The organism is Marinilactibacillus sp. Marseille-P9653 (assembly GCF_916618885.1).
GTDB lineage: Bacteria > Bacillota > Bacilli > Lactobacillales > Carnobacteriaceae_A > Marinilactibacillus.
The window spans coordinates 2,076,172-2,133,842 of the sequence record NZ_CAKAKH010000001.1 but is presented as its reverse complement, the minus strand read 5'-3'; the positions used below and the strand labels follow the sequence as shown (position 1 = coordinate 2,133,842).

Annotated in this window: 47 protein-coding genes and 1 other annotated feature (2 of these 48 only partly in view); of the genes, 42 read left to right on the top strand and 5 right to left on the bottom strand. The window is 37.4% G+C overall.

The genetic code is table 11. The annotated features are described in order from the left end of the window. The 8 genes from LG377_RS10355 to LG377_RS10320 form a co-directional block, all read left to right on the top strand. Positions 1-61, top strand: partial view of a DNA replication initiation control protein YabA gene (locus LG377_RS10355; RefSeq protein ID WP_225744579.1) — the final stretch only. The gene continues 284 nt to the left of window position 1, outside the view; only the last 61 of its 345 coding nucleotides appear in the window; its start codon lies off the left edge, out of view; the stop codon is at positions 59-61. A gap of 412 nt (positions 62-473) precedes the next feature. After that, positions 474-707 (top strand): glutaredoxin-like protein NrdH, encoded by a 234-nt coding sequence (gene nrdH, locus LG377_RS10350; protein WP_225744578.1) that lies wholly within the window; start codon positions 474-476, stop codon positions 705-707. 5 nt (positions 708-712) lie between these two features. After that, entirely contained in the window at positions 713-1,081 is a 369-nt protein-coding gene (gene nrdI / locus LG377_RS10345; RefSeq protein ID WP_225744577.1) for a class Ib ribonucleoside-diphosphate reductase assembly flavoprotein NrdI, read from the top strand. Beyond that, positions 1,071-3,257 carry a class 1b ribonucleoside-diphosphate reductase subunit alpha gene (gene nrdE, locus LG377_RS10340; RefSeq protein ID WP_225744576.1) on the top strand — a complete coding sequence of 729 codons (2,187 nt, stop codon included), beginning with the start codon at positions 1,071-1,073 and terminating at the stop codon, positions 3,255-3,257. Before nrdI ends, nrdE begins: the two co-directional genes overlap by 11 nt. Positions 3,258-3,369: 112 nt before the next feature. Next, a complete protein-coding gene (nrdF, locus tag LG377_RS10335) occupies positions 3,370-4,332 on the top strand; it encodes a class 1b ribonucleoside-diphosphate reductase subunit beta (protein WP_225744575.1) in 963 nt (320 codons plus the stop codon). A 97-nt stretch (positions 4,333-4,429) separates the two neighbouring features. Beyond that, entirely contained in the window at positions 4,430-6,622 is a 2,193-nt protein-coding gene (nrdD, locus tag LG377_RS10330) for an anaerobic ribonucleoside-triphosphate reductase (RefSeq protein WP_225744574.1), read from the top strand. After that, on the top strand, positions 6,612-7,172 hold the full coding sequence (gene nrdG, locus LG377_RS10325; RefSeq protein ID WP_225744573.1) for an anaerobic ribonucleoside-triphosphate reductase activating protein: 561 nt from the start codon (positions 6,612-6,614) through the stop codon (positions 7,170-7,172). Before nrdD ends, nrdG begins: the two co-directional genes overlap by 11 nt. Before the next feature lie 178 nt (positions 7,173-7,350). Continuing rightward, positions 7,351-8,712: an APC family permease gene (locus LG377_RS10320; protein ID WP_225744572.1), complete on the top strand. Its 1,362-nt coding sequence runs from the start codon at positions 7,351-7,353 to the stop codon at positions 8,710-8,712. An 85-nt stretch (positions 8,713-8,797) separates the two neighbouring features. Here LG377_RS10320 and LG377_RS10315 read toward each other — a convergent pair whose 3' ends face one another. Then, positions 8,798-10,387: an ABC transporter ATP-binding protein gene (locus LG377_RS10315; RefSeq protein ID WP_225744571.1), complete on the bottom strand. Its 1,590-nt coding sequence runs from the start codon at positions 10,385-10,387 to the stop codon at positions 8,798-8,800. Positions 10,388-10,481: 94 nt separating this feature from the next. On the opposite strand from LG377_RS10315, the gene LG377_RS10310 reads away from it, so the two are divergent. Then, a complete protein-coding gene (locus LG377_RS10310) occupies positions 10,482-11,423 on the top strand; it encodes a helix-turn-helix domain-containing protein (protein ID WP_225744570.1) in 942 nt (313 codons plus the stop codon). Further along, positions 11,416-12,312 carry an MBL fold metallo-hydrolase gene (locus tag LG377_RS10305; protein WP_225744569.1) on the top strand — a complete coding sequence of 299 codons (897 nt, stop codon included), beginning with the start codon at positions 11,416-11,418 and terminating at the stop codon, positions 12,310-12,312. Before LG377_RS10310 ends, LG377_RS10305 begins: the two co-directional genes overlap by 8 nt. Positions 12,313-12,341: 29 nt before the next feature. On the opposite strand, the gene rpmF is transcribed toward LG377_RS10305, so the two are convergent. Further along, complete coding sequence (gene rpmF / locus LG377_RS10300; RefSeq protein ID WP_225744568.1) at positions 12,342-12,509, bottom strand: 50S ribosomal protein L32; 168 nt, start codon at positions 12,507-12,509, stop codon at positions 12,342-12,344. 659 nt (positions 12,510-13,168) lie between these two features. Between rpmF and LG377_RS10295 the strand changes: the two genes are divergently transcribed. The 15 genes from LG377_RS10295 to recQ all read left to right on the top strand — a co-directional run bounded on the left by LG377_RS10295 (position 13,169) and on the right by recQ (position 32,024). Next, positions 13,169-13,891 (top strand): tRNA1(Val) (adenine(37)-N6)-methyltransferase, encoded by a 723-nt coding sequence (locus tag LG377_RS10295; protein WP_225744674.1) that lies wholly within the window; start codon positions 13,169-13,171, stop codon positions 13,889-13,891. Continuing rightward, on the top strand, positions 13,866-14,219 hold the full coding sequence (locus LG377_RS10290) for a GIY-YIG nuclease family protein (protein WP_225744567.1): 354 nt from the start codon (positions 13,866-13,868) through the stop codon (positions 14,217-14,219). Before LG377_RS10295 ends, LG377_RS10290 begins: the two co-directional genes overlap by 26 nt. Next, positions 14,197-15,072 carry a 16S rRNA (cytidine(1402)-2'-O)-methyltransferase gene (gene rsmI, locus LG377_RS10285; protein ID WP_225744566.1) on the top strand — a complete coding sequence of 292 codons (876 nt, stop codon included), beginning with the start codon at positions 14,197-14,199 and terminating at the stop codon, positions 15,070-15,072. The genes LG377_RS10290 and rsmI overlap by 23 nt, the downstream gene beginning before the upstream one ends. Positions 15,073-15,135: 63 nt before the next feature. Then, complete coding sequence (locus tag LG377_RS10280; protein ID WP_225744565.1) at positions 15,136-15,981, top strand: hypothetical protein; 846 nt, start codon at positions 15,136-15,138, stop codon at positions 15,979-15,981. A 142-nt stretch (positions 15,982-16,123) separates the two neighbouring features. Beyond that, the gene (locus tag LG377_RS10275; RefSeq protein WP_225744564.1) at positions 16,124-17,074 is read left to right on the top strand and encodes an NAD(P)-dependent oxidoreductase; all 951 of its coding nucleotides are present in this window, start codon (positions 16,124-16,126) and stop codon (positions 17,072-17,074) included. A gap of 225 nt (positions 17,075-17,299) precedes the next feature. Continuing rightward, positions 17,300-17,563 (top strand) — a binding site (T-box leader). A gap of 62 nt (positions 17,564-17,625) precedes the next feature. Continuing rightward, positions 17,626-18,897 carry an argininosuccinate synthase gene (locus LG377_RS10270; RefSeq protein WP_225744563.1) on the top strand — a complete coding sequence of 424 codons (1,272 nt, stop codon included), beginning with the start codon at positions 17,626-17,628 and terminating at the stop codon, positions 18,895-18,897. Continuing rightward, the gene (argC, locus tag LG377_RS10265; RefSeq protein WP_225744562.1) at positions 18,894-19,934 is read left to right on the top strand and encodes an N-acetyl-gamma-glutamyl-phosphate reductase; all 1,041 of its coding nucleotides are present in this window, start codon (positions 18,894-18,896) and stop codon (positions 19,932-19,934) included. Before LG377_RS10270 ends, argC begins: the two co-directional genes overlap by 4 nt. Before the next feature lie 16 nt (positions 19,935-19,950). Next, complete coding sequence (argJ, locus tag LG377_RS10260; protein ID WP_225744561.1) at positions 19,951-21,201, top strand: bifunctional glutamate N-acetyltransferase/amino-acid acetyltransferase ArgJ; 1,251 nt, start codon at positions 19,951-19,953, stop codon at positions 21,199-21,201. Further along, positions 21,164-22,060 (top strand): acetylglutamate kinase, encoded by an 897-nt coding sequence (gene argB / locus LG377_RS10255; protein ID WP_225744560.1) that lies wholly within the window; start codon positions 21,164-21,166, stop codon positions 22,058-22,060. The genes argJ and argB overlap by 38 nt, the downstream gene beginning before the upstream one ends. Positions 22,061-22,097: 37 nt before the next feature. Next, positions 22,098-23,273, top strand: coding sequence for an aspartate aminotransferase family protein (locus tag LG377_RS10250; RefSeq protein ID WP_225744559.1), 1,176 nt, complete (start codon positions 22,098-22,100; stop codon positions 23,271-23,273). Continuing rightward, entirely contained in the window at positions 23,273-24,196 is a 924-nt protein-coding gene (gene argF, locus LG377_RS10245; RefSeq protein WP_225744558.1) for an ornithine carbamoyltransferase, read from the top strand. Before LG377_RS10250 ends, argF begins: the two co-directional genes overlap by 1 nt. Next, positions 24,186-25,574, top strand: a complete 1,389-nt coding sequence (argH, locus tag LG377_RS10240; RefSeq protein ID WP_225744557.1) for an argininosuccinate lyase — start codon at positions 24,186-24,188, stop codon at positions 25,572-25,574. Before argF ends, argH begins: the two co-directional genes overlap by 11 nt. Positions 25,575-25,886: 312 nt before the next feature. Further along, positions 25,887-27,692, top strand: a complete 1,806-nt coding sequence (gene pepF / locus LG377_RS10235; protein ID WP_225744556.1) for an oligoendopeptidase F — start codon at positions 25,887-25,889, stop codon at positions 27,690-27,692. 418 nt (positions 27,693-28,110) lie between these two features. Further along, positions 28,111-29,751, top strand: a complete 1,641-nt coding sequence (gene abc-f / locus LG377_RS10230) for a ribosomal protection-like ABC-F family protein (protein ID WP_225744555.1) — start codon at positions 28,111-28,113, stop codon at positions 29,749-29,751. A 125-nt stretch (positions 29,752-29,876) separates the two neighbouring features. Beyond that, positions 29,877-32,024 carry a DNA helicase RecQ gene (gene recQ, locus LG377_RS10225; RefSeq protein ID WP_225744554.1) on the top strand — a complete coding sequence of 716 codons (2,148 nt, stop codon included), beginning with the start codon at positions 29,877-29,879 and terminating at the stop codon, positions 32,022-32,024. Between the two features lie 56 nt (positions 32,025-32,080). Here the strand turns inward: recQ and LG377_RS10220 are convergent, their stop codons facing one another. Then, positions 32,081-33,358 (bottom strand): NAD(P)/FAD-dependent oxidoreductase, encoded by a 1,278-nt coding sequence (locus tag LG377_RS10220; protein ID WP_225744553.1) that lies wholly within the window; start codon positions 33,356-33,358, stop codon positions 32,081-32,083. 308 nt (positions 33,359-33,666) lie between these two features. Here LG377_RS10220 and LG377_RS10215 point away from each other — a divergent pair, with 308 nt between their 5' ends. From LG377_RS10215 to LG377_RS10160, 12 genes are all read left to right on the top strand, one after another. After that, complete coding sequence (locus LG377_RS10215) at positions 33,667-35,100, top strand: 6-phospho-beta-glucosidase (protein ID WP_225744552.1); 1,434 nt, start codon at positions 33,667-33,669, stop codon at positions 35,098-35,100. Positions 35,101-35,223: 123 nt separating this feature from the next. Further along, positions 35,224-35,613 (top strand): GFA family protein, encoded by a 390-nt coding sequence (locus LG377_RS10210; protein WP_225744551.1) that lies wholly within the window; start codon positions 35,224-35,226, stop codon positions 35,611-35,613. A gap of 13 nt (positions 35,614-35,626) precedes the next feature. Next, positions 35,627-37,075, top strand: coding sequence for an amidase (locus LG377_RS10205; RefSeq protein WP_225744550.1), 1,449 nt, complete (start codon positions 35,627-35,629; stop codon positions 37,073-37,075). Positions 37,076-37,092: 17 nt separating this feature from the next. Continuing rightward, positions 37,093-37,443: a DUF2200 domain-containing protein gene (locus LG377_RS10200; RefSeq protein ID WP_225744549.1), complete on the top strand. Its 351-nt coding sequence runs from the start codon at positions 37,093-37,095 to the stop codon at positions 37,441-37,443. Positions 37,444-37,563: 120 nt separating this feature from the next. Beyond that, positions 37,564-37,971, top strand: a complete 408-nt coding sequence (locus LG377_RS10195; protein ID WP_225744548.1) for a GNAT family N-acetyltransferase — start codon at positions 37,564-37,566, stop codon at positions 37,969-37,971. 309 nt (positions 37,972-38,280) lie between these two features. Next, complete coding sequence (spxB, locus tag LG377_RS10190) at positions 38,281-40,062, top strand: pyruvate oxidase (RefSeq protein ID WP_225744547.1); 1,782 nt, start codon at positions 38,281-38,283, stop codon at positions 40,060-40,062. A gap of 231 nt (positions 40,063-40,293) precedes the next feature. Continuing rightward, positions 40,294-40,707, top strand: coding sequence for an Rrf2 family transcriptional regulator (locus tag LG377_RS10185; protein WP_225744546.1), 414 nt, complete (start codon positions 40,294-40,296; stop codon positions 40,705-40,707). A gap of 69 nt (positions 40,708-40,776) precedes the next feature. Next, positions 40,777-41,679 (top strand): NAD(P)/FAD-dependent oxidoreductase, encoded by a 903-nt coding sequence (locus tag LG377_RS10180; protein WP_225744545.1) that lies wholly within the window; start codon positions 40,777-40,779, stop codon positions 41,677-41,679. A gap of 13 nt (positions 41,680-41,692) precedes the next feature. After that, positions 41,693-42,292 carry a class I SAM-dependent methyltransferase gene (locus LG377_RS10175; protein ID WP_255612815.1) on the top strand — a complete coding sequence of 200 codons (600 nt, stop codon included), beginning with the start codon at positions 41,693-41,695 and terminating at the stop codon, positions 42,290-42,292. A 150-nt stretch (positions 42,293-42,442) separates the two neighbouring features. Further along, positions 42,443-43,042, top strand: coding sequence for a TraX family protein (locus LG377_RS10170; protein ID WP_225744543.1), 600 nt, complete (start codon positions 42,443-42,445; stop codon positions 43,040-43,042). A gap of 16 nt (positions 43,043-43,058) precedes the next feature. Next, the gene (gene rbsK / locus LG377_RS10165; protein WP_225744542.1) at positions 43,059-43,955 is read left to right on the top strand and encodes a ribokinase; all 897 of its coding nucleotides are present in this window, start codon (positions 43,059-43,061) and stop codon (positions 43,953-43,955) included. Positions 43,956-44,130: 175 nt separating this feature from the next. Further along, positions 44,131-45,747: a Mur ligase family protein gene (locus LG377_RS10160; protein WP_225744541.1), complete on the top strand. Its 1,617-nt coding sequence runs from the start codon at positions 44,131-44,133 to the stop codon at positions 45,745-45,747. Between the two features lie 49 nt (positions 45,748-45,796). On the opposite strand, the gene LG377_RS10155 is transcribed toward LG377_RS10160, so the two are convergent. Beyond that, entirely contained in the window at positions 45,797-45,985 is a 189-nt protein-coding gene (locus LG377_RS10155; protein WP_225744540.1) for a hypothetical protein, read from the bottom strand. Between the two features lie 237 nt (positions 45,986-46,222). Further along, positions 46,223-47,026, bottom strand: a complete 804-nt coding sequence (locus LG377_RS10150) for a tyrosine-type recombinase/integrase (protein WP_225744539.1) — start codon at positions 47,024-47,026, stop codon at positions 46,223-46,225. Positions 47,027-47,278: 252 nt separating this feature from the next. Between LG377_RS10150 and LG377_RS10145 the strand changes: the two genes are divergently transcribed. The 5 genes in view from LG377_RS10145 to pglZ are tightly spaced (at most 18 nt apart) and all read left to right on the top strand, a layout consistent with a single transcriptional unit that may run on beyond the window. Further along, positions 47,279-47,899 (top strand): DUF1819 family protein, encoded by a 621-nt coding sequence (locus LG377_RS10145; RefSeq protein ID WP_225744538.1) that lies wholly within the window; start codon positions 47,279-47,281, stop codon positions 47,897-47,899. Continuing rightward, complete coding sequence (locus tag LG377_RS10140) at positions 47,883-48,464, top strand: DUF1788 domain-containing protein (RefSeq protein WP_225744537.1); 582 nt, start codon at positions 47,883-47,885, stop codon at positions 48,462-48,464. Before LG377_RS10145 ends, LG377_RS10140 begins: the two co-directional genes overlap by 17 nt. Positions 48,465-48,477: 13 nt before the next feature. Next, complete coding sequence (brxC, locus tag LG377_RS10135) at positions 48,478-52,161, top strand: BREX system P-loop protein BrxC (protein WP_225744536.1); 3,684 nt, start codon at positions 48,478-48,480, stop codon at positions 52,159-52,161. Between the two features lie 13 nt (positions 52,162-52,174). Next, positions 52,175-55,699, top strand: coding sequence for a BREX-1 system adenine-specific DNA-methyltransferase PglX (pglX, locus tag LG377_RS10130; protein WP_225744535.1), 3,525 nt, complete (start codon positions 52,175-52,177; stop codon positions 55,697-55,699). A gap of 18 nt (positions 55,700-55,717) precedes the next feature. Beyond that, positions 55,718-57,671: the 5' portion of a BREX-1 system phosphatase PglZ type A gene (gene pglZ / locus LG377_RS10125; RefSeq protein ID WP_225744534.1), read on the top strand. Its footprint extends 593 nt past the window's final position; 1,954 of the gene's 2,547 nt are visible here — the first part of the coding sequence; its start codon is at positions 55,718-55,720; the stop codon falls past the right edge of the window.

The following is a 57,671-nucleotide window of genomic DNA, read 5'->3' as shown; positions in this document are numbered from 1 at the left end:
AAGAGATGGCGATGAGCCTTGCGCATTTTGTTTGGAAGTGATTTATGGTGAGCGAAAATAAAGTCTATCTGCTTCAAAAAAATATGCCACTATATATAGTTGTGAGGCAAAAAAACAAAAAAGAATTTTTGAAGTGCAAATCCTTGTACACTCTCGTTCTGCTCGAATTATTGAGCAAAATAACGAGAGTGTCTTTTTGTGTGTTGACACAACATGTAGTGTTGTGTTTAAAAATATTTCCCATATACAGTGTTTTAGACTTGAAATTTTTCTGTAGTCATGTAGAATAATAGATACGATACAAGAAGAGATGAGTACTGAAAAGTGCACACGTTCGATAACGAAGTGATACTATATATAGATCAAATCTTCTGCATTGAAGCAAACAGAATCAGTGTTTAAATACAAGAGATACTGTTGCTTATCACAATGAGCTTAACAACTAGCAGGTTACTTAATAGGAGGAAAACATCATGACAAACAAAACAGTCATCGTATATTCAAAACCAAATTGTATGCAGTGTAACTTTACAAAGAAATTTTTAGAGGATAAAGGTATCCCATTTGAAGTTAAAGATATTGCTGAAAACGAAGCAGCAATCGAAGAAGTTAAAAGTTTAGGATTTAGCTCTTTACCAGTTGTTCTTGCTGAAGGATTAGAAGCGTTTAACGGCTTCCGTCCAGATATGCTAAGCCAATTAGCGTAATCATTATGAAGGTAGTGTATTTTTCTCTGACAGGACAGACCAGAAAATTTGTAAACAAACTCGAGATGGATTCGTTGGAATTAACGCCAACCAATCCATTTATTCCTGTAAACGAACCCTACATCGTTATAACACCAACATATGATAAAGAAATGACTGAAATCTTAAACGATTTTATTGAAACAGAAAACAACCAATCTTTTTTAAAAGGAGTAGCTGGCGGAGGAAATCTCAATTTTGCACAGCTATTTGTTTTTACCGCGAAAGATTTGGCAAAAGAGTATAATGTTCCGTTAATTCACAGTTTTGAATTTCAAGGAAATGAAGACGACGTATCAAAAATAAAGAAAGTGGTGGATGATCTTGGCTACTAATAGTCCAGTAAAAGAACAACCTAAAGAAGTAACGTATTTTCAATTAAACAATGAAATCAATCGCCCGGTAAATAATCAAATTCCCCTTCACAAAGATCGCGAAGCTGTAAAAGCTTACTTTATCGAGCATGTAAATCCGAATACGGTTCAGTTTGACAGTATTGACGAAAAAATTGATTATCTGATCAAGCATGATTTTATTGAAGAAGGTTTTATTGGAAAGTACTCAAGAACATTCATTACAGAATTGATTGAAGGACTGTATAACCAGAAATTCCGTTTCCGCTCATTTATGTCTGCGTATAAGTTCTACACTCAATATGCTTTGAAAACAGATGATGGGAAACAATTCCTGGAACGATTTGAAGATCGTATCGCATTCAACGCATTGTATTTAGCACATGGTGATGAAGCTCTGGCAACGAATATTGCTGAGGAGATCATCAATCAGCGCTATCAGCCAGCGACACCGACATTTTTGAATGCAGGTAGAAAACGTCGTGGGGAACTGGTTTCTTGCTTCTTGATTCAAACAACAGATGATATGAACAGTATTGGACGTGCAATCAACTCAGCGCTTCAATTGTCTCGTATTGGAGGAGGTGTCGGGGTAAACCTGACAAACCTTAGAGCCGCTGGAGACCCAATCAAGAAAATCGAAAATGCTTCTAGTGGTGTTTTACCTGTTATGAAATTACTAGAAGACAGCTTTAGTTATTCCAACCAATTAGGACAGAGAAATGGAGCCGGTGCGGTTTACTTAAATATTTTCCACCCGGATATCATGAGCTTCCTTTCTACTAAAAAAGAAAATGCAGATGAAAAAGTTCGTGTGAAGACACTTTCTTTAGGTGTTACCGTTCCAGATAAATTTTATGAATTAGCAGCACATAACGAAGACATGTACTTGTTTAGTCCTTATGATGTTGAAAGAATCTATGGCGAGCCATTTGCTTATATCGACATCACTAAAGAATACGACAATATGGTAGCAAATCCTGAGATCACTAAAACAAAGGTGAAAGCACGTGACCTTGAAAATGAAATTTCTAAACTTCAACAAGAATCAGGCTATCCTTATGTGATCAACATCGATACTGCAAACAAAGCGAATCCTGTGTACGGAACAATCACAATGAGTAACTTGTGCAGTGAGGTCCTTCAAGTACAAGAACCTTCACTAATTAAGGATAACCAGGAATATGAAACGCTTGGAACAGACATCAGCTGTAATCTGGGTTCTACTAACGTAGTAAACCTAATGAAAACACCTGATTTTGAAAAGTCAGTAGATGCAATGGTTCGAGCATTAACATTCGTTACAGATCAATCAAACATTGAAGCTGTACCTTCTGTGAAAAATGGTAACGACAAATATCACACAATTGGTCTGGGCGCTATGGGACTACACACATTCTTTGCGTTGAATCAAATGCACTATGGCTCACCTGAGTCAGTAGAATTCACAGATGCTTACTTTATGCTTTTAAATTACTACACGCTTAAAGCAAGTAACAAACTGGCAGCAGAAAGAAATCAAGTGTTCTTTAATTTTGAAAAGTCAGACTATGCAAATGGTTCTTACTTTGACAAGTACACATCGGCAGATCATACATTTGAATATGATAAAGTTGCAGCAATCTTCGCAGATAATGGTATTCAGATTCCTACAGCAGCGGACTGGGATGCTTTGAAAAAAGATGTTCAAAAAAATGGACTATATCACCAGTACAGAATGGCCGTTGCACCGACTGGATCTATCAGTTATGTAAATGAGACGTCTGCAAGTATTCACCCGATTACACGTCTGGTAGAAGAACGTCAGGAAAAACTGACTGGTAAAACATACTATCCTGCACCATATCTTTCAAACGAAACAATGCCATACTATAAGAGTGCTTATGATATGGATATGCGTAAAGTGATTGATATCTATGCAGCAGCTCAAAAGCACGTCGATCAAGGTATGAGTCTTACACTCTTCATGCGTTCAGATATCCCAGAGGGAATATACGAATGGAAAGAAGGCAAGACAACAAAACAAACGACTCGTGACTTAAATATTTTAAGACATTATGCACATAAAAAAGGGATTAAATCGATTTATTATGTTCGTACGTTTACAGATGATGCAGAAGAAATCGGATCAAATGCTTGCGAAAGCTGTACAATCTAATCGACTTGATTAGGTAAAAGGGTATAGCTAGAAAGCGGTATCCCTTCTACCTACAGGTTGTTTGTGCAGAGACTAAAGAGCAGATTAAACGATGGGACAAGGAGAATAAAGAATGGTTGAAACCTACAAAGCAATTAACTGGAACCAGATAGAAGATATGGTCGACAAACTGACTTGGGAAAAACTGGTTGAACAATTTTGGACAGATACACGTATTCCACTATCTAATGACTTAAGTGACTGGCAAAAATTGCCTCTTGCAGAAAAAGATATGGTTGCGAAAGTTTTCGGTGGACTGACACTACTAGATACACTTCAATCTCAAGATGGTATTGAAGCACTGAAAAAAGATATTCGTACACAGCACGAAGAAGCTGTTTATAACAATATTGAATTCATGGAATCGATGCATGCTAAAAGTTATAGCGCGATTTTCAGTACGTTGAATACAAAATCAGAAATCGATCAAATTTTTGAATGGACACATTCAAATGAAATGCTTCAAAAGAAAGCGCAAATCGTTAATGCAATCTATCAAGAAGGTACAGATCTACAGAAAAAAGTAGCAAGCGTGTTTCTTGAGTCTTTCTTATTTTATTCAGGGTTCTTTGCACCGCTACATTACCTTGGAAACAGTAAGATGACGAATATCGCAGAAATCATTAAGCTGATTCTAAGAGATGAATCGGTTCACGGCACATATATTGGATACAAATTCCAAATTGGATACAATCAACTTTCTGAAACAGAACAGGAAAAACTTAAAAACTGGACTTATGATTTGTTATTCAAACTTTATGAGAACGAAATGGAATACACAGAGTATCTTTATGGAGAAATTGGTTGGACGGATAGAGTTGGTGTATTCTTACGTTATAATGCCAATAAAGCTTTACAGAATCTTGGATTTGATCCATTGTTCCCAGATCAGGCAAACGATGTCGATCCAATCATTATGAACGGAATTTCTACAGGTACAAGTAACCATGATTTCTTCTCGCAAGTTGGAAATGGTTATCTATTAGGTATGGTAGAATCAATGGAAGATGAAGACTACGTGAAATGGTATTCTTAAATCAATAAACAAGCATTCTTGCTGAAAAGCGGGAGTTGCTTTTAGTTTTACTTGTGAAAAAACCACCAAAGTTATAAAAGTCGAAAGGGGAATCATTATGAAAACATTAGATAAAACTAGAACAATGAGTAAAAGAGATCTTAAAGAATTGAAGGTGGAAAAGCGTGATGGAAGAATACAAGATTTTTCCATCGATAAGTTGTTGAAAGTATACATAAATATTAATAAAGATAATGTAGAAATGAAGAAAGACCAACAAATACTTTTGAAAAATAGACTTGAAGAAAGAATAAAGAAACAAACGCATTCTATTATACATACTTGTGAAATAGAACACATTTTCAAGAGTGTGTTAAATGAAATAGGTCAACCAAAGCTGATTTTTCAATTAAATGCTCAAAAAGAACAGAAAAAAAGCGACAAAGAGAAGCGAAGAGATGTGAATCAAATGATTCAGAATCTTTTAGATCAAGATAAGAGTATTGTAAATGAGAATGCGAATAAGGATAGTAAAGTATTTAATACACAACGAGACCTGACAGCAGGAGTGGTTGGAAAAGCGATAGGACTGAAGTGGCTTCCAGAACACGTAGCGAATGCTCATGAAAAAGGAGAGATTCATTACCATGATCTAGATTACACTCCCTATGCTCCTATGAGTAATTGTTGCTTGATTGATTTCAAAGAGATGTTTGAAAAAGGATTTCAAATCGGTAATGCAGATGTAGAGTCTCCTAAATCGATTCAAACTGCAGCGGCTCAGACAGCTCAGATCATTGCAAATGTAGCTTCCAGCCAATATGGGGGATGTAGTTTTGACCGAATCGATGAAGTGCTGGCACCTTACGCAGAGTTGAATTACAAAAAGCATCAGAAAACAGCTGCGAAATGGGTGGGAAATCCTATAGAACAACAAGCCTTTGCCACAGAGCAAACAAAAAAAGACATCTACGACGCTATGCAGAGTTTGGAGTATGAAATCAATACCTTGTACACATCTCAGGGACAGACACCTTTTACGAGCATCGGTTTCGGACTCGGCACTTCTTGGATTGAGCAAGAGATTCAAAAAGCGATTTTGAAGGTACGACTAAATGGGCTTGGCAAAGAGAAAAGAACGGCAATTTTTCCTAAACTGATTTTCACACTGAAAAGAGGTATCAATTTAAATAAAGATGACCAGAATTATGCAATTAAGCAGCTCGCATTAGCATGCTCTGCTAAAAGAATGTATCCAGATATCTTATCTTACGATAAAATTGTGGAGCTGACAGGTAGTTTTAAAGCGCCGATGGGATGTAGATCTTTTCTACAAGGATGGAAAAATGAAGAAAACAAAGAAATCACTGCGGGGAGGATGAACTTAGGTGTTGTGACTTTAAATGTTCCAAGAATGGCTTTGGAAGCAGAGGGCGACCAAGATAAATTTTGGTCTATTTTAAAAGAACGTCTAGAAGTCTTGCGTGACGGTCTAGTCTTTAAAGCAAAAAGGGTCATGGAAGCAAAGCCTGAGAACGCACCCATTCTTTATATGCATGGTGCCTTTGGCAAGAGGCTGAATAAAGAAGAAGCTGTCGAAAGCCTATTTTTAAATAGAAGAGCGACTGCATCGATAGGGTATATTGGCTTGTACGAAGCCGCAGCTTCTTTCTTTGGTAGTGACTGGGAGCAGAACAAAGAAGCAAAGATCTTTACTTTGAACATATTGAAAGAACTGAAGCAGGCAGCGGATAAGTGGAGCAAAGAAACAGATCTTCATATCAGTGTTTATGCGACTCCAAGTGAGAGTCTGACGGATCGATTCTGTCGACTAGATACAGAGAAGTTTGGTGTAATAAAAGAGATTACAGATAAAGGTTATTACACAAATAGCTTTCACTACGATGTTAGAAAGAATCCGACACCATTTGAAAAGATTGAATTTGAAAAAGACTATGCACCTTTTACGAGCGGAGGGTTCATCCATTATTGTGAATATCCTAAATTACAAACCAATCTTAAAGCTTTGGAAGCTGTCTGGGACTTTGCATATGACAAAGTAGGTTACTTAGGAACGAACACACCGATCGATCACTGTTATCAATGCAATTTTGAGGGAGACTTTAGCCCAACAGAGTATGGATTCAAATGTCCACAATGTGGAAACACGGATCCCAAGACATGTGACGTAGTGAAAAGAACGTGTGGCTATCTCGGTAATCCGCAGAAACGTCCAATGGTAGAGGGTAGACATAAAGAAATCGCTTCTAGGATAAAGCATATGGAAAGTTGTGAGACCGATGAAAACTGATCCAGTAGTGTGGACATCTGAACAATTCAGCAAACACTATATCGCAGATTACAAACCCTATAACTTTGTGGACGGAGAAGGCGTGAGATGCAGTATTTATGTCAGTGGCTGTCCGTTTGCTTGTAAAGGATGCTACAACAAAGTCGCGCAAAATTTTGCATATGGCAAACCTTATTCTATTGAACTGGAAAATCAAATCATCGAAGATCTACGTGCAGATTACTGTCAAGGAATGACCTTACTAGGAGGAGAGCCATTCTTGAATACCGGAGTTACGATCCAGTTGAGTAAACGCATTAGAGAAGAGTTTGGCAGCCAAAAAGATATCTGGTCATGGACGGGATATACTTGGGAAGAATTGATGGCCGGAACAGAAGATAAACAGACACTGTTGTCTTATCTGGATGTAGTCGTAGACGGACGATTTGAGTTAAAGAAAAAGGATCTGGGTCTGGCATTTAGAGGGAGCTCGAATCAGCAAATCATCGACGTTCAAAAGTCATTAAAGACTGGAAAATGTGTGTTATGGCAAGATGGACACTACTTATGATTTAAAGCGGGTATGCTGTACAAAGGGGATAGACGATTTAAGTGAATAAAGCAAAACATTCTTTTCTTAAGCTGTGATTTCTGTTATATTCTCTATTATACTGTATTCAGTATAATTATTTATAATATGAATAAAGTATAATAAAAAATACTATTCAACAGTAAAAGGGAGAGAAACAGTGGAAGATAAGAAGATTGAAGTAAAACAGCATTATGGATTACTGACAGCATTGTCTATGATCGTCGGTATCTGTGTAGGATCAGGCATCTTTTTCAAATCAGATGATATCTTGGCTTATACAGGTGGCGATGTTTTACTAGGCGTGCTTGTATTCTGTTTTGGTGCTTTATGTGTGATTTTTGGAAGTATTACATTAACTGAATTAGCCAGTAGAACAGAAAAAACAGGTGGCGTAGTTGGATATTTTGAAGAGTTCATTTCACCTGCGGCAGCTAGTGCATTCGGCTGGTTCCAAGTATGGGTTTATTTCCCGACAATCACAGTAGTGGTTGCATGGGTAGCTGGAATTTACACCACAATGCTGTTTAACTTACCATCAACACTTGAAACACAAGTCGGCATAGGACTTATTTATTTAACATTCTTGTTTGGGATGAATTATATTTCACTTAAAGCAGGTGGACGTTTCCAGAATCTTACGACGTTCATTAAACTGATTCCCTTAATCGGGATTGGTCTTGTAGGATTGTTCTGGAGCGCGCCAAGCCCTGAAATTCCAAACGAAGTGGCTGTGATTGGAACAAGCTCTGTCGGACTCGGCTGGCTTGCAGCCTTAGCGCCAATGGCCTTTTCTTTTGAAGGATGGGTCATCTCGACAACCATCACACCAGAAGTTAAAAATGCTAAACGCAATATGCCAATCGCGTTGACCATTGGACCTTTGATTGTACTCGTTGTTTACCTAGCGTACTTCCTAGGAACAGTATCGATTGTTGGAGAAGAATATATCTTGTCCACAGGAGATGCTGCAATCAGTCAGATTGGTACAGCTATACTCGGCGCTAATGGTGAATCTATTATGCTTACATTCGTTTTGATTGCTGTTTTAGGTGTAGTGAACGGATTGACTTTAGGGTATATCCGTCTCCCTCAAGCACTTGCAACAAAAAATATGATTCCAATGAGCGATAGTATCAAAGTAATGGATGCAAAAAGAGAATTATCACCCGCTTCTACTATTTTTGCTTTTGTAGTCAGCTTGGTGTGGATGGGATTACATTACATCACTCAAAAAACGTCCTTGTTATCGGGTGGAGACATCAGTGAGATCGCGATTGTATTCAGTTACTTGGCATACGCCGTTCTATATTTAAAAGTTATCCAACTGAAACGAGAAGGTGTCATCAAAAATGTCTTCTTAGGTTACGTTGCACCAGTGCTTGGAACACTTGGCTCACTCGTCATTTTAATAGGGGGAATCTTCTCTAATCCAACATTTGTACCATTCTTCCTAATTTTCTCTTTACTCGTCTGTATCGCAGGATTCGTTTATTACCAAAAGAAAAATCAAAGCGCATAATCATTTAAATAAACCATCCTCTAACATACAGCTCAGCTGAAAGCGAAGAGGATGGTTTATTTTTTTAAGTAATCTTACAATAGAATCAACTTAAAGACAGTAAGCCATCTAATTGAGACCTTATAGAATCTCTTAGATGATGCGTGATCATCAAGACAGTCAATTTTGGATTAGTTACTAGGTGCTGTTCAATTTTGATTGCACTAACTTCATCTAGGCTAGAAGTTCCCTCATCAATTAAGATAATGGATTTCCCACGAACCAATCCGCGAGCTAAAGCGATGCGTTGACGTTGCCCACCAGATAAAGAGCGGCCGCCCTCTCCAACAGGCGTATCCAGACCTTCAGGAAGTTGTAGAATGAATTCATCTAGTGCACTTTGTGCCAAAGCTGTTTTTAAAATATAGTCTCCGAAAGTCTCACCCAGTGTGATATTATCTCTGATTGTACCATCAAATAGATAAGGGACTTGATCAACATAGAGCACATGTTGCCGCAACTGTTGGCCAGTTAAAGTTTCTAGCTCGTGCCCAGCGAAAGAGACCGAACCTGAATAGTCTGTTAGTTTACCACTTAAAACATTGAATAAGGTAGATTTACCGCTACCGCTAGCGCCAGTAATTGCATACTTTCCGCCGAGAGAGAAAGAATAAGAGAGGTTATCAAATAAAGGCTTATCCCCATAGGCGTAAGAAACATTGGATAGTTCGAAACCACTACGACAAGAAATACGCTCATTAACTTGTTCATCAAGACAATCTATTTTTTCAAACTTTTCAAAAATTGGACGTGTCGCTCGAATACCAGCGATACGCTGACTAAGGTTACCCACGGTATTAAAGATGGTGCTTGCCAGATTTCCGGTAGAGGCAATCGAGCCGAGACTAAGTAAAGATTGAAAGGCTAGAAATCCAGTCAAGGCCACTACGGATAACTGCCCAAGAATGTTTCCGAAAGCACCTAGACTCACAACGAAGCTCATAACTCGTGCCTGATGATTTTTTGCCTCGGCAAGCTTTAATGATGCATGACGAACAGATGAAGTGATGCGACTTAATAAATTAAAAGAGAACAGAGTATCAAAACCAGATAGTGCATCAGAAGTTTTGCTTAAGAAGACTTCATTTTGTCGAGTTGTTTCAAGTGAGGCAGTAGCCAATTTCTTCTCAAATAATTTAGGTAACCAGAGTGTCAGTGCTCCGATCACAAAGCTTAAAACCACGATACTCCAATGGAAGAAGAAAAGTGCAACTACTGAAGTTATAGTAGCGATGATACCAGAGAGAACAGCATAGAACTCATCAAAAGCATCCACTTCGATTGTATTCATATCATTACTTAACCAAGAAGCATACGTACCGACCTGTTTTTCATGAAAGGTTTTGTAGCTGACTTTTTCAAGCCTTTCAGTAATCGAACGACGAATGGCCGTTACCATACGCTGTTTGATCCGACTCATAGCGTTGATTTGGAAAAAAGTAAAAAGTAAAAATAACATGAAAATCATAAACATCTGTACAGTCGTCCAAAAAAATAAATCAAAGTCTAAGTCAATCAGCGCATTGAACGCTCGTGCATTCAAAACGCTCACCATGGTTTGACAAGAAGCCGTTATAAGCAGCAAAATACCAATAAATACATTTTCTTTCCAAAATTTTTTAAGCATAGAAAACATAATATCACGTCCTTTTTTATTTGTACCTTTAGTGTAAGTGAGGTAAACTAATCGCAAGTATAAAATTGCAGATATGCAAAAAAAGGAGGTCGTTATGTACGGTCAGTTATTTAAAACAATTAGAAAAGGCAAAGGAATTACGCTAAAAGAAGCTTGTGGATCAGTCCTTTCCGTTTCTCAGTTATCCAGATTTGAAAACGAGAAATCCATGGTTCCAGTAGACTTATTTTTCCAGTTGTTAGATCAAATCAATACGACAGCAGAAGAATTTCTATATTTAAGAGGATCAGATTTGGAAACAGATATCCGCTATTATGCTATTCGCATAGAAGACTATGTAAATAACAATCATTACGAGCAACTCAAGAAACTAAAAGAGGAAATCAAGGCCGCTAGACCGGCTCCTTATAGTTGGCAGCAATTTTTTCTTTATTTTATCGAGGGTTTGGAAGATATAAACGAAGAAAAACCAAATAGCAATTTACTAGTATTGGATTATTTGATGCAAGTAGAAAACTGGGGAGAAATGGAACTAAGACTCTACGCCATGTTTGGTTTCAGTCTTGATGTTGAAACAACCTATGTTTTAATGCGGACAGCTCTGAAAAGGAGTAAAATATATCAGTCGATTCCAAGAGATAGTAAATTACTACATACGATTTTAACCAATAACTTTTCAACATTTATCTATCACGGTAAAATTGACTATGCAGAAGAGACGATCAAAGCCTTTGACCAGCATTATTCTAAAGACGTCGATTTACTTAGTCCGCATATTGATTTCATATTTAATAAAGGTATACTGCAATTCAAAAAACAGAATGAAACAAGAGGGAAAGAGTATTGCGAACAAGCTCTTAATATTTGTACATTATTTAATCAAAAAGAGACACTTAAGATACTCCAGAAAAGGTATAAAACATGGTTGAATCGACACAAAGATCCTGAATTCAAAGAACTTACAATTAACTTTGGGTTTATTGGTGATTGGGAAACAGAAAAAGATCTAAGGGAAAGGGGGAAATTAAATGGCTGACCAATTAGACACATTAGTATTCCATGATATGAAGCTGACTTGGATAGACGGAGGCATTACTTCAATGGATGGAGGCGCCATGTTTGGTCCGGTCCCTAAACCACTCTGGTCAAGAAAATATCCGGCTAACGAAAAGAATCAGATAGAATTGCCAACTGATGCTATTTTGATTCAATATAAAGGAAAAAATTATTTGATTGATGCTGGAGTAGGAACAGGCAAGTTAACAGACAAGCAGATCAGAAACTATGGTGTACGGGAAGAGACTCGAATAGAAGAAAGTTTGGATCAGGTTGGATTGACTGTCCAAGATATTGATGGATTGATCATGACACATATGCATTTTGATCATGCTGGAGGGCTAACTCAGTTGAAAGAAGGTCAATATGTATCCACTTTTCCAAACGCAGTGATTTATGTAAATGATATTGAATGGGATGAAATTCGCCATCCTAATATTCGTTCAAAAAGTACGTACTGGAAAGAAAACTGGGAAGCAGTAGAGGAACAAATTAGAACCTTTGAAAAGAGTCTTGAGATTGTACCTGGTATTGAACTGATTCATACCGGTGGACACAGCAGAGGACACTCTATCGTAAAGCTGACACAGAACCAAGAAACGCTTTTACATCTAGCTGATATTATGCCTACGCATGCTCATCAAAATCCTCTATGGGTACTTGGATTTGATGATTATCCGATGGATTCTATTGCAGCTAAACAGTATTGGATGGAAGAAGCGCGCAAGCTTGACGCAAAATTCATCTTTTACCATGATGCTTTTTACAGAATGGTGCAGTGGGATCATAGTGGAAAGCAAATAATGGTCAGCATTAAAAGAAGCAAAGAACCTTATATAAATTTTGATACGAAAAAAGACAACCAGTAAGCTATGGTTGTCTTTTTCAATCGCTTTGATTAATCAATCACTTTTTTTCCGTTATAGTTACCACTCTTAGAAACGCGGTGACTCATACGGTATTCACCGAGCTTTTCATCATAAGAGATATTTGGAGCTTTCAGTTGCTTATGTGTACGCTGTTTCTTTTTCTTTGCAGTAGATCTTCTACGTTTTGGTACGGCCATAGTATTCTCTTCCTTTCTATATTTTATTCAAAATTGAAGAGAGTCGTTGGTTGACTCTTTTAAACCGTAAACGTTACGATTTATATTATATAAAACATCTTAGCTGATTGCAAGAAACATTCTATATCAATATTTAATTCAGTTATTCTGCTTTCTGAAAGTGTGATGTTTTATCAATAAAAGCTAAATAATTAAGAATAGTGAATAGAATTAAGATTGACGTAAGATGACTTGTATAGTTTAAACCATTGAATTCAAAGGTTTAAATACAACGCTATGATGCACAGAAATTGATTATTTTGAAATGTATGGTATAATGTAACTACATTAAGAATAAATATGAAGTATTATATAAAATCGTTTTAACGAAGTTTAATCGATCTGGCGCAACTATAGAGTTGTAAGGACACAGTAGAGGTAGGGACTGTGTTGTTTAAATGAGAAACTCAGTCATATAATTTGAATAGTAATTTTGCACGAATTAACTGTATAAGTCATTTATTTTTAATCAGAGAGCCGCTCCCTTAATTGGGAGGGGCTTTTGTCAATTCTAAGGTCATTTTTGAATTGAAATTTTGGTATACTATAAGAAACAAATAGAGAAGGAAGCTAAGCTATTGAAAGACTTACTTAAAGATGACGAACGTATTGATCAGTTGATGCAATACGATATAGAAATAATACAAAGCCCTTCAGTTTTCTCTTTTTCATTAGATGCCGTATTGTTAGGAGAGTTTGCTCAAGTACCCAAGCATAATCGTGCTAAAATTGTTGATCTCTGTTCTGGGAACGGTGCAGTTGCCCTCATGCTTAGTCAAAAGACGGCTAGTCCGGTGACTGGGGTTGAGATTCAAGAAAGACTTGTGGATATGGCAAATAGAAGTATTGAATTGAATCAGTTACAGGAACAAGTAATGATGAAACATGCTGATGTTAAAGAAGTCAGAGAAATGATTCGACATGATTCAGTGGATGTCGTGACCTGTAACCCACCTTATTTTAAAGTGACTGAAGAAAGTCTTCAGAATCCAAACACACACCTTGCGATTGCCAGACATGAAATTTATTTGTCTTTGGAGGAAATGATGAAAGCAACGGCTTTTTTACTTAAAACAAAAGGAAAAGCCTATTTTGTACACAGACCAGATCGATTTTTAGAAATTTTGGATGCTATGCGTGCCGTTAACCTCGCGCCTAAAAGAGTCCGATTTGTTTATCCTAAACAGCATAAAGAAGCAAATATGATACTAATTGAAGGCATTAAAAATGGAAAAGAAACAGGCTTCACTGTGCTCGCGCCTTTATTTGTGTTTGATCAAAATGACCAATATTTACCTGAAGTGAGAAGGATGATTTATGGAGCCGAAAGAAACGAAGAATAGCTATTTCTATGTACTACACTGTAAAGACGGTTCATTTTATGGTGGGTATACTACAGATTTAGAACGAAGACTGGATGAACATAATTCAGGTACGGGTGCGAAATATACAAAACCAAGCTACAGACGCCCTCTTAGAATGATCTATGCTGAAATTCATCCTACAAGAAGTGCAGCGACAAAAGCCGAAGCAGCCTTCAAAAAACGAAAAAGAATCAGTAAAGAACGGTATTTAAAACAGAATGGAGTAAGTTTGCCGTTCAGTCAACAAGAACGATGTAAGATTGTAAGAAGAGAGGATGCAGTTGATGCAGACGCAAAAGAGTTATGAGAAAACAGAAACAGGTATGTTATATCTAGTACCGACACCGATTGGGAACTTAGAAGATATGACGTTTAGAGCTATCAGAATGCTGAAAGAAGCAGATCTAATTGCTGCTGAAGATACAAGAAATACGCAGAAATTACTGAATCATTTTGAAATTCAGACAAGTCAGATTAGTTTTCACGAACACAATTCACAGGAGCGGACACCAAAACTGGTTGAAAGAATGATTGCTGGAGAAACAATTGCTCAGGTGAGCGACGCAGGTATGCCTTCTATCAGCGATCCAGGTGTTGACTTGGTTAAGGCAGCTATTAAAGCGGGTATTGCAGTCGTCCCATTACCTGGAGCGAATGCTGCACTGCCAGCACTCATTGCTTCTGGCATCTCACCCCAACCGTTTTACTTTCATGGGTTTTTACCACGGAAGAAAAAAGATTTGCATACTGAACTGGAAACACTGAATAAGCGCCAAGAAACCATCATTTTTTATGAATCGCCACATCGACTAAAAGCGTTACTGGAACAAATTGAAAAAGTCATGGGACCAGATCGAAAGATTGTTCTAGCTAGAGAGTTAACGAAAAGATATGAAGAATTTATTAGAGGAACGGTTTTTGAAGTGTCTGAATGGGCTCAAGCAGAGCAGATTCGAGGAGAGTTCTGTGTGATTCTTGAAGGGAATGCTGATCCGATTTTAGACCAAGAAGTAATGGAATGGCAAGATTGGTCTGTAAAAGAACATGTCGAAAAATTAATGGAATCAGACGGGTTAAATAGCAAGCAGGCAATAAAAGAAGTGTCTATTTTAAGAGAACAGCCTAAAAGAGATATTTATTCAGAGTACCACGAGTTATAAGAGAATTATAGTATTCTTAAAAAAGATACAGTATACTATAATCAAATGAAGGAGGTAGTCTTTATGAAAAACTGGACGAAAATAATCACGCTTTTAACTGTTGGGGCTGCGCTAGCTGCATGTAGCAATAATAATGATGAAGCCGTAGTGGCACCTGAAACAGAACAAGAAACGACTACTGAAATAGATACAGAATCGACTGAAACAGCAGAAACAGTAGATGAAACGGATGATAAAAGATCAGCGTATCAAGCTGAACTAGACCAAGCACAAGCGCAATATGATAATGAGCAGCTGGATGAATCAGCTGGAACGTTATCTGTTTTACTTAAAGAAGATTTAACGGAATATCAAGCAATTAAGGATGAAGCTGAAGGGCTTTTAGAAAAAGTTACGCTCGCTCAAGCGGAACAAGCAAGACAAGTAGCGGGAGCCTCTTCTGACAAAACTGAGTATCAGACAGAGCGTAGTTCTTCCGTGCTTGCAGAAAAATACTTAGCTGAAACAGGTCAGTCTATCGAAGCAGCAACAGACGAAGAATTGGGAAGCTGGTTATCTGCTCAGGATAAGAAAGCAGAAGAAACAAGTTCGAGTTCAGAAACAGACTCAGAAGAAACGACAGAAACAGAAGCTGAACCAGAAAATAAATTTGCTACTGACGAAGAAGCGGAAGATTATGCATTCGATCAACTAATTGGAAGACTAGGATTGTCGAATGAAAACTACTCTTATTTTGTGAATAAAACAGATGATCAGTGGGTAACAATCGAAGCAAGAGAGTCAATGGAACAAGACGGCGTAGAATGGTCGAACATGATTGGGATGTACCGTTATAACCTTGAGAATGATTCAATTGAAAAACTGAATTCTGTTTCTGGAAACTACGAAAATGTAAATAAAGGCATTTAAACTTTAAATTAATACCGGTCTCTTAAAGACATTGACGCTCTAAAAGGTCAGTGTCTTTTTTTGATCGTGTTTTCTTAAGAAGCGGATAATAGAAATTTGAAGCCCCCTATGTCATAATAGAAAAAAGGGAGTGGAAGAATCTATGTCAAAATATATTTTAGCATTAAGAGAACTTCAGTCAGAACATCAAAAACGTGTGGAAGAATTAGCACCAGATCATAAGGTTATTCGTTCAATAGAAGAAGCGGATGCCATTGAAGATATTGAAATTCTGTATAGTTGGAAAAAAGATCAAGGAACAGAGCTACTTAATAACGATAAAAATCAGATCAAATGGATTCAAACAGCTTCTGCAGGAATCGATTATCTGGACCTTGAAGAACTCGAGAAGCAAGAAATTGTCTTAACCAATTCAAGTGGAATTCATGCAAAGGGTATTGCAGAATCGACTATGGCCATGATTTTGAATTATACTAGAGGAATTGGCCACTCTTTGAAAGCGCAACTTAACGCTGAATGGTCTGAACTAGAAACCTTGATCGAACTTGAAGAAAAGACCATTATGATTGTTGGAACAGGAGAAATTGGTAAGCAAGTTGGGAAACTTGCGAAAGCTTTCGATATGAAAACAATCGGAATTAATCGAAGTGGCGATCATGCAGAGAATATGGACGAACAACATACCCAAGACGATCTGTCAGAAGTCATTGGTCAGGCGGATATTGTTGTGAACATTTTACCTCTCACAGATGAGACAGAAAACTTCTTTGATAAAGAACGGTTCAACAACATGAAAGAACAGTCAATCTTTATCAATGTGGGTAGAGGTGGATCAGTTGTTACAGATGATTTGATCGATGCACTAGAAAATGGAAACTTAGCTTATGCAGCACTAGATGTACTGCACGAAGAGCCACTTCCAGAAGATCATCCTTTATGGAAACGAGACGACGTATTGATTACGCCACATATTTCAGGTCATTTAGAGAATTATGACCGTCACCTTTTCCCTATTTTCGAAAAAAATCTTAAAGCTTTTGTAGAAGGTGAATCTTTACCAGTGAATGTGGTTGATTATTCAAAAGGATATTAATAATAAGGTTATACAATGATTTGCTTAAATGACGAGAGAGGGCTACCTTGTAGCTTTTTTTCGTCTTTTTTTATGGAATATTTCCATATTCATTAAGTTGTATACGAATTATAATATTGTATAAAAATTTATATTAAACAAATTTAACTAATATTATGTGATTTAATATGCAGAAATAAGTATAAAAAGTGTTGACTTCTATTTTGAGCTATTGTAGACTACGTCATAACATCAATGAACAAGAGAGTAAGTGAATGACTTTATAAATGCTTAAAGCAGTCAGCGAGTCGACATAGAGTGGAAGGTCGGCATAAAGTTTTCACTGAACCGCACTTGGAAGATGCTATCTTAACTGATTTCTTAGAAGTTAGAAATTAGAAGAGATAGCCGCTTTGCAGCGTTACTGCACTGAGGTGGCAGACACCCGAGAAAGTTAAATGATAATCGTCTGCAAGTAGAGTGGTACCGCGATGAATAATCGTCTCTGTGTAAAAACAGAGGTGGTTTTTTTTTATACCCAAAAAACTAAAATGAGAAGAGGAGCAGACATCATGACAGAAAAAACATACAACAAAATCGTACTAGCTTATTCAGGAGGACTCGATACTTCAGTGATTATCCACTGGCTGAAAGAGCATTACAATTGTGAAATTATTGCCGTTACAGCTAACGTTGGGCAAGAAGATGAACTGGAAGGATTAGAAGAAAAGGCTTTGAAAACGGGCGCTTCAAAGTTCTATCTAGCAGAAATCGAAGAAGCTTTTGTTTATGATTCTATCTTTCCCACACTGAAAGCAGGAGCAATTTATGAGAACAAATACCTTCTAGGAACAGCGACGGCTCGTCCTGTTATTGCAAAAGCATTAGTGGATATTGCCAAACAAGAAGGAGCCGATGCGATCTGTCATGGTTGTACTGGAAAAGGCAATGATCAAGTCCGTTTTGAAATGGGGATCAAGGCACTCGCGCCGGAAATCGATATTATTGCCCCATGGAGAACTTGGGACATCACTTCTCGTGAAGAGGCGATTGATTACGCAGAGAAAAATAACATTCCCTTGAAAATTTCTCGTGAAACCAATTACTCCAAAGATAAAAACCTCTGGCACTTGTCTCACGAAGGACTAGACCTTGAAGATCCAATGAATGAACCGAAATACGATTCGATTCTAGAAATGAGTGTCACGCCAGAACAGGCACCAGACAAACCGACTTATGTCAGTATCACTTTTGAACAAGGCATTCCAGTAGCGATAAATGGAAAAGAAACAGACGGTGTTCAGTTGATCAAGCAATTAAATACGGTAGGAGGCGCCAACGCGATAGGCATCCTCGATATGATTGAAAATCGTCTTGTTGGAATGAAGAGCCGCGGGATATATGAAACACCAGGTGGGACACTCCTTTATTTTTCCCATGAGCAGCTGGAGATGATTACGCTAGATAAAGAAACTTTACAATACAAGCAAGATCTCGCTCAAAAATATGCGAATTTAATTTACAATGGACAATTTTTCACACCTTTAAAACAAGCGATGGACGCTTTTGTTGATGAAACACAACAGACCGTTACGGGAACCGTTCAACTGAAATTGTATAAAGGCAATATGGTCGTCTCAAGCGTGGAGTCACCATTCAGCCTTTACTCAGAAGCTTTTGCGACCTTTGATGAAGATGATGTATACAATCAAGGTGATGCAGCTGGATTCATCAATCTTTACGGCTTATCTAGTGTTATCCAAGCTGAAATGAAACAGAAAACACAATTTGCAAAAGAGGCACAAAATCAGTTCACTACAAAACAAGAAGGTCTTAAAGTATGAAAAAAGTAAAAGTTGGGGTGATTGGAGCAAGCGGTTTTGTTGGAGCGGAACTGATTGGAATATTATTGACTCATCCAAATGTTCAGCTGACCGGCTTGTCTTCGGTGAATCATATAGGAGAGCCACTTTCATCGGTTTTTCCAGCTTTTACAGGAGCTTACGATCAAATCTTTTCAGACAATGAAACGGTCATCGAACAGTCGGACTTGCTTTTCCTTTGCTTACCACATGGAAAAAGTGAAGCATTAGTCAAACAATGTATGGATAAAAGCAAAAAGGTGATCGATATTGGAGCGGATTTCAGACTAAAAGACCTGACCGCTTACGAAGCTTGGTATGACGTTAAAGTGGATTACCCCGAGTTACGAGAAGCAGCCGTTTATGGCTTACCGGAGTTAAACCGTGAGGACATTAAAAAAACTCAGCTGGTTGCCAATCCTGGTTGTTATCCGACAAGCATTTTACTAGGCCTTTATCCAGCAATTGCCAAGCAGTTAGTTGATCCAAGTAACCTGATTATTGATTCCAAGTCAGGTGTAACTGGGGCTGGGAAATCCTTATCGGAAGCAACACATTTTGCTTTTAAAAATGAGGGATTCAATGCCTATAAAGTAGGAAGCCACAGACATACACCAGAAATCGAAGAAATGATTCAAGTTATGGGTGGCGGACAGATTCAATGTTCTTTTGTACCACATCTTTTGCCGGTCAATCGGGGGATTTTATCCACACTCTATGTGGATATCAAGGAAGGGGTTACTGCTGAAGAAATTTATACCGCTTATAGAACATTCTATGAAAAAGAACCTTTTGTAACCGTACTTGAAAAAGGAAAGTTGCCGGATATCAGTCATGTGAGTCACTCCAATCAGTGTCATATTGGCTTAGCGGTGGATTCAAGAACCAAGCGACTGATTATTGTCAGTGTGATCGATAATATGCAAAAAGGTGCGGCAGGACAAGCAGTGCAGAATTTTAATTTGATGATAGGAATAGATGAGACAAAAGGACTTTCGATGGTAGCACCATCGTTTTGAGGGGAGAGGTGAAAGGATGCAAGCCAATACAAAACAAAAAGTAGATCAGCAGTTGGAATGGATTGAAGGAAATGTCTGTGCACCTAAAGGATTTTTAGCTTCCGGAGTACATGCTGGATTTAAACGGAAAAGAAAAGATCTGGCACTCATTTATAGCCAGCAACTGTGTTCAACGGCAAGTGTGTACACACAAAACAAAGTAAAAGGTGCGCCACTTATCGTAACACAAGAACATAGTGCAAATGGTTATGCGCAGGCCATCATCTGTAATAGCGGGAATGCGAACACTTGCAATGCGAATGGGATTGAAGTTGCACATCAGGTCTGTGCATTACTTGGAGAGTCGCTTGATATATCAAATGATGATGTGATCGTAGCGTCAACGGGGGTTATCGGCCAACCGTTGGATATTGAACCTTTTAAATACGGGATTCCGGAACTAGTGGATCAACTAAATGAAACAGGTGACCGATCAGCCGCAGAAGCCATTTTAACTACAGATACAAATATCAAAGAAAGCGCCGTTGCTTTTGAAATAGAAGATACACTTGTCAAAATTGGGGGTATGTCGAAAGGAAGTGGCATGATTCATCCCAATATGGCGACAATGCTTGGCTTTGTAACAACGGATGCGGCGATTGAACCGGAGATTTTATCTACAGCACTTAAATCTATCGTAAAAGATACGTTTAATATGATCAGTGTGGATGGAGATACGTCTACAAATGATATGGTCACCGTACTAGCGAATGCAAAAGCCGGTAACGCAATTATTGATTCTGTGGAACATCCTGGTTACGCCACTTTTAAAGAAGCTTTACATCAAGTCTGCAAAGAACTGGCTATTGCCATTGCTAAAGACGGAGAAGGGGCAAGCACGTTGATCACATGTAACGTACTAGAAGCAAGTACGGAACAAGATGCAAAGCTGATCGCAAAAGAAGTGATCAGCAGTAGCTTGGTCAAAACGGCTGTACACGGGAGAGATGCGAATGTCGGTCGTTTGCTATGCGCGATCGGTTACAGTGGAGCAGATTTTGATCAACAAAGCATGGACATATACTTACGCGCAGAAAATTATCAAAGTATCTGCGTATGTGAAGCAGGATCTATTCTTTTATTTGATGAAGATAAAGCTTTTGAAATTTTAGGAACAGATCAGTTGAGTATTGATATTTACTTGTATAGAGGACAAGAAAAAGCAACAGCTTGGGGGTGTGACCTTACGTATGACTACGTCAAAATCAACAGTGCTTACAGAACATGATCAAGCACTAGATTCATTTAAAGTAGCAGAAATTCTGACGAATGCACTGCCTTATATTCAGCGGTATGATCAGAAAATGGTTGTTATTAAATATGGTGGTTCGGCCATGCAGGATGAAATGCTGAAAAGAGCGGTCCTTTCTGACATTTTGTTGCTAGCCAAGGTAGGAATCAATGTGGTCATCGTACATGGAGGCGGGCCAGCGATCAATCACTGGCTTGAGAAGGCAGACGTGCAGAGTACTTTTGTGAATGGACTCAGAAAAACAGATGCAGCTACAATGGACATTGCTCAAATGGTTTTAGCTGGAAAAATCAATAAAGACCTGACTCGTATGATACATCGCTTAGGTGGAAAAGCCATGGGCATCAGTGGGATCGATGGCGGAATGATTTCAGCCACCTTGAAAGATCCAGAACACTTAGGTGCGGTCGGAGAAATCACAGGAGTCAATACACAAGTCATCAAGGACCTCGTCCAAAATGGTTATATACCGGTCATTGCCTGTATTGGAACAGACGAAAACGGGGAAACCTGTAACATCAACGGAGATGAGATGGCTAGCGGCATCGCCAAAGTACTTGGCGCAGATAACTTTGTCTTGATGTCAGATGTTGCCGGCGTGCTTGAAGACCCTACCGACCCAGAAACATTGATCAAACAAATCGATATCGATAAAGTGTCTTCTCTTTATGAAGACCAAATCATTAGTGGCGGAATGATTCCTAAAGTTCAGTGCTGCGTGGATGCGGTCAGAGAATCCGTTAGACAGGCGGTTATATTAGACGGACGTATACCACATTCTCTGATCGTAGAATTTTTAACGGATAGTGGGATTGGAACCTTGTTTTACAAATAAATCAAAACATTGAAATGAAAAGGAAGTGTGTAGACGAATGAATAGTATGACTTGGACAGATGACTATATAACACCAACTTATTCGCGCGTAAATGTCGCCTTGGAAAAAGGATACGGTTATTATGTGTACGATGAAGATGGAAAGCAGTATCTGGATTTCACTGCTGGTATTGGGGTTAACTCCTTAGGTTATCAACATAAAGAATGGGTGGCAGCAACGCAAAATCAGCTCAGCCAACTTCAACATATCTCAAACCTTTACTACACAAAACCTGGTGCGGAACTGGCTAAAAAGCTATGTGAAAAAACTGGAATGAAGCATGTTTTATTTGTGAACTCTGGAGCAGAATCAAATGAGGTAGCCATCAAAGTGGCCAGAAAATACGGGCATAAAAAAAAATCAAACAAGCATAAGATACTTACATTGAGTAATTCTTTTCATGGTCGTACCGTTACCACTTTATCGGCAACAGGACAAGATGTTTTTCATCAATACTTTGATCCATTTACGGAAGGCTTTGATTTTGTAGAGACCAATAATCTTGAAGATCTGCATGATAAATTTGATGAAACGGTTTGTGGAATCATGATTGAGCTGGTTCAAGGAGAAGGGGGCGTCATTCCTCTAGATCGAACGTTTGTTGAAGAAATTGAAACACTTTGCGAACAGAATGATTGTTTGTTGATCATTGATGAAGTACAGACAGGGATTGGTCGTACGGGTAAATTATTTTCCTATGAACACTTTGAATTAAACCCAGATATTGTCACGAGTGCAAAAGGACTTGGAAATGGCTTGCCAATTGGGGCAGCGCTACTGGGAGAAAAAGTGCAACATGTACTGGAAGCAGGAGACCATGGATCGACATTTGGAGGGAATCCCGTTGTAACGGCTGGTGCGAATGTGGTACTGGATACCTTGACGGATACCTTTTTAAATCAAATTGTAGCCAACGGCGAGTTACTTAAAGAAAAATTATGCGCTTTAGAAGAGGTTCAGTCCGTTTCTGGTTTAGGACTGATGATTGGAGTGATCTTTAAAAATATTTCAGCCAAAGAAGTGGTAGCCAAAGCTAAAGAAGAAGGCGTACTATTCCTGACAGCCAAAGAAAAACTACGCTTATTACCACCACTGATTATTGATGAACAAGCAATCGATGAAGCCGTGAATTGTTTGAAAAAGATTTTAAAAGTAGAAGCGGGGGTCAGTTAATGGAACATTTACTGAAACTATCAGATTTGACAAAAGACGAGTTGCTCATGCTTCTTGAAACAGGACATGATTTGAAAAAGAAACTCAAGGCAGGGATTGAAACGCCTTATTTAAAAGGGAAAACACTGGGTATGATTTTTCAAAAAGCCTCTACGCGTACACGTGTATCTTTTGAAGTCGGTATGAACCAGCTAGGTGGGCATCCACTATACTTAAGTGTAAATGATCTTCAAATGGGGCGCGGAGAATCGATTGAAGATACAGCTCGTGTATTGTCCCGGTATTTGGATGCAATCATGATTCGGACATTCGACCAAGAGGATGTCGAAACACTCGCAGAATTCGGGTCTATTCCAATTATTAATGGACTGACTGATTTGTATCATCCTTGTCAAATTCTAGCAGATTTAATGACGATCCAAGAGGTAAAAGGGACCCTAGAAGGCTTAAAATTCGCCTTTGTTGGAGACGGTAATAATATGGCCAATTCACTAATCGTTGGCGCTTTACTTGCCGGCGCGTCAATCGCTGTGGCTTCCCCTAGAGGGTATCAGCCCAATGAAGCTATTTTAGACAAGTACATTGACCATTCCGATTTTCTATTAACAGAAGATCCATACGAAGCTGTACAAGATGCGGATGTCGTTTTCACCGATGTATGGTCAAGTATGGGGGACGAAGCAGAAGCGGAGATTAGAAAAAAAGTATTCCAGAATATTTATCAAGTTAATCACGATCTTTTAGCTGTTGCAGATCCAGAAGTCATGGTCCAGCATTGTCTGCCAGCGCATAAAGACGAAGAAATTTCCACAGATGTCTTTGAGCAGCATGCAAAGGTTATTTTTGAAGAAGCAGAAAATCGGCTCCACGTTCAAAAAGCCGTATTGCTCCATTTAATGGGGGTGCCTGCCTATGTCAGCTGATTCCAACAAAGTATGGGAAGGTCGTTTCAGCGGTAAAAGTGCTCATGAAGTAGATGTATTCAATTCTTCTATCAGCTTTGACTATGTTTTATTTGAAGAAGATATTGCTGGAAGTATTGCCCATGCCAAGATGCTTGGACAGCAGAACATCATTTCCGATGAAGACACAGAACAAATCATCGAAGGTTTGCATGCTATATTAAATGATTTGAAAAGTGGTCAGCTAGCATTTGACGAACAAGCTGAAGATATTCATATGTTTATAGAAGCAGAGTTGACAAAACGTATCGGTGACGCCGGGAAACGACTCCACACAGGAAGAAGTCGTAACGATCAAGTGGCTTTAGATTTGAGACTATATGTGAAAAAACAGATCACTGAAATCAGAACACAGTTGATTCAGTTCGAGCAAGTGATGATTCAGCAAGCCGAACAACATATCGAAACGGTCATGCCGGGTTATACGCATCTTCAAATTGCTCAGCCGATCACCTTTGCGCATCATATTTTGGCATATGGTCAAATGATTGCCAGAGATATTCAACGACTGGATGAAGCATTAGATCATACAGATTCGATGCCTCTAGGAAATGGTGCTTTAGCTGGGACAACGTATCCACTGGACCGCCAGTTTGTTGCAGAACAGTTAGGCTTCAAAGAAGTTACGGCCAATAGTCTGGACGGGGTTTCGGATCGGGATTTTGTACTGGATACGGCTTATGCACTGAGCTTGATTATGATGCATCTTTCTCGTTTATCAGAAGAAATCATTCTCTGGTGTACGCAAGAATTTCGATTTATTGAATTGGATGACGCTTTTGCGACGGGGTCATCTATTATGCCACAGAAAAAGAATCCGGATGTCGCTGAGCTTGTTCGCGGTAAAACAGGTAGAACGTATGGAAATCTTCAAACCCTACTAACGATGATGAAGGGGATACCGCTAGCCTATAACAAGGATATGCAAGAAGATAAAGAAGCCTTATTTGATAGCATCAGTACAGTCAATATTGCCTTATCAGCCATGATTCCGATGGTAGAGACAATGACAGTTCATTCGGATCGTATGAGAACAGCTGCTTCAAAAGGCTTTATCAATGCCACAGATTGCGCTGACTATTTAACTAAAAAAGGTATCCCGTTTAGAGAAGCTTATGAAGTGATTGGTTCACTAGTCCAGACTTGCATAAAAAATGAACAGACATTAGAAGAAGTTTCACTAGAACAGTACCAAGTCTTGCATCCAGCTTTTGAAGAAGATCTATACGAAGCCATAGATTTAGATGAATGTGTCAATAAGAGAAATCTTGAAGGTGGCCCGGCGCCAGAAGCAGTCAAAGAGCAAATCAATAGATTAAAAAAACAGCTCCATATCTGAATCACTATCCGTTGTTTCTCCAAGATGAGAAGTAATGGATAGTGCTTTTCTCGTGATTAATATTATAACCGGAAGTAATAGTATGACAGTTTGTTTCTAAGTGTTTAATTTGAAAAATCTTAAATTTTCTCACACAACTATTAAAAAGAATGCTATAATAGTCTGAAATAGGGAATAGTTTAATGAGGATAGACAAATAACTTCCAATAAACGCAAAATATTGTATGGAAGTTTGTTTGAATCTACTAATGAGTTATATTATTATAACCAGAACTATTTCCATATACTTATACGATTAAAGGGGAGAACAGAATGGCTGAACAATTAAAACCACGTACAGAAATACCTGAAGAATTAACATGGGATTTATCCGCAATCTTTAAAACGCAGGAAGATTTTGAAGCAGCAGCCGAACACCTTCCAAAAGATGTTCAAGCTTTTGCAGATCAGTATGATGGAAAGTTAGACAGTGTAGAGACCTTAGTCGCAGCGATCAAAGAATACGAAAGTTTAATGGCGAAAGCCTCTCATTTAGGACAATACGGGATGTTACCAGTATCTGTAGATATTTCAGATAGTGAAGCACAACAACAATCTCGTCACGTATCCAACGTGCTTGCTAATTTCGGTGCAGGAATGAGTTTCTTCAATTCTCAAATCCAAGAAGTAGACGAATCAACGTTAAACGAAGTTGTTGAAAAAGAAGCACAATTTGGACCATTCATTAGAGAAGTCAAAGCAGCTAAAAAAGCGAAATTGGCTCCTGAAGTTGAAAAAGCTTTAGCACAATTAGACCCTGTCTTTGAAGCGCCATCAGAAATATTTGAACAAGCGCGCTCAGCTGACGCAGATTACGGGACATTTGAAGTTGATGGTGAAGAATATGAGTTAAGTTTCGTATTATATGAAGAAGTTTATATGTATCACGAGAATCCAAAAATTCGTCGTGCAGCCTATGATCAATTCAGCAAAGTTTTAGCACAATATCAAAACGTTGTCGCAACAGCTTATTATACACACCTACAAAGCGAAAAAACGCTGGCGACGATGCGTGGATATGATTCAATCTTTGATTACTTATTAGAGAGTCAAGAAGTAGACCAAGAATTGTACCACCGTCAGATTGATATGATCATGAATGACTTCGCACCGGTTATGCGCAAATTTATCACACACTTAAAAGACGTTCATGGCTTGGAAAAAATGACGTATGCAGATCTGAAAGTTGACTTGGATCCTGAGTATACAATGCCAGTTTCCATTGAAGAGTCTAAAGATCTTGTTCAAGAAGCGTTAGCTCCTCTTGGAGACGAATATGTGAACATGATTATGCGCTCTTATCCTGAACGCTGGACAGACTTTGCACAAAATATTGGTAAACGTTCAGGTGCCTTTTGCTCAACAACTTACGGAAAACATCCTTATGTCATGGTAACGTGGACTGATCAGCTGACAGATGCTTATACCCTGTTCCATGAACTGGGACACGCTGGACAAGGTGTATTATCAAATGAGAATAATCCATTAACTAGTGCACGTCCATCTCTTTACTTGATTGAAGGACCATCTACTTTTAATGAATTATTATTGACTGATTATCTGAAAAATAAAACAGATGATCCACGTATGGAGCGTTCGATTCTCTCTAAAATGATTTCACGTACGTATTTCCATAACTTTGTGACACACTTACTGGAAGCAGCTTATCAGCGAGAAGTGTACAAACTGATCGATGCCGGTAAGAGTTTCGATGCGAAAAAACTAAGTGAACTGAAATTGAGTGTTCTAGAACAATTCTGGGGGGACTCAGTTGAGCTAGAAGCAGGCGCAGAATTAACGTGGATGCGTCAAATTCACTACTACATGGGATTATATCCTTACACTTACTCTGCTGGTTTAACGATTGCAACGCAAGCCTTCCTTAAAATCAAGAGCGGAGAAGAAAAAGTAGACGGCTGGTTAGAGTTTCTTGCATTAGGTGGACAAAAAGTTCCAGCTGAAGCAACACTTGTAGCAGGCGTAGATATCACAACTGATCGTCCGTTATCGGATACAATCAAATATCTAGACGAATCAGTAGACCGTATTATTGAGTTGACTGGTGAACTAGATAAATAAGTAGATTCAAAGAAGGAACTCCACGTTCATAGCGTGGAGTTTTTTTCTCGATTGAATTTTAGATTGTTTTTAGAGACAAAAGATTATAGAATAGAAATATCTTAAACGAACGGAGGTGGAGGTTAGATGTTTCTAACTGCGAAAAAGCACGGGAAAGAAGAATTATATTTATATATATGCCGTGCTGAATTTTCTATTGTCGTTGCGTAATTGGACCAGTCTGTCCATTTTCAGCAATTGAATAGTAAAATCGCAGAAAAAACATCTTACCCCTACCATTTATATACAGATTGAAAGTAAGTGATTACTTTCTATTTTGTTGAAGAATAGTCATAGGAGAGGACTCTTTTCTATGGCTATTTTTATACGCTTTGACTTTTGTCTAATGAAGAGGGTGTAAGACAAAAGGAGCCGTAAAATGATTATATGTAATGTAAACTCAATTTCTCAACAATATGGAGGAACAACCATCTTTGAAAATGTCTCGTTAGAAATTAAACAAGGAGAAAAAATCGGTCTTGTCGGTAGAAATGGAAGCGGCAAAACAACCTTAATGAAACTACTTGCACAGGTCGAAACGCAAACTTCTGGTAACATTCATTGGAAAAAAGGGTGCTCTATTGGATATCTGGAACAAATTCCAGCTTATTCAGATGAAATGAGCGTCAGAGAAGTATTAAAAACCGTTTTTGAAGAGTTGTTGGAAAAAGAAACAGAGATGAAACAATTAGAAATGGAAATGAGTCAAACAGAAAATCAAAATCAACTTCAAAAATTGATCGATCAGTATGGGAAAGTTCAAGAAGCCTATCTTCAAGAGGGTGGATATGAGATAGAGTCACGTATCCATCAAGTTACGCAAGGATTAGCTATAAATCATTTAATAGATACGTCTTTCAATTTATTGAGCGGTGGAGAACAGACAAAAGTTGGACTAGCCATGACACTATTGATCCATCCTGACTTGTTGTTACTGGATGAACCAACCAATCATCTGGACTTTGCAGCTACAGAATGGCTTGAACAATTCGTTTCCAATTACGCTGGAACAGTCGTAATCATTTCTCATGACCGTTATTTTTTGGATGAGGCCATTCAAAAAGTCATAGACGTAGAAGATGGTGAATGTACGGTTTATCATACAAACTTCTCGAATTATGTAAAAGAAAAAGAAGAGAAAGTTGCCAGAGAGTTTCAAATATATGAAGAACAGCAGCGCAAGATAAAGAAAATGAAAGAACGAGCAAAAATTTTGAGAGAGTGGGCTAACCGAGCGGTACCGCCTAATCCAGGTTTACACAAGAAGGCACGACACATGGAAAGAATGATCGAAAGAATGGAAAAAGTGAAAAAACCTTTAATTCATAAGCAAATGAATTTGGATATCACCGCTTCAGAACGTAGTGGAAAAGATGTAGTAGTCGCTAGAGCAGTAACGAAGAGCTTTGGGGATCGACAGATCTTAAATGAATCAAGTATGCATATTCGCTTCGGAGAGAAAATTGGACTGATTGGAGAGAATGGCGCAGGTAAATCAACTTTATTGAAGCTATTACTAAAAGAAGAAACACCAGATTCAGGTCTGATCAAAATAGGAGAAAATTTAAAAGTAGGTTATCTCTCTCAGCATCTTTTCACAGATAAAAAAGATGAACGGTTGATAGATGTTTTTAGAGAATCAATCCAAATAGAGGAAGGACAATCAAGGCATCAGTTAGCTCGTTTCTTGTTTTATGGAAGTGACGTATTTAAGTCTGTGTCGAGTTTAAGTGGCGGAGAAAAAATGCGATTGAGACTGGCGCAACTGATGCATGAAGATATTAACTTTTTAATTTTAGATGAGCCAACCAATCACTTGGATATCGAATCCAGAGAGTTAGTAGAAGAGACATTAGATAAATTTCAGGGAACCGTTTTGGCGGTGTCTCATGACCGCTTTTTCTTAGATCAAACATTCAAGAAAATCTTTTGGATCGAGAATCAAAAAGTAGAAACTTTTGAAGGAGGCTATTCTTGGGCTAAAGGAAAGAAAGCGGAAAGGTTAAAGAAAATAGAATAAAAACCAGTATTAGAATTCCGAATCGCATGTAAAAAAGAAGACTAACTATGTTACAATTATAGAGCAGAAAAGGGGCACAAATAACCCCCTAATTATAGAATCGGAATTAGAGTGTTGGAGGCAATATGGAAACCATCTTTAAAACATTGAAACAGTATTATGGATATGAAGTTTTTCGTCCAGGTCAGCAGGAATTAATTAATGCGATCATGGAAGGAAGAGATGTGCTCGGCGTTATGCCGACAGGAGGCGGTAAGTCTCTCTGTTACCAGATTCCAGCCATTTGTATGGAAGGTGTGACGCTCGTCATCTCGCCGTTGATCTCGTTGATGAAAGATCAAGTCGATACCTTGCAGACCATGGGAGTGCGTGCAGCCTACATCAATAGTCAGTTATCTTATTTTGAACAGCAGGCCATTATAGATGAAGCGACTCGAGGAGAGTTGGATTTGCTGTATGTTTCTCCAGAACGATTAGGCAATGATCAGTTTCTTTACGCTGTAAGACAAATGGATGTAAACTTAGTTGCGGTAGATGAAGCGCACTGTGTCTCTCAGTGGGGGCATGATTTTAGACCAAGTTATCAGGCGATTCCGCAAATTATGAATGCCTTGAGCAATCGACCGTCTTTTGCGGCTTTCACAGCAACGGCTACAAATATCGTGCAAGAAGATATGATCCAGCAATTGAATCTGGAACATCCTTTCCAGCATATCGCAAGTTTTGATCGTCCGAATCTTTATTTCTCAGTGATCAAGCCCGATAAGAAATTGAATGAGCTAAGCCGGATTCTAGATAAGAAAGAATCAAGTATCATTTACTGTAACACTCGTAAAAATGTGGATACCGTTTATAAAAACTTGAATAAAAAAGGCTTCCCAGTAACGTATTATCATGCTGGGATTGAGCCTGAAGTAAGGGCTGCGAATCAGGATCAGTTTCTGTATGATGAAAAGCCAATTATGGTTGCGACCAATGCGTTTGGGATGGGTATTGATAAGTCGAATGTGCGTCGTGTGATTCATTACAATATGCCGCTCGATATGGAAAGTTATTATCAAGAAGCTGGGCGTGCTGGCAGGGATGGTGCATCTGCGGAAGCGATTCTGTTTTATTCAGCGCAGGATATCATTACGAATACCATGTTAATCGAACGGGGGAATTCACCCCACGCCAAGAAAAATCTGAATTCTATGATTACGTATTGTAAGACCGGTAACTGTCTTCGTAAAAGCATTTTAAAATATTTTAATCAAGAAGTAGAGTGGCAGACGTGTGATTACTGTACGAACTGTGATGAAGAAACGGTTACGACCGATATCACCGTAGAATGTCAGAAGATTCTGTCTTGTATTTACCGAATGAATCAGCTTTATGGAACGGGTTTGATTACGGATGTCTTGAGAGGGAAGAAGACGAGTCGGATTGAGCAGATGAACTTTGATGAGTTGAGTACGTATGGGATTATGTCTGATTATACGGATAGTGATATCAAAGATATGATTTCAATCATGATCAGTGAAGACTATCTGAAAGTCGGTGGAGATGGCTATCCGATACTAGAGTTCACAGGGAAAACTTCAGAATTGCTAAAAGGTCAGACAAGCCTTTCGATTCGCAAGCAATTAAAGCAAGAGCCTGCGCATAAGACTAAAGCAATGGAAAACATCGAGAACTACGATGCGCAGTTATTTGAACGCTTAAGACAATTGAGAACGACGATTGCTCAGGAAATTGGCAAGCCACCTTTTGTTGTCTTTACGGATCGAAGTTTGATCGATATGTCAGCTAAGTTTCCACAAACGGATGATGCTTTTCTTGCGACAAATGGTGTAGGGGAAGCGAAGCTTGCTGAATACGGAGAACAGTTTCTTTCGTTGATCAAAGATTATGTAGAAGAGCAAGATATTGATACAGCGCAACAAGTCGAACAAAACGTTTCAGTCAAAGAAGTCACAAAGACGGCTAAGTCATCGAGTAAAAATACAGTTGAAGAAACCTTGCGACTGTTCAATGAAGGGGGAGACGTTGCGGCGATTTCTGAACTAAGAGGGTTGTCGACCAATACCATCATCAATCACTTGTGCAAAGCGATTGAAGAACATAAGCAAATTGATTATAATCAGTTGGTTTCAAAACAGGCAGATACTGAAATTAGAGAAGCTATTGAGGCAGTAGGAGACGATTTTCTCAAGCCCATCAAAGAAGCTGTAGAAGATTCGATCACCTATGATGAGATCAAGTTTGTACTTGCTAAAATTAAAAGTGAGTAAAAAAGACAGTAGAGAGGATAGAAGGTAACTTCTATCGTTCTACTGTCTTTTTGCATTTATTGGGCAACTGCCAGAGTAGCTTTAGCCGCATGCATGCCTGCAACGCGTCCGGTAATAAAGGCACCCGTGATGTTATAGCCACCAGTGTAGCCGTTATAGTCTAGAATCTCTCCAGTAAAGTAAAGATTCTGCATCTTTTTACTTTCCAGAGTTTTCGGATTCACTTCTTTCGTATCGACACCACCACCGGTAACAAATGCTTTCTCTATAGGAAGAGAACCGTTCACTGTGAACTGGAAGTCTTTGAAAAAGGCAATGATGGAATCAATTTGAGTCGGCGTTAACTGTTTTAAAGGCATATTGTCTTCGATATTCAGTCTTTCTAATCCAAATAAGAGATAACGCTCAGGAACGAGTCCTTTAAGCGAATTTTTCACGCTTTTATCTCCGGCATCTTTGATTAGTTTAGCCATATCTTGTCTGAGCTCTCCAACAGATTGATCCGGTAATGCATCAATTTTGATGGTCGCGTGGTCCGTTTTGTCTCTCTTCATTACTTGGTGAACGAACATCGAGCAGCGAAGAACGGCAGGACCAGATATCCCAAAGTGGGTAAAGATCATATCCATACGATGTGAAATCGCCGGCTTACCTTTTTTGTTCAGTACGCTCATATCCGCGTCTCTTAAAGCTAGCCCTTGTAAAACTCTTTCTTCTATAAACGGTTCGTCTGAGGTGATGGGGACTTCAGTTGGATACAAAGGTTTCAATGTATGTCCAGCTTTTTTAGCCCATTGGTAGCCATCTCCAGTTGAGCCTGTTTTTGGCATGGCACGTCCACCGGTAGATAAGATCACACTTTTTGAAAAGAGTGTACGTCCATCTTTTAGTAGAACACCTTGCGCTTTTCCATCTTCATATAGGACCGTTTCTACAGGGGCATTCAAGAAGACTTCGATTTTTTGTTCATCCATGATTCGTTTCAAAGCATCAACGATCGTTCTGGATTTATCAGTGGTTGGAAACATTCTTCCATGATCTTCTTCTTTTAAAGCAATACCATTTGATCGGAAAAATTTCATAATATCATAATTGTCATATTGGTAGAACGCGCTATATAAAAAGCGGCCGTTTCCAGGGATATGGGTGATGATTTCTTCTTTGTCACGGTTATTTGTCACGTTACAGCGACCATTTCCCGTTACTAAGAGTTTTCTACCCAGTAATTTGTTTTTTTCAACGACAGCGACTTTGGCACCAGCTTCTGCAGCTGAGATGGCAGCCATCATACCGCTTGTTCCGCCTCCAACGACGAGTACATCGTAGTGAGCCATGTAATTTCCTCCTACTTGTTCATTAAGCTATCCGTAACTGTATCATAATTAACCGCGTTAAACCAGATAATCAGCGATTTGTTAGCAGGTATTTAATGAAAATATGTCAAAAAGTCAATAATTAAATCTTTTTAGAATAGATATCCAGAATCAACAAAGTAAAAAGTTAAATGCTTTTTTAAAGCTCTTTTCAAAAATGCTTTACAAATTTTACAATAAAGCGCTTGTATGTAATGGATTACACCATTTACAATAAAGATAGAATTAATTGATAGCGAATACAATAGACTCAAGGAGGAAAATCAATAATGGGATTTAGAGAAGACTTTTTATGGGGCGGCGCTACGGCAGCCAATCAACTTGAAGGTGGATACGATCAAGACGGACGTGGACTAGCAAACGTAGATGTTGTGCCTGTCGGAGAAGACCGTGGACCGATTATCACTGGACAAGTAAAACATTTTGATTTCGATGATGAACATTTCTATCCAGCAAAAGGTGCAATCGATCACTACAATCGTTATAAAGAAGATATCGCCCTGTTTGGAGAAATGGGCTTCAAAACCTATCGTCTTTCAATCGCATGGACTCGTATTTTCCCGAACGGTGACGAAACAGAACCCAATGAAGCAGGTTTAAAATTCTATGAAGATTTATTTAAAGAGTGTCACAAATACGGAATCGAGCCATTAGTAACGATCACTCACTTTGACTGCCCGATGCACTTAATCAAAGAGTATGGTGGCTGGCGTAACCGTAAGATGGTTGGCTTCTACGAAAACCTTTGCCGTGCGATTTTCTCACGCTACAAAGGTCTTGTAAAATACTGGTTAACATTCAATGAAATCAACATGATCCTACACGCACCATTCATGGGAGCTGGACTAGCCTTTGAAGAAGGCGAAAACCAGAAACAAGTGAAATATCAAGCAGCTCACCACGAGTTAGTGGCTAGTGCTTTAGCAACTAAAATAGCGCACGAAGTAGACCCTAACAACCAAGTAGGTTGTATGCTTGCTGCCGGTAAATACTATCCAAATACACCGAATCCAGAAGACGTATTTGCAGCGCAACAAGAAGATCACGAAAACTACTTCTTTATTGACGTACAGTCTCGTGGACAATATCCTGCGTATGCGATTAAAGAACTTGAACGTGAAGGCATCGAGATTCCATTTGAAGAAGGCGATAAAGAACTATTGATGGAAAACACAGTAGACTTTATTTCATTCTCATACTACTCTTCTCGTGTAGCTTCTGGAGATCCTAAAGTAAATGAGAAAACAGCTGGAAATATTTTTGCTTCAATCAAAAACCCATACTTGGAAGCAAGTGAATGGGGATGGCAAATCGATCCACTTGGACTTCGCATTACAATGAACGATATTTATGATCGTTATCAAAAACCATTATTCATTGTAGAAAATGGATTAGGTGCTGTTGATGAGCCAGACGAAAATGGATATGTTGAAGATGATTACCGTATTTCTTACATGGCTGAACACATCAAAGCGATGAAAGATGCTGTTGAATTAGATGGTATTGATTTGATGGGGTACACTTCTTGGGGCTGTATCGACCTTGTAAGCGCCGGAACCGGAGAAATGAAAAAACGTTATGGTTTCATATACGTTGACCGTGATAACGATGGCAACGGAACGTTGAAACGTACGAAGAAAAAATCATTTGACTGGTATAAAAAAGTCATTGCTTCTAATGGTGAAGACGTTAGTAACGGATAATTGTTTTTAGAATAAAATAAAGAGCTTATCAATTCATCTTGAGTTGATAGGCTCTTTTCTTATTGTATCGACAAGCGCTTTTAGCTAAACTAAGATTAAAGAACAATTAGGGGTGTGATAGAAATGGAACAAGTTAAAGGAACTTGTCTATGTGGGGAGACGGTCATGACCGTTACAGAACTTGGAAATCATGTAACGGCTTGTCACTGTAAAATGTGTAGAAAACAAAATGCTTCTGCGGCATTTTTCACTGAAGAAGTAGCGGGAGAAAACCTGACATTTAACCAAGAAGAAACAATCAGTGTTTATCCTTCTTCAGAATGGGCTGAGCGAGGTTTCTGTAATCGATGCGGAACATTTTTGTTTTATCGTTATCGTAAAGAGAAACAGGCCTATTTGAATATCGAACTCTTTGATGAACTAGTAAAAGAAGTACATTTTGGAGAAGAGATTTTTTATGGAAATAAACCAGATTACTATGAATTTGCGAATACTACAGAAAAACAGATTTAATGGAGGATAAAAGATGAGTGAACAGACAAATTGGATTGAAGAAAAAACAATTAAAACTTTACAAAAAGCATTGGAATCAGGAGAACTCACTTCTAGAAAATTAGTTTTGACTTATCTGAAACGCATATCAGAACTTGATTCTGCAGAACCAAATTTAAATAGTATTATTGAAGTGAACCCAGATGCCTTGTACTTAGCGGACAAATTGGATACAGAAAGAAAAGAAGGAAAAGTTAGAGGGCCTTTACACGGCTTACCTGTAGTGATCAAAGATAATATTGATACGCATGACAATATGCATACTTCGGCGGGTTCTTTACTCTTAAAAGATCATGTTGCAAAAGAAGATGCGTTTATCGTTAAGCAACTAAGAAAAGCGGGCGCTATCCTATTAGGAAAAGCGAATCTGACAGAATGGGCTAATTTTATCGCAGAAGATATGCCAACTGGATACAGTTCTCGCGGTGGACAAACATTAAATCCTTACGGTAAAGACTTTATGGTCGGAGGATCAAGTGCTGGTACTGGAGCCGCTATTGCTTCAAGTTTAGCGGTAGTCGGAATCGGTACAGAGACTTCGGGATCCATTCTAAGTCCAGCAAGTCAGAACTCACTTGTAGGCGTTAAGCCAACTGTTGGATTAATCAGTCGCAGTGGCATTATTCCAATTTCTCACACGCAAGATACTGCTGGACCAATGACACGAACAGTTGAAGATGCAGCGGTTTTGCTTTCGGTCATACAAGGGAAAGATGAAAACGATCCAGTGACATGTACTGGTCCATCAACAGAAATAGACTATACAAATCATCTTAAAAAAGATGGTCTAAAAGGAAAACGAATCGGAATTGCGCGCAAACCTTATTTTGACTATGTAGAAAAAGATAAGCAACAATTGATGGATCAAGCGATAGAGCAATTAAAGGCACAAGGCGCTGAAATTATTGAAAACATTGAAGTTCCTTCCGCTAATGAAAACTGGGATATCAATGTAATGCTATATGAGTTCAAACCCGCACTAGAAGCTTACTTGAAGACAGTAGATTCAAGCCTTGGCTTAAAAACGTTGAACGACTTGATTAATGGTAACCGGAATCTAGGAAGTAAAGATTTGAAATATGGACAAGCCCTATTCTATCAGGCTGCTGCAACAAGTGGACAGCTAACGGAGTCAGCGTATTTAGATAGTTTGATTTTTGACCAAGAACAGTCAAGAGAAAAAGGTATCGATGCCGCTCTTGAAAAGGATCAATTGGACGCATTTGTCACACCAAATAATGCAGGTGCAATGATACCGGCTAAAGCTGGCTATCCATCTATTACAGTTCCGGCTGGATACACAACGGATGGTGAACCTGTTGGTATAACATTCACAGCAAGTGCTTATGCTGAGCCAACTCTATTTGAATGTGCTTATGGCTATGAACAAGCGACAAATTGCCGAAAAGCACCTCAGTTTTAGAAAACAAAGGAGAAATCATGGCTGAACATAAAATTTATTCAATGAGTTTTGGAAAAGTTTATCCACTCTATATAAAAAAGGTAGAGCGAAAAAACCGTACTAAATTAGAAGTAGACCAGATTATTTGTTGGTTAACGGGATATGATACTATTCGATTAAAGCAAATAGTAGAAGAAGAAAAGGACTTTCGAACCTTTTTCAAAGAAGCGCCTCAACTGAATCCGAATAGAGAGCAAATCAAAGGGATGATTTGCGGCGTTAGAATAGAAGAAATCGAAGAACCGCTTATGCAAGAAATTAGATATATGGACAAACTGATCGATGAATTAGCAAAAGGTAAAAAGATGGAAGTTATTTTGCGATCATAGAAATAGTGAACAGAGGAGAAAGACCGATGCAAAATCAGTACCGATTTGATCCGATGAATGAGCTCGAAGCCCGTGAGATAATGCAGTGAACTTATCCAGAAAAATACAAATTTTTATAACATGACAGATGATTTGGAGACTTTGGCAGAATTTATGGATGGTTCTTACTACAGTGCTAAAGATCAAAATCAAAAGTTGATGGGATTTTTATGTTTTGGAAAAAATGCGCAAGTACCTGGAGGAGTGAAGGCAGAAGCTTACTCAAATAAGCAGCTTACTGACTTAGGAATAGGAATGAATCCAAAGTTTACTGGCAGAGTTTTAGAAGAAGCATTTATTCAAGAAGCAATAGAGTTTGGACGAGAACAATTACAAATAAGAGGCTATCGATTAAGTGTAGCGGAATTCAACTTGCGAGCAATCAAAGTGTATGAGCGAGTAGGCTTTGAAAAAAAGCAAGTCTTTGAAAACCGAGAAGCTAAAAATAAAACCAACTTTGTATTAATGGAAAAAAGTAACAACTTTTAAAACATATAAAAGTCAAAATGAACGATAGAATCCTATTATTTATTTTGACTTTTTGTTTTAAACAAAAAAACTCTATAATTGGGAATCTAGCATAAAATTATTTTTATTGGCTAAGTGAGATGTTGCTATGATAGTAAATACACCTTCTTTTAAATATATTTTTAACAGTAAATATGTACAATAAGTGACGTTTTTTTGAATTGGTGGTTGAATTATAATAAACAATCGGAAATGAACTTTAAATCTCAATTTAAACGTGCTAAAATGTTTAAGGATTTATTTGTGTATTTATTTTAGGAGGATTTTTGAATGACAAGTGGAAAAACTAAAGTCAGTACAGCTTCACTAAAAGTTTTAGAAGGATGGGGAATTGATACAATTTATGGAATTCCTTCAGGAACGTTAGCTCCTTTAATGGAATCTTTAGGTGAGCAAAAAGATACTGATATTAAATTTATTCAAGTAAAACATGAAGAAGTTGGCGCAATGGCAGCTGTAATGCAAAGCAAATTTGGCGGAAACATCGCTGTTTGTGTTGGATCAGGTGGTCCTGGGGCTTCTCACTTAATCAATGGTCTTTACGATGCAGCAATGGATAACACGCCTGTTTTAGCTATTTTAGGATCTCGTCCTCAAAAAGAGTTAAACATGGATGCATTCCAAGAATTGAACCAAAATCCAATGTTCGCAAGTATTGCAGTATACAACCGCCGTGCGGCTTATGCTGAACAAGTACCAAAAATGATTGACGATGCAATCCGTACTGCTATCTCTAAACGCGGTGTATCGGTAATCGAACTACCTGGTGATTTCGGTTACCACGAAATCGATAACGATGCATTCTACTCTTCAGGTCACAGCTACCGTGATTATGTATCTCCAGCACTTAACGAAGCGGATATTGACGCTGCAGTTGAATTATTAAACAATGCTAAACGTCCTGCAATTTACGCGGGTGTCGGAACAATGGGACACGGTCCAGCTGTTCAAGAATTATCTCGTAAACTTAAAGCGCCAGTCATTACAACTGGTAAAAACTTTGAAACTTTTGAGTATGATTTTGAAGCGTTGACTGGTTCAACATACCGTGTAGGTTGGAAACCAGCTAACGAAACAGTTAAAGAAGCAGATACAATCTTATTCGTTGGATCAAACTTCCCGTTTGCTGAAATTGAAGGTACATTCTCAAACACTGAAACCTTCATCCAAATTGATAACAACCCAACAATGCTTGGTAAACGTCACAATGCAGATGTTGCGATTCTTGGAGATGCAGGCGAAGCAGTTCACTCATTACTTGAAAAAGTAACAGCTGTTCCAGAATCAGCTTGGTGGAATGCTAACTTGAAAAATATTCAAAACTGGCGTGACTACATGACTAAGTTGGAAACAAAAGAAAGTGGCGCGTTACAACTTTATCAAGTATACAATGCAATCAACAAATACGCTGATGAAGATGCAATTTACTCAATCGATGTTGGGAACTCTACTCAAACATCTATCCGTCACTTACACATGACACCTAAGAATATGTGGAGAACTTCTCCATTGTTTGCGACTATGGGAATCGGACTTCCTGGTGGTATTGGTGCTAAAAACGTGTATCCTGATCGTCAAGTCTTTAACATCATGGGTGATGGTGCGTTCTCAATGAACTATCAAGATATCGTTACTAACGTACGTTACAACATGCCTGTTATCAACATCGTATTCACGAACACTGAATATGCATTTATCAAGAACAAATACGAAGATACAAATACAAATACTTTCGGTACTGATTTTACTGATGTAGACTACGCAAAAATTGGGGAAGCTCAAGGTGCAGTTGGTTTCACAGTAAGCCGTATTGAAGATGTAGACCAAGTAATGGCTGATGCTGTTAAAGCTTATAAAGAAGGCAAAACAGTCGTTGTAGATTGTAAAATTACAAAAGACCGTCCAATTCCAGTTGAAACACTGAAATTAGACTCAACATTGTATAGTGCAGAAGAAATTAACGATTATAAAGCGAAATATGAAGCTGAAGAATTGGTACCATTCAGTGAATTCTTAAAAGCTGAAGGTCTTGAATCTAAAGTAGCTAAGTAATTTCTGATATATAGCGTATCGTTTACTATTAGGAGACTGAAATAGAAGTCTTTTGAAAGTCTTAAAATACAGAGAACCCCTGAAAGAATTGTACTTTTACAATCCTTTTCAGGGTTTTTCTTTTGATATTTTTATCATTGTACTAGAGATTTTTTCTATTGACTTTATGTCAGAATAGTTCTACTATTCAATTAAAGACAAAATGAATCTATAATTAAAAGGGTGACTTTAATGAAGTTTTCTAAAGCAACGAACTATGCGTTACATTCTATGGTTCACTTAGCTATGGAAAATACGAATGAAGCGGTAGGGGTAGATACACTAGCACAGCGCCAAAAATTATCTCCAACTTATTTATCAAAGATTTTAACAAAACTATCTAAAGCCGGTTTGATCGAATCGACGCCTGGAGTTAAAGGTGGATACCGATTGGTACGTGAACCTGAAGAATGCTCCTTTCTCGATGTAATACAGGCTACAGAAGGATATGAATCTTTACTGAATTGTACAATGTCACATGATGGAAAATGGAGTCAAACGTGTTTAATTGAGCGTACAATGTCAGAAGTAGAAGACAAAATGAAAGAAGAACTAGCGAGCAAAACAATTGCAGGAATTCTTTTACAAATGCCTGAAAAAAATTAGTGAATCACTAATTTTACTTTAATTATAGATATTAAAGGTCTTTAATAGAGTTAATAAGGAGAGATTAATATGCTAGAAGTTGTAGTAATTGGTGGAGGCCCAGCAGGAATGAGTGCTGCATTAGTTGCTGGAAGAGGCAAAAAAGAAGTTCTTTTGATTGATGAAGAACTACCTAGAAACAGAGTCACTCAAGAGGCCCATGCGTTTTTAACGAGAGACGGTGTGACACCAGAACAATTCAGAGAAAAAGGAAGAAGAGATCTATCGAAATATCCGACGATCAAAACAGAAAATGCCAGAATAGTATCCATTGACTCTAAACTTGATCATACGTTTGAACTCAAAACAGAAACAGGGGAAACCGTTCAAACGAGAGCGGTCGTTTTAGCCATTGGTTTCAAAGAAACCTTACCTGCTGTAAAAAATATCGAATCTTATTATGGTAAAAGTCTATTTTCTTGTCCATTTTGTGATGGATGGGAAATGCAAGATTGTTCATTGATATTAATCATTGATACTAAAGAAGGAGCACATTTACCGACGTTACTAAATAATTGGTCAGAAGATCTGATTGTCGCAACGAACGGAATGGATATTTTTGATGCCCAGCAGAAAAAAGATTTAAAATTGAACCAAATTAGACTGATTGACAAAGAAATAGTGGAGCTAAAAGGCGAAAACGGAGCGCTACAGAGTGTAGTATTTGAAGATGGAGAAGAAGTCATTAGAACAGGTGGCTTTTGTACACCAACGATTAATCAGAACTTTCCTTTCGTAGAAGAGTTAGGACTTGAAGTTAATGAGGCAGGATTTGTATCAACTGATTCAATGGGTCGAACCAATATTAAAGGCATCTATGCGGCAGGAGAAATTACAGGACCCTCTCAATTGATCGTATCTGCTAGCCATGGACATATGGCAGGAGTCGGCATTATTTTCGATTATAGCGCGTCGGCATATAAGAAGAACTAAAAGGAGTGTAAAAGTGGGACATATAGAAGCATTTGATAAAATGGCAGCGACATACGATAAAGCGGATAGAGTAGAGATGGCGAAAAAGTCCGCAAATCTGATTCGTCGTTTGTTGAATCATAAAGAATCCAAGTCTGCAATTGATTTTGGATGTGGAACTGGGCTATTAAGTCTAGAGCTGTCAGATGCTTTTGAATCCATCTTGATGATTGATTCATCGGCTGAAATGATTAAAGTAGTAGAAAAGAAGATCAAAGACTCATCATTTAGTCATTTAACTCCAAAACACTTGGACATCGAAACAAACCGTGTACTTTTCGAAAAAGTAGATACGATTTTTATGTCCTTAGTCTTACACCATATCGCTGATCCAGAAAGCCTATTGATGAAACTGTCTGACGCAATCTATTCAGGCGGACAATTGATGATTATTGAGATGGAAAGAAGCGAAGGTTCAAGTCACCATCCTCAAACACTCTCTCAAAAGAAACTTTTAGAAAAGCTTCCTAGTTACAATTTCAAAAATATTTATACGGAATTTTTTTATCAAACTGTTAACGAAAACAAAGGAGACTCTATTTCCCTTTATATTATCAGTGCTGAGAAAGTTTAACTTTTGACGAATTTCAAATAGAATCAAAAACTAAAAGGGATGATAGTAACAGATCATTCCTTTTAGCTTTTTTTGCGCACAATGAAAAACCGATTTAACGATTAAACTGGTATAATGTAGACTATAAAACTATACATAGGAAGGACTTAAATGATGCAGACCAATTTTGACTACAAGCTGAATATGATCAAGTGGATCGGGATTATCACAATGACGATCGATCATGCGGGCGCTTTTCTTTTCCCTCAATATTTATGGTTAAGATTAATCGGACGAATCGCTTTTCCTTGTTTTTTGTACAGCACAGTAGAAGGTACCTTGAGAACCCGAGATTATAAAAAGTACATCATAAGATTATTACTACTAGGGGTAATTTCTATGCCGATTACGCCAAATACCATCAATGTGGTGTTTTTATTGGCAGTCTTTTCACTTTCCATGAAGTATCCGCGGTATTTTTTAGGGTTCTTGTTACTAAGTATACCAACTGAATACAGTGTGTATGGATTTTTGTTTGGTTGGAGCATTTACTGGATAAAAGAGCGTAATGTAGTGCAAGGGATAGTGGCTGCTGGCATTGTCCAGTTTATTGTAGGCATTTCTTTGCAAACCTATTCTGTACTGTCTATTCCACTATTTTTATCAGAAAAGGCAATCAAGTTGCCTAGGTTACCCAAATATTTTTTCTATTGGTATTATCCATTGCATCAAGTTTTCCTTATCCTCTTGTCTATGTGGATAATATACTAGAAAGGAATGAAATGACATGTCAAAATTGTTAGTCGTTGGAAGTATTTCAACGGATTTTGTCGTAGAAACAAAAAGAGAGCCAAAAGTAGGGGGAACGATTTTCGGGGAAACCTTTGAAACCCATTTTGGAGGTAAAGGCGCTAATCAGGCTGTTGCGGCTGCTCGACTAGGTGCTGAAGTTGAAATGTTTGGAGCCGTTGGTTCAGATGTTTTTGGAGAAAGACTGTTAGACAATTTAAAAAAGAATGCTGTTGGAAGTAATCACGTGCAAATCATTAAAGATGCTCCATCAGGGTCAGCCGTTATAACCGTAATGAATGGAGATAACATGATCATTTATGTAGCGGGAGCAAATGATGCCTATACACCTGATTGTCTCTTTCAAAATCAACAACAGATAGACATGCTGAAACAAAGTGATATGGTACTAGTCCAAAATGAATTGCCACAAGCTACGATTGAAAAATTGATTGATCAAAGCTATCAAAATCGTATTCCAGTATTATATAACCCAGCTCCAGCTAGAAAGTTAACAGAAGAGTTAATGAAATTCATTACTTTCCTGACGCCGAATGAAACAGAATTTCAAGAAATGTTTCCTGGACAGTCGATAAGTAATATGCTTGAGAAATATTCCAATAAACTGATTGTGACACTAGGACAAAACGGAGCACAATTTCATGATGGTGATAAAATTGTAACTGTACCTGCAATTGAAATAGAGCATGTTGTGGATACTACAGGAGCTGGAGATACGTTCAACGGAGCCTTTGCAGTAGCGTATATGGAAGGTCAAACATTAGAAGAGTGCGTACGATTTGCGAACAAAGCGGCCGCCGTTTCTATACAGAAGTCGGGAGCACAAAACGGAATGCCTTCAATAGAAGACATTCCAAATCTCTGTAATAGATAGAGCTTTTATAGATAAGTTAGTTTTGTAATAAATATGTGATCATCTAACATCAGTGAGCAAATGATATGACATAAAACAGATAAGATAGTAAACTAGAAGTTACGTAAAGGCTTAAATTGAACGAACAGCTTACTATTAGACACTGTATGCATTCATTGGAGGAGTCAAGATCAACATGAACCTAACTGACCTATTGACCTCGGTAGAGATCGACTCTAGCCGTCCAGCTCAGCTCAAAACAGAAAAAAAAGAGACCCACATTGAAAAAATAGCTTATCATTCAAAAGAAGTTGAACCACAAACACTATTTGTCTGCATTAAAGGACATCAAGCTGATGGACATCAATATGCAAAAGATGCTGTGAAAAAAGGTGCGACAGTCGTTGTCGTTGAGCATTTTCTTGAAGAACTAGATGTACTACAACTCAAAGTTAATGATAGCCGTGAAGCATTAGCGATTATATCCAGTAATTTCTTTGGTAATCCTTCTAAATCTTTAAGTATATTTGGAGTGACAGCTACAAACGGCAAAACAACCATCACTTATATGACAGAAGAAATCTTTAAAGCACATAAACTAAAATCGGGTCTGATTGGAACGATTCTAGTGAAAATGGATAAAGAGATTGAAATGAGTCGGTTGACGACACCTGAGTCCTATGATTTGCAGCAGCATTTTGCAAAAATGAGAGATTGTGAAATTTCTCATGTCTCTATGGAAGTCTCATCTTCAGCGCTTGAACTTAAAAGAGTCTATCATACAGAATTTGATGTAGTGGCATTTATGAACATAAGCCCAGAACACATTCGATTACATGAATCTTTTGAAGCTTATTTTGATGCAAAAGCTGCACTAGTCAGAAAAGCACCCAAGCAAAGCACAGCAATTTTAAATATTGATGAACCACTACTGGTTCCTTTGGAAAAGGAGACACAAGCACAAGTCGTCACGTTTGGTATTGAAAATCAGTCGGGTACAATGACAGTTTCGGACCTTCGCTTTTTATCAGGAAAGCCTCAATTCAAAGTGAATATTATGAAGCCATTTTCTTCTTTAACTGGAAAACAGATTGAAACGATGAGTTTCGAATTGGAGATGTCGATTCCTGGTTACCACTCTATTTACAATGCACTGACGGCAGTGGTTACTGGCCTTGTAAATGATATACCTGTTGAAGTGATTCAGTTAGGAATCAAGAACTTTACTGGTGTCGAAAGACGCTTCCAAATGCTATATGACAACGAATTTAAAGTAATAGATGATTTGTTATTAAATCAAAATAATATTGATTCATGCATGGAAACGATCAGCCATCTTGAATACAAAGATTTACATCTAGTCCACGCTATCCGAGGGAATAATGGACCGGAACACAGCACGGAAATTGCAAACTCCTTGGCAGAATGGTTTAATACAATAAACGTTAGCAAAATTATATTAACGACAGCGCCTTCTCACGTGGAAAAAAAAGATAAGGTAACAGAAGAGGAATTAGCAGCATTCCTGAAAGTAATGAATCAGAACGACATTGACATCACATTTTATGAAGAACTGGATGAAACGTTACGTTTTGGCGTTGAACAATTGAAACCAGATGATATTCTGTTAATTTCTGGAGCACATTCAATGGATCAGGGCGCAAGAAAAACGCTTGAATTGCTAAAAGAAATACATCCTGACGTAGATCAAAAAGTTATCAATCAAGTCCTAGATCGTAAATTGATCGGCATGGATCCTGATGATGTGACCAAGAAACTTCTACAATATAGTTCTGAACGAGAAAATAACTAGATACACAAAAATAAGCCTAATCTACTTAAGTTGTAGACTAGGCTTATTTTTACTTATCTTCTTTTTCTTTTTTTGAATAACTGAATGCGCCAAAGGCTGAACCAAACGCAAGCCCTAGTGCTAAACCGATCGCTAAATTATCCGTTAAAATGCCAATTGCAGCACCAAGTGCTAAACCAACACCGAGATACGAACCTGCTTCGGTAGCATTTTTCTTTTCTCTATCTTTCTCATTCAATAGTTCTAACCTCCTTTAACTTTTGTTTTAGGAATAGTCGTTAGGATGATGAGTGAAGTATAGAATAAGTGTGTTTGAAAGTAAACTAAAAGGGCTAGTTGGAGTATTTTAAAGTAAGCGTGTTAATGCTTATTGTAATAATAAACGTTTAAAGTAAGGTATGAATGAGTTAGCTAATATGAAAGCGTGAGAACAAGGTTTTATTCCTTGATCTCACGCTTATTTTTATATGATTAATTACCATGTGACAACATCATTAATGATTTGCTGTTGTTCCATTGAAGATTTTCTTAAATAAATCCTTGTTGTTTCAATACTATCGTGACCCATTAAATCTGCCAATAGGGATATATCGTTATGTCTCTTTAAAAAATTCTTTGCAAAAAGATGTCTGAATGAATGGGGATAGACAACGTTTGGATTTATCCCATATTTTTTTGCACAGTATTTTAAATGAAGAGAAATTCCTCTAGTACTAATTTGCTGATTTTTTTGATTCAAAAATAAATAACCAGATCTTAACCCTTTTTTTTCAACCCATAATAAAGTTTCATCCTTTAATTTTTTTGGAATATACAATCTTCTTGTCTTTCCACCTTTAGAGTAAATGTCAAAATAACCTACCTGGATATGTTCGATTTTTAGTTTGACTAATTCACTGATCCTTGCGCCAGTAGCCCCTAAATACCAAACAATAAAATACCATTTAACTTTTCCTTCTTTTTTAAGCTGCGCTTTCAAGAAAGTGTAATCAGCATGACTAATGACGTTTTCGAGAAATGTTTTTTGCTGAAATTTAATCGTTTTTAGACGTAAGTCAGTTCTACCTAGATATTCAAGATAACGATTAATACCATTGATCCTCAAATTTGTAGTTTGAGGTTTATAGTGTTCTATTAAATATCCTTTGTATTCGAGAAGTTGTTTATGATCAACAGTGTAAGTATCTGAAAAAATTTCTACAGCATACAAATATGCTTTAATGGTTGATTCAGATAGCCCTTTATCTTCTAAATGAGATTTAAATAATTCTAATGGCATAGTCGTTCACTCCTATTTAAAGTAATCCTGCTTAGGAGCTTTATTTTATATGTATAGTATTAATTATACCAAAAAAGAGTTGTGTTCATAGGGCTATCTGTTAAAAAAATATACAAATTCTTTATTTTATCTCCTATAGAAAATTCTCATCATTATTGCTTTAAACACAGTTCTTTCCACCATTATTTTTTAACCTCTTTCATTCCTATAATTAATATTATCAGTATATTTATAAAAAGAAGGTTCGAAATCATGTCCCCAAATAGCTACTCTACAACATTGAATACTAGGAATTTTTTGTATCCTCAATCGAAAGCTGTTGCACAACTTATGCTTGAAGGGAAAACAAAAGAAGAAATCATTTATCAGGTGATAGACAAGAATTTATTTCAGCTAAAAAGTAAAAGTAGGACTAAAGGATTTCTAAATGAAATTCTAAAAAGATTGACTTACTTGGATGAAGAATTGCTACACGATTTTCTAAACACTGACCCATTGACAAGTAAAGCAGTATTATTTTATGCGCTTCTGAAAAGAGATCGATTGTTATTCGAATGGGCAAGAGAATTGATCTGGGAAAAAAGAAGAGTTTTAGAATGGGACTTGCAGAGAAGAGAAACGGAGGTTTTTCTTGAAAAAAAAGCAGAGCAAAGTCAGAAGGTGGCTAGCTGGAATGCAGAAACAAATGGGCGATTAGTCAATGCACTTCACCAAGTTTTAATTGAATCGGGATATGGGGAAAAAATAGAAGAACATATTCTTCTACAAATCCCTTACATTGAGCCAAAAATATCTGAACGATTGAAAAAATTACAGGATGACAAAGCTGTAGAAATCGTTCTTGGGGAGGTGCGTTATGCGTCCAGTGACTGAAAGGCTTGAAGAATTAAAGAGTAGACTTTTAAATAAGGAGTTGCTGGATAACACGAAATTAGGAAATGAAGTAGGCTTTTTCATTTTTGATCACGAACCAGTAGATGAACTGATCGTTCGTGAGAGGATTCCACTGATGATACAAGAATTAAAACTATCCAATCCGAACATTTCAATACAAGTTTTCGACTTATATGATCTGATTTTAGAATTTTTTGAAAAAAAGAATTACTTGGAAAAAAACTTTCAGATTGAAAGCCGTAAAAACTCAGAATTTCTTTTTCAGAAAATGCAGCAAGCTTTACGTATAGCAACCGATCAAGACTGGATCGTTCAGTCTTTTGATGAAAAATGGGATAAAGAGTCTATCGTTTTTATTACTGGAGTAGGAAAAGCTTTTCCGCTCGTTCGGAGCCACGTTCTATTAAACAATTTACAGCCCATCATCGAAAAAAGACCACTTATTTTATTCTATCCAGGAGTGTACACGAATGGGCAACTTCATTTATTTAAAGAATTCTTAGATGACCATTACTACCGCGCCTTCCGGGCCGTGGAATCCTAAAGGAGAATACCCTGTGAACATAGAACAATTATTCAAAAAAGATATTACACGTGATATTCAAGGTGTAATCAAAATTGGACAAGAAGAAAAAGAAAATATTCGTCAAGAATTAGAAGAATATGTTGTTACAGAAGAACTAGCAAGACATTTCGAAACTTTTTTTCATGCGTATAGAAAAACCTATCAGTATCCAACTGACAAAGTCGGTGTTTGGATATCTGGATTTTTTGGATCAGGTAAATCTCATTTCCTGAAAATTTTATCTTATTTGTTAAATTCAACTGTCAAAGTCGATCAACAACAGCCTTTCACGTATTTTAAAGATAAAATACATCATTCAAAAACATTAGAACAAATGAAAGAAATTGCTTCTCTACCAAGTGAAGTCGTTTTATTCAATATTGATTCTAAAACAGAGGCGGATTCCAAGCTAAATAAAGAAGGAATCGTCAAAGTTTTTAATAAAGTTTTTAATGAAATGCGTGGTTACTCAGCAAGTATTCCTTGGTTAGCTCAGCTGGAAGAAACCTTAGAAACAAATGGAGATTATGAGGCATTCAAAAGCGCGTTCAAAGAAGAAACAACAGTGACATGGGAAGAAGGTCGAGACGAATACTATTATAATCTAGACGAAATTATTACGGCGCTCGCAAAAGGAACACAAATGTCAGAAGAGAGTGCACGTAAATGGATCGAAGAAGGTGAGCAGAATTATTCTATATCAGTGGATAGTTTTGCTAAACGACTAAAAAAATACTTAGAGAGCAAAGAAGAGGACTTTCGCTTGATTTTTGCAGCGGATGAAGTAGGACAGTATATTTCTAACAATACGCAGCTGATGTTGAATCTTCAGACAGTTGTAGAAGATTTAGGTAAATATTGTCACGGTAAAATTTGGGTACTTGTCACTTCTCAACAGGATATAGATAGTTTAAGCGAAAACCTATCTGCTACAGACTTCTCTAAAATTCAAGGCCGTTTCAATACACGGATCAATTTAAGTAGTGCAAATGCGGATGAAGTCATCAAAGTAAGGTTACTTGAAAAAAGAGAGACAGCGGTCGATTCGCTAGCTCTAACATTTGACGAACAAGAGACAGCCTTAAGAAATAAACTGGAATTTGATGATAACGTACCTAAAGGATTTCGTTTTTATTCAGATCAGGAGAGCTTTATTAGCGTATACCCTTTTGTACCTTATCAATTCCATTTATTGCAGAAAGTATTTACGTCCATTCGTGAACATGGTTCTGCTGGTAAGCACTTATCTGATGGAGAAAGAAATTTACTTGAATCCATTCAACAAGCAACGATTGAATACAAAGATAAGGAGATTGGTCAACTAATTCCATTCTCGACTTTTTACACACATATTGACCAAGCATTAGAGCATAGTGTTCGAAGTACAATCATTAAAGCAACTCAAAATGAAGCATTAAATGAGTTTGATGTAAGTGTACTAAAATTATTATTCTTGATCCGTTACATCGATGAGATGCCGGGCACCTTGAAGAATATCACAACATTAATGACGTCTCACGTTGACCAGGATACGATTGAGCTTCAAAAACAAATCAGTCAGACCATGAAATTACTTGAAAAGGAATTTTATGTTCAGCGTATTGGGAATAACTATCAATTTTTAACGAATGAGGAACAAGACGTCAACCGTGAAATAGGTAATATTCACTTTCCAACTTCTGACTTGGTACATGAAGTTGGAAAGCTTTTGGTAGAAGAACTATTGGCGATTCGTAAATTTGCTTATCGGCCATTTCAAGATAAACCGTCTATTGAGTACTTGATCAACCTATCGCAATGGATTGATGATCGAGGGATCAATAACCTTACTACAGATTTGGGTATTCGGTTTTTAACGGTGTATTCAGAAATAGCAGAAGAAACAGAAATGATTGCATTATCTCAAAGAGAACCAAAAGTTGTCGTCAGAATCCCTGACGAGTATGATTTTGGAGAACTTAGACACGTACACAAAATCAATTTATATCTGCGTGAACAGTCTAGCAAGACAAAGACACCTCTGATTGAAGAGATCAATGCGAGAAAAGGACAAGAGAGAAACAAAATCTCAGCTGCTTTTAAAGCAAAACTAAAAATGGCTATTGAAGAATCTGTGATCTATGTCAATGGATTTGAAGTTGAGGTTAAAGGTCCACCGCTTTTGAGAATAGAAGAAGGGCTAAGATTGCTCGTTGAATCTTTTTATCCTAAATTGAGTTATATAGTTAAAAATTATACAAAAGATCAGTTAGAAAAGCTGATTACAGATGATCAGATGAACATGATCGATGAGCAGTTTGTTGATGATAACCGTCAAGCTACTGAAGAAATAGAACGGTATTTAAATACCCTTCATGATCGAAATATGGACGTGACATTACTTGAAATCATTGAACGCTACAGTAAAGAACCCTATGGATGGAAAGAACTGGATATTTTAGCTACTTTAAGCCATTTAATAATTGCAGAGCGAATTGTCCTATTGCAGCATAGTCGAAAAATGGTATTGTCAGAAGATCATTTTTTAAGACAGATACTAAAGAAAAATGTACAAGAACGCATTGTAGTTAAAAAACGTAAAACAATCGATACACGCATAATGAATCAAGCCAGACAGTTGATCAGCGATGTGTTCGGAATTACTGCTTTAGGAGAAAAAGAAGAGGATATTGCTCAGACGATCCGAGAACGTTTCTCAAGAGAACAGAAGAATTTAGAACTGCTTGAAACGAATTATAGGACGGTTTCTTTTCCCGAGCGTAATTTGGTTAGAGAAGGATTGAATTTAGTTCAAAAAGTCGTTGCCATTGAAGAAAATATTGAACTCCTAACTTATCTAGCGCAAAACGATGAACAGGTTATGGAGACAATGGAAGAGTTAGAAGATGTCAAAAGTTTTTTCAGCACGAGTCAAAAATCTATTTACGAGAAAGCTGTTCAAGCCAATTTACTATATCTAGAAGACCAGCACTACTTAGATAATCTTGAAATTGATTTTTTGGCAAAAACTATTCAAGAAATTTTGAATCTGGAGCGACCTTATTCGAGGATAAAAGAATTGAATGATCTCATTGACCGTTTTAATATGGAGCTCGGGCAACACCTAGAAAACGTAACGGCCCCTATAAAAGATATGGTCGATCAAGATAAATCGGATATAGAGAAGTTACTACAAGAACTAGATGGCTACTCAGAACAAGATAAAATCAATCGTAGTTATCAATTTAAAATCAGTGATCTAGAACAAAAGATGATTCACGCAAAAACTGTTGGAAAAATTCGGTCATTTGAAAATGAAAGTCAGCAAATCAAGAATACAGTCGTTAGACAAATTGATGAAGCAAAGCAAGGGATTTACGAAAGACAAGAAGCAGAAAGACAGCGAATCGTAAAAGACAAATCGGAACAAGAAGATAAAGTGGATAGATCGAAATCTGAAGTCGATTCCAATGGAAACTCTGTAATCGAAGAAGCAACAGGAATGAATTCTGGTCCTAATACCAAACTGATACTTAAGCCAAAACCAGAAAAAAGTTATGTGATGAGTCGGTCAGATCTGCTGCCAAAACGCATGGTCGATTTAAGAACAGAAGATGATATTGATGGGTACCTCCAGGTTCTTCGAACATCTTTGCTTGAAAAATTAGAACAAGCGGATGTTGTCAAACTAACTTAGAGGAGGAGTAGCCATGAATAAAACAGCATTGAAAGTATTTGCGACTCAAGCAAGGAAAAATTTAATCAAAGAAATTAAAGCAAAGGCAAAATATTTTGGTATCAATGAAGATGGGACCTTTTCTGCGGAAGAAGTATCAGGCGGTCTCGTATATAATGAGACCGTCTTCGGCGAGACTCAAGAAAAACAATATCGTCACTTAAAAAATCGTATCTTATTAGATGGGTACGAAGCCGTTATGGAAGAGGCAACCTATACATGGTTCAATCGATTGATTGCACTAAGATATATGGAGATAAATGATTATCTGCCGATCAATATGCGCATACTTTCGTCCAGCGGAGGCGACCATCGTAATCCAGACGCTTTGAAAAACATTATGCAAATCATCGATGAACTAGAACTTGACCGAGATAGAGTGTATAGATTATTTGATCAAGGTAAAACTGATGAACTATATCAGTATTTACTAATCAATCAAAGTAATATTCTGGGAAAAGCAATGCCAACAGTATTTGGTCATATCGATCAAGATATTGGTTTGCTTCTACCGAACAATTTATTAAGCGAAAATAGCTTTTTGAATCAGTTAGTTACTACCATTTCTGAAGAAGATTGGAAACAAGTAGAAATTGTAGGCTGGCTCTATCAGTATTACGTCACAGAAGATAAAAATGCCTTTTTTGCCAATAAAAGTAAAAAAGCTGGAAAAGAAGATATTGGACCTGCAACGCAATTATTTACGCCTAAATGGATTGTTCAGTATATGGTTGATAACTCCTTAGGACGTTACTGGCTAGAAAACCATCCTGATGATGAATTAAAATCGAACTTAGAATATTACTTGGAAGATGCGGAACAAATAGACGAGGTCAAAGTACAACTAGAAGCTTTAAAAGACCCTACAGTTGATGTAGAAAACATAAAGTTTTTAGACCCTAGTTGCGGATCGGGACATATCTTAGTTTATGCCTTTGAAGTTTTCCATAAGCTATATCTTTCTAGAGGATATAGAGAAAGAGATATACCTAAAAAAATACTGGAAAATAACCTGTTTGGACTAGATATCGATAAAAGAGCTGCTCAACTGGCAACTTTTGCAGTGGTTATGAAAGCGAGAGAATACGACCGCCGATTACTGAATAGAGAATGGGAAACAAATATTTATGGTATTGAAGAAAGTAACCATCTGACAGAAGAACAAGTTGACGTTTTTTCAGAAAACAACGAGCAACTGAAAGAAACAGTCATGTCTCTGTTAGATGTCTTTTACGATGCCAAGTTATATGGCTCGATTATTCAAGTTCCAGAAATTGACATCGATCGTATTCGAGCACAAATGACGTATATTCAAGAAGAAGCCGAGATAACATTAGAAACATCTGATTTATTTGAATACTTCTATCCAGCTCTTGAAGATTTAATTAATCAATACGAGATTCTTTCAAGTCGATTTGAGATTGTGGTAACGAATCCTCCTTACTTAAATCGCTTTGAATCTAAAGTCAGCAAATATGTAAATAAGTATTTTGCTGATTATAAAAAGGATATGTTTTCAGTATTTATGTATGTTTGTAGCCAAATGACAACAAAAGGTGGCTATAACGGATTTATGACACCTTTTGTGTGGATGTTTATCAGTTCCTATGAAAAATTGAGAAATTACTTAATTGATCAAAAAAGTATAACCAATTTGATCCAAATGGAGTATTCGGCATTTGAAGATGCAACAGTGCCTTTATGTACATTTGTTATCAAGAATAATGGCACTAGTCCAGTAGGTCAGTACGTCCGGTTAGCTGACTTTAAAGGTGGAATGACTGTACAAGAAGAGAAATATTTAGAAGCCATTGAAAACTCATCAATAGATTACCTGTATACATTCAATCAGCAAGACTTCAATAAAATACCAGGGAGTCCTATAGCATATTGGGCTAGTCAAAATATATTAAAATTATACGTAAACAATATTAAGTTAGGAGAAATAACTTCACCTCGTAAAGGTAATTCCACTTCTAATAATCATAGATTTCTGAGATTTTGGTATGAAGTGATACACGATACAATTAACTTTGAAAATAAAAAAATTGAGAGAAATAAAACATTATTAAACAGATGGTATCCTTACAATAAAGGTGGAGGTTATAGGAAATGGTTTGGTAATAATAATTATATTATAGATTGGTACGATGATGCTAAAGCAATTCGTAATATAAAAACAGCTGTAATTGCTAATTATAATTTTTTTATGAAACCTGGTCTAACTTGGTCTACAGTATCGAGCAGCAAATTTAGTATTAGAAAATTCGGATACGGATTTATATTTGATAACGGCGGTTGCTGTATTTTTAATGTCGATGAGGAAGAATATATTCTTGGCTTATTAAATTCAAAAGTATTTCATTATATTTTTGGTCAAATTAACCCAACTCTTAATTTTCAATCAGGAGAAGTTTCCAAGTTTCCTATTATACTTGTAAATAATTCAGAAATTATAAGTGTAGTAAATAATAATATTTTGCTCTGTGAAAAGGATTGGGATTCTTTTGAGAGCTCATGGGGCTTCAAAAAACATTCATTTATAGAATATCAGCAAGATACTACTAATATTAATGACTCTTTTAACAATTGGAACTCCATTGCTGAAGAACGCTTCAATCAACTAAAACAAAATGAAGAAGAATTAAACCAAATCTTTATAGACATCTATGGTCTCCAGGAGGAATTAACACCCGAAGTCGATGACAAGGATGTTACTGTACGCAAGGCAGATCTTGAGAGAGACGTTAAGAGTTTTCTGTCATACCTTATTGGAATTGTATTTGGTCGGTATTCTCTAGATCAAGAAGGATTATCCTATGCTGGTGGAGACTGGAATCAAACAAAATATGTTAGTTATCAGCCAGATATGAATAACATCATTCCAATTACAGAAGAAGCTTATTTCCAAGATGACATTGTCAAAAAAATAGAAGAATTACTCTCCGTTATTTATAGCGAAGAGACACTTGAAGAAAATCTTTTATTTATTGCAGAAGCTTTGTCGAAAAGAGCAAATGAAAGTGCGCGCGAACGAATTCGCAGGTATTTTCAAAAAGAATTCTTTAAAGATCATAAACAGATTTATAAGAATCGTCCGATATACTGGATGTTTTCTAGTGGGAAAAGAGGAGCTTTCAAAGGTTTGATTTATCTTCATCGCTATGACAAAAATACGATTGGTCGTATGCGGACAGAATATGTATTGAATGAAAGCAAAGCCTTGGATAACCTAATTGCTCTAGAAGAACACCTATTAGAGGATGAGTATGCTTCCAAGAAAGAAAAAGCGGCCGCACAAAAGACAATTGAAAATTATCATAAAGATAAAAAAGAAATTGTCGAATACGCAGAACTTCTCGATCATCTAGCCAGACAACAAATTGAACTAGACTTGGATGATGGTGTGTTGGTCAATTACAATAAATTTCAAGATATAGAAGTTATACATCCAGATACAAATAAAAAATCTAAGAAAAATAGTTTGGAAAAACTGTAAAATTGGAGGAATGACAGAGTGGTACAAGAGTTGACAGCGCGAGTGACTGAGTACTTTAACTTACCGTTGAAAGCAGGAGAAAAACGTAAGATTGTATACCTCTATGACTCAGACGGCTCTTATCTCGATCAACTCCAGGTAATGAGTAAAGAATCAAAGCAGTTTATTTTACTGTATGTAACAGAACAGAATTATTTTAAAACCCAATATCTGATTGAGCGGGAATATACTCAAGAATCACTTTTTCTATACTTTAAAATGGATAAACCTAGCCCCAGAGAAAATCCACTACTTGATGTATTGTTCTATAGTGAAGAGTTGAAAGTGGATCAAGAAAGTCAGTTATTCTTATCCATTGGTATAGATCCAGACCGAGAAGACCTTACAAAAATCGTAAAGCGTTATACCCCCTTCTTCAAAAACAAAGCGAGAATCAATCGAATGAAACGGCTATGGGAGAAAGCTCCTTTCGATACGGCTGAATATTTTGAGTACAGTATTCAGGCCTCTTTAGTAAAAGCCGAAACAGCGGATTGGATGAGTATTTGGATCGCGTTATTTGAAGAAGAAGCACAAGACAGTCATGAAAAGTGGGATCAATTACTCAAATTCGGAAATATTGATCGTTTTTGGAATCAAGTGGATGAATTGATTGGGTATAACGAAGAGACGAGTTCAACTAACCAAAAATCAATCAATGACATGATGAAACGAATCTTTTTTACACACTTAAATGCTGAATTAGAAGGGCAACTACCAACGGAACTTAAACCATTTATTCTTTCAAAAGCAAATCCAGTCATCGTTTTTATCAATCAGTGGATGAATACAAAAAATCAAGACCAAAGTTATCAATTCGTTGCAACAACGATTCAGGAGAAATTTGACTTTCAAATGCTCTTTGGTGAACTACCTAGTAAAACACTCAGCCAGTTAGAAACGTTCCAGTGGTTTGATAGAGAACTGATTACTCGACTGACTGAAACAATTCATACGGTTGAAGCGGATGAACAAGTGAATTGGATTGCGCAACGAAGAAATACATTCTGGTATTCTCAATTCAAAAATAGTTATAGGTTGATTAAGCATGCAGTTTATCTAGTCCATGCTGTTGAAGATATGGAAGTCGAACTACTTAATTATCAAACCAAAGAAGAGTTATTAGAGCAATATACTAAAAGATTCTATAAAATAGATCAACAGCATAGAAAGTTGAATCGTGTATTTGAAACTCTGGATTCAGAATGGCAAGAACGATTTTCTAAACAATTGGATCATTGGAATCGTTTAATTAACAAAAAATACTTTGAACCTTTAGCGGATAAATGGACTCGATTAACGGAGGCCGACTCCTCCATCATTACAGACCGAGTACAAGCTGATTTTTATAAAAATGAAGTTCTTCCTTATGTGACTAATCAGCGCAGAATCGTTGTCCTTATATCCGATGGACTACGATATGAAGCGGGAGAAGAGTTGTATGCTCAACTAACTAGCGAAAAGAGGTTTAACGGAGAGCTTGAGTGGATGCAGACGGATCTTCCATCTGTTACATCAATAGGAATGGCAAATCTATTACCGCATGAAAAAATTGATTTGACTGATTCAGGTGAGGTTCAAATCGATGGTAAGAAAAGAACAGGAATCAAGCAACGCCAGCAGCTTTTAGAAAATAATATACCCAATGAAGTTCTTGCTGTAAATGTAGATGATTTGCTGACCATGAATCAGGCAAAGCTGAGAGAACAGTTTAACGGTAAAAAAGTCATTTATATTTATCATAACTACATTGATGCAATTGGAGACAATCCTAAAACAGAGAGTGACGTTTTGCGTGCAACAGAATCTACGATTGAACAGCTTTTAAGGTTAATGAATCGTTTAACAGTTGAACTTTCCGTAAACCAGTTCTTAGTGACAGCCGATCATGGTTATTTATACAGTGATCAGCCCTTACAAAATTCTGAAAAAG

What these genes read in the sequence shown, in the direction of transcription:
- nrdH (WP_225744578.1), top strand. Translation starts at nt 474, where the DNA reads ATGACAAACAAAACAGTCATCGTATATTCAAAACCAAATTGTATGCAG.
- nrdI (WP_225744577.1), top strand. Translation starts at nt 713, where the DNA reads ATGAAGGTAGTGTATTTTTCTCTGACAGGACAGACCAGAAAATTTGTA.
- nrdF (WP_225744575.1), top strand. Translation starts at nt 3,370, where the DNA reads ATGGTTGAAACCTACAAAGCAATTAACTGGAACCAGATAGAAGATATG.
- nrdD (WP_225744574.1), top strand. Translation starts at nt 4,430, where the DNA reads ATGAAAACATTAGATAAAACTAGAACAATGAGTAAAAGAGATCTTAAA.
- nrdG (WP_225744573.1), top strand. Translation starts at nt 6,612, where the DNA reads ATGAAAACTGATCCAGTAGTGTGGACATCTGAACAATTCAGCAAACAC.
- LG377_RS10315 (WP_225744571.1), bottom strand. Translation starts at nt 10,387, where the DNA reads ATGTTTTCTATGCTTAAAAAATTTTGGAAAGAAAATGTATTTATTGGT.
- LG377_RS10310 (WP_225744570.1), top strand. Translation starts at nt 10,482, where the DNA reads ATGTACGGTCAGTTATTTAAAACAATTAGAAAAGGCAAAGGAATTACG.
- LG377_RS10305 (WP_225744569.1), top strand. Translation starts at nt 11,416, where the DNA reads ATGGCTGACCAATTAGACACATTAGTATTCCATGATATGAAGCTGACT.
- rpmF (WP_225744568.1), bottom strand. Translation starts at nt 12,509, where the DNA reads ATGGCCGTACCAAAACGTAGAAGATCTACTGCAAAGAAAAAGAAACAG.
- LG377_RS10295 (WP_225744674.1), top strand. Translation starts at nt 13,169, where the DNA reads ATGCAATACGATATAGAAATAATACAAAGCCCTTCAGTTTTCTCTTTT.
- LG377_RS10290 (WP_225744567.1), top strand. Translation starts at nt 13,866, where the DNA reads ATGGAGCCGAAAGAAACGAAGAATAGCTATTTCTATGTACTACACTGT.
- rsmI (WP_225744566.1), top strand. Translation starts at nt 14,197, where the DNA reads ATGCAGACGCAAAAGAGTTATGAGAAAACAGAAACAGGTATGTTATAT.
- LG377_RS10280 (WP_225744565.1), top strand. Translation starts at nt 15,136, where the DNA reads ATGAAAAACTGGACGAAAATAATCACGCTTTTAACTGTTGGGGCTGCG.
- LG377_RS10275 (WP_225744564.1), top strand. Translation starts at nt 16,124, where the DNA reads ATGTCAAAATATATTTTAGCATTAAGAGAACTTCAGTCAGAACATCAA.
- LG377_RS10270 (WP_225744563.1), top strand. Translation starts at nt 17,626, where the DNA reads ATGACAGAAAAAACATACAACAAAATCGTACTAGCTTATTCAGGAGGA.
- argC (WP_225744562.1), top strand. Translation starts at nt 18,894, where the DNA reads ATGAAAAAAGTAAAAGTTGGGGTGATTGGAGCAAGCGGTTTTGTTGGA.
- argJ (WP_225744561.1), top strand. Translation starts at nt 19,951, where the DNA reads ATGCAAGCCAATACAAAACAAAAAGTAGATCAGCAGTTGGAATGGATT.
- argB (WP_225744560.1), top strand. Translation starts at nt 21,164, where the DNA reads ATGACTACGTCAAAATCAACAGTGCTTACAGAACATGATCAAGCACTA.
- LG377_RS10250 (WP_225744559.1), top strand. Translation starts at nt 22,098, where the DNA reads ATGAATAGTATGACTTGGACAGATGACTATATAACACCAACTTATTCG.
- argF (WP_225744558.1), top strand. Translation starts at nt 23,273, where the DNA reads ATGGAACATTTACTGAAACTATCAGATTTGACAAAAGACGAGTTGCTC.
- argH (WP_225744557.1), top strand. Translation starts at nt 24,186, where the DNA reads ATGTCAGCTGATTCCAACAAAGTATGGGAAGGTCGTTTCAGCGGTAAA.
- pepF (WP_225744556.1), top strand. Translation starts at nt 25,887, where the DNA reads ATGGCTGAACAATTAAAACCACGTACAGAAATACCTGAAGAATTAACA.
- abc-f (WP_225744555.1), top strand. Translation starts at nt 28,111, where the DNA reads ATGATTATATGTAATGTAAACTCAATTTCTCAACAATATGGAGGAACA.
- recQ (WP_225744554.1), top strand. Translation starts at nt 29,877, where the DNA reads ATGGAAACCATCTTTAAAACATTGAAACAGTATTATGGATATGAAGTT.
- LG377_RS10220 (WP_225744553.1), bottom strand. Translation starts at nt 33,358, where the DNA reads ATGGCTCACTACGATGTACTCGTCGTTGGAGGCGGAACAAGCGGTATG.
- LG377_RS10215 (WP_225744552.1), top strand. Translation starts at nt 33,667, where the DNA reads ATGGGATTTAGAGAAGACTTTTTATGGGGCGGCGCTACGGCAGCCAAT.
- LG377_RS10210 (WP_225744551.1), top strand. Translation starts at nt 35,224, where the DNA reads ATGGAACAAGTTAAAGGAACTTGTCTATGTGGGGAGACGGTCATGACC.
- LG377_RS10205 (WP_225744550.1), top strand. Translation starts at nt 35,627, where the DNA reads ATGAGTGAACAGACAAATTGGATTGAAGAAAAAACAATTAAAACTTTA.
- LG377_RS10200 (WP_225744549.1), top strand. Translation starts at nt 37,093, where the DNA reads ATGGCTGAACATAAAATTTATTCAATGAGTTTTGGAAAAGTTTATCCA.
- LG377_RS10195 (WP_225744548.1), top strand. Translation starts at nt 37,564, where the DNA reads ATGACAGATGATTTGGAGACTTTGGCAGAATTTATGGATGGTTCTTAC.
- spxB (WP_225744547.1), top strand. Translation starts at nt 38,281, where the DNA reads ATGACAAGTGGAAAAACTAAAGTCAGTACAGCTTCACTAAAAGTTTTA.
- LG377_RS10185 (WP_225744546.1), top strand. Translation starts at nt 40,294, where the DNA reads ATGAAGTTTTCTAAAGCAACGAACTATGCGTTACATTCTATGGTTCAC.
- LG377_RS10180 (WP_225744545.1), top strand. Translation starts at nt 40,777, where the DNA reads ATGCTAGAAGTTGTAGTAATTGGTGGAGGCCCAGCAGGAATGAGTGCT.
- LG377_RS10170 (WP_225744543.1), top strand. Translation starts at nt 42,443, where the DNA reads ATGATGCAGACCAATTTTGACTACAAGCTGAATATGATCAAGTGGATC.
- rbsK (WP_225744542.1), top strand. Translation starts at nt 43,059, where the DNA reads ATGTCAAAATTGTTAGTCGTTGGAAGTATTTCAACGGATTTTGTCGTA.
- LG377_RS10160 (WP_225744541.1), top strand. Translation starts at nt 44,131, where the DNA reads ATGAACCTAACTGACCTATTGACCTCGGTAGAGATCGACTCTAGCCGT.
- LG377_RS10150 (WP_225744539.1), bottom strand. Translation starts at nt 47,026, where the DNA reads ATGCCATTAGAATTATTTAAATCTCATTTAGAAGATAAAGGGCTATCT.
- LG377_RS10145 (WP_225744538.1), top strand. Translation starts at nt 47,279, where the DNA reads ATGTCCCCAAATAGCTACTCTACAACATTGAATACTAGGAATTTTTTG.
- LG377_RS10140 (WP_225744537.1), top strand. Translation starts at nt 47,883, where the DNA reads ATGCGTCCAGTGACTGAAAGGCTTGAAGAATTAAAGAGTAGACTTTTA.
- pglX (WP_225744535.1), top strand. Translation starts at nt 52,175, where the DNA reads ATGAATAAAACAGCATTGAAAGTATTTGCGACTCAAGCAAGGAAAAAT.